General features: G+C 69.2%; 48 protein-coding genes and 2 tRNA genes (2 of these 50 cut by a window edge). 23 read left to right on the forward strand and 27 right to left on the reverse strand.

Annotation, left to right across the window (positions count from 1 at the left end):
- Both HEB94_RS27240 and HEB94_RS27245 read left to right on the forward strand, forming a co-directional pair.
- On the forward strand, nt 1–512 hold the 3' portion of the coding sequence (locus HEB94_RS27240) for an ABC transporter ATP-binding protein (RefSeq protein ID WP_192752534.1). Its footprint begins 436 nt before the window's first position; only the last 512 of its 948 coding nucleotides appear in the window; its start codon lies off the left edge, out of view; its stop codon occupies nt 510–512.
- Complete coding sequence (locus tag HEB94_RS27245) at nt 509–1309, forward strand: hypothetical protein (protein ID WP_192752535.1); 801 nt, start codon at nt 509–511, stop codon at nt 1307–1309. Before HEB94_RS27240 ends, HEB94_RS27245 begins: the two co-directional genes overlap by 4 nt.
- A 35-nt stretch (nt 1310–1344) precedes the next feature.
- Here HEB94_RS27245 and HEB94_RS27250 read toward each other — a convergent pair whose 3' ends face one another.
- The 7 genes from HEB94_RS27250 to HEB94_RS27280 all read right to left on the reverse strand — a co-directional run bounded on the left by HEB94_RS27250 (nt 1345) and on the right by HEB94_RS27280 (nt 10750).
- Entirely contained in the window at nt 1345–2004 is a 660-nt protein-coding gene (locus tag HEB94_RS27250) for a response regulator (protein WP_192752536.1), read from the reverse strand.
- Between the two features lie 151 nt (nt 2005–2155).
- Nucleotides 2156–3988 (reverse strand): sensor histidine kinase, encoded by a 1833-nt coding sequence (locus tag HEB94_RS27255; protein WP_192752537.1) that lies wholly within the window; start codon nt 3986–3988, stop codon nt 2156–2158.
- 25 nt (nt 3989–4013) lie between these two features.
- Nucleotides 4014–5078, reverse strand: coding sequence for an ABC transporter ATP-binding protein (locus HEB94_RS27260; protein WP_192752538.1), 1065 nt, complete (start codon nt 5076–5078; stop codon nt 4014–4016).
- On the reverse strand, nt 5075–6226 hold the full coding sequence (locus HEB94_RS27265) for an ABC transporter ATP-binding protein (protein WP_192752539.1): 1152 nt from the start codon (nt 6224–6226) through the stop codon (nt 5075–5077). The genes HEB94_RS27260 and HEB94_RS27265 overlap by 4 nt, the downstream gene beginning before the upstream one ends.
- Nucleotides 6226–7254 (reverse strand): ABC transporter permease, encoded by a 1029-nt coding sequence (locus HEB94_RS27270; protein ID WP_192752540.1) that lies wholly within the window; start codon nt 7252–7254, stop codon nt 6226–6228. Before HEB94_RS27270 ends, HEB94_RS27265 begins: the two co-directional genes overlap by 1 nt.
- A gap of 40 nt (nt 7255–7294) precedes the next feature.
- Nucleotides 7295–8803 (reverse strand): ABC transporter permease subunit, encoded by a 1509-nt coding sequence (locus HEB94_RS27275; protein ID WP_192752541.1) that lies wholly within the window; start codon nt 8801–8803, stop codon nt 7295–7297.
- Between the two features lie 195 nt (nt 8804–8998).
- Nucleotides 8999–10750: an ABC transporter substrate-binding protein gene (locus HEB94_RS27280; RefSeq protein ID WP_192752542.1), complete on the reverse strand. Its 1752-nt coding sequence runs from the start codon at nt 10748–10750 to the stop codon at nt 8999–9001.
- Nucleotides 10751–10988: 238 nt separating this feature from the next.
- On the opposite strand from HEB94_RS27280, the gene dnaG reads away from it, so the two are divergent.
- The 4 genes from dnaG to HEB94_RS27300 all read left to right on the forward strand — a co-directional run bounded on the left by dnaG (nt 10989) and on the right by HEB94_RS27300 (nt 16490).
- Nucleotides 10989–12923, forward strand: coding sequence for a DNA primase (dnaG, locus tag HEB94_RS27285; protein WP_192752543.1), 1935 nt, complete (start codon nt 10989–10991; stop codon nt 12921–12923).
- Nucleotides 12924–12992: 69 nt separating this feature from the next.
- Complete coding sequence (gene xylB, locus HEB94_RS27290; protein WP_192752544.1) at nt 12993–14378, forward strand: xylulokinase; 1386 nt, start codon at nt 12993–12995, stop codon at nt 14376–14378.
- A gap of 208 nt (nt 14379–14586) precedes the next feature.
- On the forward strand, nt 14587–15036 hold the full coding sequence (locus tag HEB94_RS27295; RefSeq protein ID WP_192752545.1) for a hypothetical protein: 450 nt from the start codon (nt 14587–14589) through the stop codon (nt 15034–15036).
- Nucleotides 15037–15290: 254 nt separating this feature from the next.
- A complete protein-coding gene (locus tag HEB94_RS27300; RefSeq protein WP_192752546.1) occupies nt 15291–16490 on the forward strand; it encodes an ATP-binding cassette domain-containing protein in 1200 nt (399 codons plus the stop codon).
- A gap of 20 nt (nt 16491–16510) precedes the next feature.
- Here the strand turns inward: HEB94_RS27300 and HEB94_RS27305 are convergent, their stop codons facing one another.
- From HEB94_RS27305 to HEB94_RS27315, 3 genes are read right to left on the reverse strand one after another with little or no spacing between them, the layout of a single operon-like run.
- The gene (locus HEB94_RS27305; RefSeq protein ID WP_192752547.1) at nt 16511–17071 is read right to left on the reverse strand and encodes a hydrogenase maturation protease; all 561 of its coding nucleotides are present in this window, start codon (nt 17069–17071) and stop codon (nt 16511–16513) included.
- Nucleotides 17068–18468 carry a hypothetical protein gene (locus HEB94_RS27310; protein WP_192752548.1) on the reverse strand — a complete coding sequence of 467 codons (1401 nt, stop codon included), beginning with the start codon at nt 18466–18468 and terminating at the stop codon, nt 17068–17070. The genes HEB94_RS27305 and HEB94_RS27310 overlap by 4 nt, the downstream gene beginning before the upstream one ends.
- A complete protein-coding gene (locus tag HEB94_RS27315; RefSeq protein ID WP_192752549.1) occupies nt 18465–19097 on the reverse strand; it encodes a DUF6084 family protein in 633 nt (210 codons plus the stop codon). Before HEB94_RS27315 ends, HEB94_RS27310 begins: the two co-directional genes overlap by 4 nt.
- A gap of 383 nt (nt 19098–19480) precedes the next feature.
- Here HEB94_RS27315 and HEB94_RS27320 point away from each other — a divergent pair, with 383 nt between their 5' ends.
- The 11 genes from HEB94_RS27320 to HEB94_RS27370 all read left to right on the forward strand — a co-directional run bounded on the left by HEB94_RS27320 (nt 19481) and on the right by HEB94_RS27370 (nt 31409).
- Nucleotides 19481–20809, forward strand: coding sequence for an ROK family protein (locus HEB94_RS27320; RefSeq protein ID WP_192752550.1), 1329 nt, complete (start codon nt 19481–19483; stop codon nt 20807–20809).
- On the forward strand, nt 20806–21975 hold the full coding sequence (gene xylA, locus HEB94_RS27325) for a xylose isomerase (RefSeq protein WP_192752551.1): 1170 nt from the start codon (nt 20806–20808) through the stop codon (nt 21973–21975). Before HEB94_RS27320 ends, xylA begins: the two co-directional genes overlap by 4 nt.
- A 40-nt stretch (nt 21976–22015) precedes the next feature.
- The gene (locus HEB94_RS27330; RefSeq protein WP_192752552.1) at nt 22016–23203 is read left to right on the forward strand and encodes a Gfo/Idh/MocA family protein; all 1188 of its coding nucleotides are present in this window, start codon (nt 22016–22018) and stop codon (nt 23201–23203) included.
- A 12-nt stretch (nt 23204–23215) separates the two neighbouring features.
- The gene (locus HEB94_RS27335) at nt 23216–24229 is read left to right on the forward strand and encodes a sugar phosphate isomerase/epimerase family protein (RefSeq protein WP_192752553.1); all 1014 of its coding nucleotides are present in this window, start codon (nt 23216–23218) and stop codon (nt 24227–24229) included.
- Nucleotides 24230–24544: 315 nt separating this feature from the next.
- Nucleotides 24545–26176 carry a D-glucuronyl C5-epimerase family protein gene (locus HEB94_RS27340; protein ID WP_192752554.1) on the forward strand — a complete coding sequence of 544 codons (1632 nt, stop codon included), beginning with the start codon at nt 24545–24547 and terminating at the stop codon, nt 26174–26176.
- Between the two features lie 184 nt (nt 26177–26360).
- Nucleotides 26361–27491 carry an RNA polymerase sigma factor gene (locus tag HEB94_RS27345; protein WP_337918023.1) on the forward strand — a complete coding sequence of 377 codons (1131 nt, stop codon included), beginning with the start codon at nt 26361–26363 and terminating at the stop codon, nt 27489–27491.
- Between the two features lie 78 nt (nt 27492–27569).
- The gene (locus HEB94_RS27350; protein WP_192752555.1) at nt 27570–28109 is read left to right on the forward strand and encodes a hypothetical protein; all 540 of its coding nucleotides are present in this window, start codon (nt 27570–27572) and stop codon (nt 28107–28109) included.
- Entirely contained in the window at nt 28106–29767 is a 1662-nt protein-coding gene (locus HEB94_RS27355; RefSeq protein ID WP_192752556.1) for a M1 family aminopeptidase, read from the forward strand. The genes HEB94_RS27350 and HEB94_RS27355 overlap by 4 nt, the downstream gene beginning before the upstream one ends.
- A gap of 169 nt (nt 29768–29936) precedes the next feature.
- Nucleotides 29937–30009 (forward strand) — tRNA-Asn (locus HEB94_RS27360).
- Between the two features lie 184 nt (nt 30010–30193).
- Complete coding sequence (locus tag HEB94_RS27365) at nt 30194–31159, forward strand: NYN domain-containing protein (RefSeq protein WP_192752557.1); 966 nt, start codon at nt 30194–30196, stop codon at nt 31157–31159.
- 176 nt (nt 31160–31335) lie between these two features.
- Nucleotides 31336–31409 (forward strand) — tRNA-Ile (locus HEB94_RS27370).
- Between the two features lie 689 nt (nt 31410–32098).
- Here the strand turns inward: HEB94_RS27370 and HEB94_RS27375 are convergent.
- A complete protein-coding gene (locus HEB94_RS27375; protein WP_192752558.1) occupies nt 32099–32398 on the reverse strand; it encodes a hypothetical protein in 300 nt (99 codons plus the stop codon).
- Nucleotides 32399–32732: 334 nt separating this feature from the next.
- On the opposite strand from HEB94_RS27375, the gene HEB94_RS27380 reads away from it, so the two are divergent.
- From HEB94_RS27380 to HEB94_RS27390, 3 genes are read left to right on the forward strand one after another with little or no spacing between them, the layout of a single operon-like run.
- A complete protein-coding gene (locus tag HEB94_RS27380) occupies nt 32733–32948 on the forward strand; it encodes a hypothetical protein (protein WP_202896573.1) in 216 nt (71 codons plus the stop codon).
- Nucleotides 32949–32950: 2 nt separating this feature from the next.
- The gene (locus HEB94_RS27385) at nt 32951–33487 is read left to right on the forward strand and encodes a DUF6879 family protein (RefSeq protein WP_192752559.1); all 537 of its coding nucleotides are present in this window, start codon (nt 32951–32953) and stop codon (nt 33485–33487) included.
- The gene (locus HEB94_RS27390; protein WP_192752560.1) at nt 33484–34344 is read left to right on the forward strand and encodes a helix-turn-helix domain-containing protein; all 861 of its coding nucleotides are present in this window, start codon (nt 33484–33486) and stop codon (nt 34342–34344) included. Before HEB94_RS27385 ends, HEB94_RS27390 begins: the two co-directional genes overlap by 4 nt.
- Before the next feature lie 158 nt (nt 34345–34502).
- Here the strand turns inward: HEB94_RS27390 and HEB94_RS27395 are convergent, their stop codons facing one another.
- The 4 genes from HEB94_RS27395 to HEB94_RS27410 all read right to left on the reverse strand — a co-directional run bounded on the left by HEB94_RS27395 (nt 34503) and on the right by HEB94_RS27410 (nt 40343).
- Nucleotides 34503–37931: a P-loop domain-containing protein gene (locus tag HEB94_RS27395; protein ID WP_192752561.1), complete on the reverse strand. Its 3429-nt coding sequence runs from the start codon at nt 37929–37931 to the stop codon at nt 34503–34505.
- Between the two features lie 9 nt (nt 37932–37940).
- On the reverse strand, nt 37941–38231 hold the full coding sequence (locus tag HEB94_RS27400) for a trypco2 family protein (RefSeq protein ID WP_238361635.1): 291 nt from the start codon (nt 38229–38231) through the stop codon (nt 37941–37943).
- A gap of 897 nt (nt 38232–39128) precedes the next feature.
- A complete protein-coding gene (locus HEB94_RS27405) occupies nt 39129–39440 on the reverse strand; it encodes a hypothetical protein (protein WP_192752563.1) in 312 nt (103 codons plus the stop codon).
- A 138-nt stretch (nt 39441–39578) separates the two neighbouring features.
- Complete coding sequence (locus HEB94_RS27410) at nt 39579–40343, reverse strand: Stf0 family sulfotransferase (RefSeq protein ID WP_192752564.1); 765 nt, start codon at nt 40341–40343, stop codon at nt 39579–39581.
- A gap of 317 nt (nt 40344–40660) precedes the next feature.
- Here HEB94_RS27410 and HEB94_RS27415 point away from each other — a divergent pair, with 317 nt between their 5' ends.
- A complete protein-coding gene (locus tag HEB94_RS27415; protein WP_192752565.1) occupies nt 40661–41071 on the forward strand; it encodes a DUF6578 domain-containing protein in 411 nt (136 codons plus the stop codon).
- A 392-nt stretch (nt 41072–41463) separates the two neighbouring features.
- On the forward strand, nt 41464–42204 hold the full coding sequence (locus HEB94_RS27420) for a hypothetical protein (RefSeq protein WP_192752566.1): 741 nt from the start codon (nt 41464–41466) through the stop codon (nt 42202–42204).
- 846 nt (nt 42205–43050) lie between these two features.
- Here the strand turns inward: HEB94_RS27420 and HEB94_RS27425 are convergent.
- From HEB94_RS27425 to HEB94_RS27470, 10 genes are all read right to left on the reverse strand, one after another.
- The gene (locus tag HEB94_RS27425) at nt 43051–43866 is read right to left on the reverse strand and encodes an enoyl-CoA hydratase/isomerase family protein (protein ID WP_192752567.1); all 816 of its coding nucleotides are present in this window, start codon (nt 43864–43866) and stop codon (nt 43051–43053) included.
- The gene (locus HEB94_RS27430) at nt 43863–45038 is read right to left on the reverse strand and encodes a CoA transferase (protein WP_192752568.1); all 1176 of its coding nucleotides are present in this window, start codon (nt 45036–45038) and stop codon (nt 43863–43865) included. The genes HEB94_RS27425 and HEB94_RS27430 overlap by 4 nt, the downstream gene beginning before the upstream one ends.
- A gap of 17 nt (nt 45039–45055) precedes the next feature.
- Nucleotides 45056–46393, reverse strand: a complete 1338-nt coding sequence (locus tag HEB94_RS27435) for an MFS transporter (RefSeq protein ID WP_202896575.1) — start codon at nt 46391–46393, stop codon at nt 45056–45058.
- Between the two features lie 60 nt (nt 46394–46453).
- On the reverse strand, nt 46454–48046 hold the full coding sequence (locus HEB94_RS27440; RefSeq protein WP_192752569.1) for a class I adenylate-forming enzyme family protein: 1593 nt from the start codon (nt 48044–48046) through the stop codon (nt 46454–46456).
- Nucleotides 48043–49233, reverse strand: a complete 1191-nt coding sequence (locus HEB94_RS27445; protein WP_192752570.1) for an ABC transporter substrate-binding protein — start codon at nt 49231–49233, stop codon at nt 48043–48045. The genes HEB94_RS27440 and HEB94_RS27445 overlap by 4 nt, the downstream gene beginning before the upstream one ends.
- Before the next feature lie 52 nt (nt 49234–49285).
- Nucleotides 49286–50311: a LacI family DNA-binding transcriptional regulator gene (locus HEB94_RS27450; protein WP_192752571.1), complete on the reverse strand. Its 1026-nt coding sequence runs from the start codon at nt 50309–50311 to the stop codon at nt 49286–49288.
- Nucleotides 50308–50769, reverse strand: coding sequence for a MaoC family dehydratase (locus HEB94_RS27455; protein ID WP_337918024.1), 462 nt, complete (start codon nt 50767–50769; stop codon nt 50308–50310). The genes HEB94_RS27450 and HEB94_RS27455 overlap by 4 nt, the downstream gene beginning before the upstream one ends.
- 579 nt (nt 50770–51348) lie before the next feature.
- A complete protein-coding gene (locus HEB94_RS27460; protein ID WP_273376528.1) occupies nt 51349–52482 on the reverse strand; it encodes an acetyl-CoA C-acyltransferase in 1134 nt (377 codons plus the stop codon).
- A gap of 207 nt (nt 52483–52689) precedes the next feature.
- On the reverse strand, nt 52690–53466 hold the full coding sequence (locus tag HEB94_RS27465) for a phosphotransferase (protein WP_192752573.1): 777 nt from the start codon (nt 53464–53466) through the stop codon (nt 52690–52692).
- A 258-nt stretch (nt 53467–53724) separates the two neighbouring features.
- The gene (locus HEB94_RS27470) at nt 53725–53898 is read right to left on the reverse strand and encodes a GNAT family N-acetyltransferase (protein WP_192752574.1); all 174 of its coding nucleotides are present in this window, start codon (nt 53896–53898) and stop codon (nt 53725–53727) included.
- 204 nt (nt 53899–54102) lie between these two features.
- On the opposite strand from HEB94_RS27470, the gene HEB94_RS27475 reads away from it, so the two are divergent.
- A complete protein-coding gene (locus tag HEB94_RS27475) occupies nt 54103–54309 on the forward strand; it encodes a hypothetical protein (RefSeq protein ID WP_192752575.1) in 207 nt (68 codons plus the stop codon).
- 103 nt (nt 54310–54412) lie between these two features.
- Here the strand turns inward: HEB94_RS27475 and pruA are convergent, their stop codons facing one another.
- Together pruA and HEB94_RS27485 are read right to left on the reverse strand one after the other, a co-directional pair.
- Nucleotides 54413–56038, reverse strand: coding sequence for an L-glutamate gamma-semialdehyde dehydrogenase (gene pruA, locus HEB94_RS27480; protein ID WP_192752576.1), 1626 nt, complete (start codon nt 56036–56038; stop codon nt 54413–54415).
- 214 nt (nt 56039–56252) lie between these two features.
- Nucleotides 56253–57671, reverse strand: the 3' portion of a protein-coding gene (locus HEB94_RS27485) for an amidohydrolase family protein (RefSeq protein ID WP_192752577.1). The gene runs 1146 nt beyond the window's last position; 1419 of the gene's 2565 nt are visible here — the last part of the coding sequence; its start codon lies beyond the right edge, outside the window; it ends in the stop codon at nt 56253–56255.

The raw sequence follows: 57671 nt of genomic DNA on the forward strand, positions 1-57671 counted from the left end.
CCGGCATCGTGATGTTCGACGAGCCGGTCAACGGACTCGACCCCGACGGGATCCGCTGGGTCCGGGAGTTGATGCGCACGCTCGCCGGGGAAGGGCGCACGGTCTTCGTCTCCAGCCACCTGATGAGTGAGATGGAGGACACCGCCGACCATCTCGTCGTCATCGGCCGGGGCAAACTCGTCGTGGACGCGCCGATCGAGGAGGTGATCGGCGCGAGCGCCCACACCAGGGTTCGGGTGCGCACGCCGCAGGCCGCACGACTCGCCGAACTGCTCGCCGCGAAGGCCACCGTGCATCGTGAGTCCGACACCGCCCTCCTGGTGGCCGGGCTCGACGCCGACGCGGTCGGCGACATCGCCCATGCCGCCGGCATCGGCTTGCACGAGCTCACACTCAAGGAAGCCTCGCTGGAGCAGGCATACCTCGAACTCAGTCAAGAGCACCTTGACTATGACGGAACACAACGGCGGCCGCACCCCGGACTCGCCGCGACCAAGGAGGCACGACCATGACGGCGATGACCGACCTGATCAACGTCAAGGAGTCCTTGACGCCACGCGAACGGGTCGGCGCGGTTCGCCTGCTGCTGCGTTCCGTGCGGACCGAGTGGACGAAACTGCGAACCGTGCGTACGACACACGGCGCTCTGCTACTGACGGTCGTCTGCACCGCCGGCGTCGCGGCCCTGCTCGGTTGGGGAGTCTCGACCAGCAGCGTGGACCAACCGGACGCGAGGGCCGTCGACCTCGCCACCGTGGGGCTGGGCTTCGGCCAGTTCGGTGTTCTCGCCCTGGCCGCGCTGACGGTCACCTCGGAGTTCGGCAGCGATGCGATCAGGACCACGTTGGCTGCCACGCCGGCCCGCTGGGCGGTCGTCTGCGCGAAGGCGATCGTCGTCGCGGGTTATGCCTTCGTCGGCGCCTTCGTGGCGTTCGTGGTCGCGATGTACTCGGCCGCGGCGGTCCTCGGCAGGAGTCCGAGCGATGTCCTCGAGGCCGGCGCCCTCGCGGCCGGTGTCACGGCGGTGATGGCAGCGCTCGTGCTCGGGATCGGCACGTTGCTGCGCGGCACCGCGGTGACCGTGCTCGTCGCGGTCGCACTCGTGCTGGCGCCGACGATCGTGGCCGCCTCGGTGACGAACGAGGTCATCGTGAACGTCCTCGGTTACCTTCCCGCCGGTCTTGGCGAGGTCGTCACCGGCGGCCAGCGAGACGGCCTGCGCCGGTGGATGGCGGCCGCGCTGCTCGGAGCCTGGGTGGTGGTGGTTCTGGGTGCGGGGACGCGGGTCCTGTCCCGCCGCGACACCTGAGGCCGCGTCGCGTCCGAGCGGCGGCACCTGGCGGTTCAGGACCGGTCGACCAACCCCGCTTCGTAGGCGAGGATCGCGGCCTGGACGCGGTTCTTCGCGTCCAGGCGCGCGAGGATCGCACTCACGTGGCTCTTCACGGTCCCCTCGACCAGATGCAGGCTCCGGGCGATCTCGGCGTTCGACATGCCCTGCCCCAGCAGCGCGAGCACCTCGCGTTCGCGGTCGCTGAGCTGGGCGAGTTGGGCGCGTGCCTGTTCACCGCGGGAGAACGGCGTACCCGAGAGCTGCTTGATGACCTGGCGGGCGACGGTGGGGGAGAGGTACGCCGCCCCGTCCGCCACCGCCCGCACCGCGCTCACCAGCTCACGCGGGTCGCCCGCCTTGAGCAGGAAGCCGTTCGCGCCGGCGGCGAGCGCGCGGGCGACGTAGGCGTCCTCCCCGAACGTCGTCAGCATCACCACCCCGGTCTCGGGCGCGACCTTCCTGATCTCGGCGGCGGCGGCCAGGCCGTCGAGCTTCGGCATCCGGACGTCGAGCAGCGCGACGTCCGGGCGGTGCCGGCGGACGAGTTCGACCGCCTCGTGCCCGTCTCCCGCCTCGGCGACGACCTCGATGTCGGGGTCGCTGGCAAGGATCGCGGCGATCCCCGCCCTGATCATGGTCTCGTCGTCGGCGAACACCAGACGGATCGTCATCGTTCCTCGCTTCGGTCGCTGTGGTCCCGCTGCCGTCTCCACCGCATGCTGCCTCGTCGCGCGTAGAACACCACTACGCACTCCTCCTCCGCCTCGCCACCGCGGCGCGGACGCACCGCTCGCTTCACCGGCTCGATGGGGGAGACGCACCCTAGCGCCGGGCCGCGAACCTGACCACGTCGCGGCTGGCGAGCCGGCCGTCCGCGTAGCAGATGCGGTAGGCCTCCCTGCCGTCGTAGTTGATGAGTCCCGGCAGGCGGCGCAGGTAGAACAGGCAGGTCGATCCGGCCGGCGGTGGGGGCGTGCGCGCTATTCGGCCGAGACTGCGGTTGGTGCCGGCCGGCAGCCGGGCGCGGACGGCTGCCTCCGACTCACCGACCCGCAACGACGCGAACTGCTGGGCCGTCATCATCGCCTGGGTGAAGCCGAAGTAGGTCAGGTATCCGGCAGCCAGAAGCGCCAGCGCCACCAGGGGCACCACGAGTCTGATCCAGAACCGCCGTCGCAGCCGCGCCACCGCGGAGGTGTAGCCGTCGAGGCGGGAGAGTTCGTCGGCCGGTGGGACGAACGGGGAAAGTCCGCCGAGCCCATCCTGTCGATGGCGGAGAACGCCGGCACTTCGCTCCCGTGCACCTTCGACACGGCCGGCCGCGTCGAACTCTTCGCCCTCGAGGTCCTGCTCGGTCCGCACGACGTCGCCGCGCCGGGGGAGTTGGGCGGTGATCCGGAAGCCACCCCGGTGCGGTCCCGCGCTGAGCCGGCCGCCCGCGACCCGCACACGTTCGGCCAGCCCGACGAGGCCGCGCCCGCCTGAGGCGCCGGGCCCGGGAGAGCCGGGAGAGCCGGCTGAGCCGGGCGAGGAGCCGGCGGGCGCGTCGTTGGTGATCGTGACCGTCACCAGGTCGTCGCCGTAACGCAGTCGCACCCGCACCGGCGCGCCGGGCGCGTGCTTGGTCGCGTTCGTCAGGCCCTCCTGAACGACGCGGTAGGCGGCCTGGCTGGTGAGCACGTCCGGGCCGGCCTCCTCGACGACGGCCCTACCGTCCGCGCGGTCCCCGGCCGGGCCACTTCCGTCGCCGACGTCGGCACGACCTTCTTCGCGCTCGAGCCGGACGTCCACCCCGGAACTCACCGCCCGGTCGACCAGGGCGGCGATGCTCTCGGCGGCGGGTCGGGTGGGAGCGGGCTCGTCGGCGTCGCGGAGAACCCCCACGATCTGACGAAGATGCGTCACCGCGTCGCCCGTCGTCGTCCGCAGCAGCCGGGCGGTTTCGCGCTGCCGGTCGGAGAGGGCACGGTCGAGTTCCAGCGCGCCGGCCTGCAGGGCGATCAGACTGAGCTCGTGGCCGAGGGAGTCGTGCATGTCCTGGGCGATGCGGGCGCGTTCGCGCATCCGGGCCTGGTCGACGAGCAGGGCGCGTTCGCGTTCCAGGCGCTCCGCGCGCTCCCACCCCGCGGCGACCAGCGTGACGCGCTGGCGACGGTAGCGGCCGAACATCGCCGCCGCCGTGTGCACGAACGTCACGACCGCGACGATGAGGACGAGGTCGTACTCCGGTCCGAGGAAGCGGTCGACGGTGTACCACGAGATCGTCGTCGGAATCACGCCCGCGGCCACCACGGCGGCGACCGTGACGCTCGCGCGCCGGACCCGGTAGCCGACGCCGTACGTCGTGACGACGGCCAGCGCGTACCCAGCCGCCCAGGTGCCGGCGGCCGCCGCGAGCAACATCGCCACGACGGGGTACGTCCGGCGCAACGGGACGGCGACGGCGACGGCGAGCAGCCCGAGCACCAGCGTCCACGTCAGCGGGAACGCCGAACCCTGGGGCGTGCCCTGCCGGGTGAGCGCCTCGACCACGGTGGCCGCGCCCAGGAGCACGCCGACACCGACGTCCTGGGCCAGTCGCCGCCGGTCCGGACGGCGCCACCATGTCGGCGCGGACCAGCGGCCTGGTCGGCCGTCCGTGCTGGTGGTGCTCATCGCACGACCCTACGACGGACGCGGGTCAGACCACCTTCTGGTCGACGTCGGCGAAGTGGCAGGCGACCGGATGCCCGTGGCCGCGGTCGACCAGCAGGGGCTCCTCGGCCGCGCAGATCTCCCGTGCCTTCCAGCACCGGGTGCGGAACCGGCAACCGCTGGGCGGATCGACCGGGCTGGGTACGTCGCCGGTGAGGATGATCCGGCGGCGTTCACGCTCGCGCCGCGGGTTGGCCATCGGCGCCGCCGACAACAGCGCCTGGGTGTAGGGGTGGGCGGGACGCCGGTAGACGTCGTCCCTGGTCCCCGTCTCGACCACCTTGCCGAGGTACATCACCGCCACCCGGTCGGAGATGTGGCGGATCACCGACAGGTCGTGGGCGATGAAGATGTACGCCACCCCCAACGTCTCCTGGAGCTCCTCCAGCAGGTTGACGACACCTGCCTGGACGGAGACGTCGAGCGCCGAGACGGGTTCGTCCAGGACCAGCAGTTTCGGCTCGAGCGCCAGGGCCCGGGCGATGCCGATGCGCTGTCGCTGACCTCCGGAGAACTCGTGCGGGTACCTGTTGCCGTGTTCGGGGTTGAGCCCGACCACCCGGAGCAGTTCGGCGACGCGTTCCCGTCCGCCCTGTCGCCAGCGCCGGTGCACCTTCAACGGCTCGGCGATGATGTCGTTGACCGGGAGCTTGGGGTTCAGCGACGCGTAGGGGTCCTGGAACACGATCTGAAGGTCGCGTCGGACCGCCTGCAGGGCCCGCCGCGACAGGGCGGTGAGCTCCCGGCCCTGGAAACGGACGGACCCGGACGTGGGTGGCTGGAGTTGGAGGATGGCCCGACCGGTGGTCGACTTCCCGCAGCCGGACTCCCCGACCACGCCGAGTGTCTCGCCGGCGTCGACGTGGAGGGAGACCTCGCTCACCGCCTGCACCTCGCCGACGACCCGGCGTAACAGGCCGACGCTGCGGATGGGGAAGGTCTTCACCAGGTCGGTGACCTCGAGCAGGTGCTCGTCCCGGCCGCCGGAGGTCCGCGCCGACGTCCGTGCGGAGGTCTGCGCGGCGGTCGTCCCGCTGACGACGGCGCTCATCGGCTCCTCCCCTCACTCTCGATCCGGAAGAACGTCGTGGGGTCCGACTCGGCCGCGAGCCTGGGCCAGTGGTGGCAGGCCGCGACGTGGGACGCGGCGTCGGTCTGCGTCAACTCGGGTTCGGTGCTCCGACAGCGGTCGTCGGCGAGCGGACACCGGGGCGAGAACGGACACCCGGGCGGGAGGTCGATGAGGGACGGCGGCGATCCGGTGATCGGGCGCAGTCGCTCGCCGCTGGCACTTTCCAGCGCGGGTATCGAGCCGAGAAGTCCTGCGGTGTAGGGCATCCGTGGCTGGTAGAAGATGGCATCGGTGTCGCCGATCTCCACCGGGCGGCCGGCGTACATCACCAGCACGCGGTGGGCGATCCCGGCGATGACGCCGAGGTCGTGGGTGATCAGGACGATCGCGGCGCCCACGGCGTCCTTGACCTCGAGCAGCTTCTCCAGGATCTGGGCCTGCACGGTGACGTCGAGGGCGGTGGTCGGCTCGTCGGCGATGATGACGTCGGGCCGGTTGATCACCGCCATCGCGATCATCACCCGTTGCCGCATGCCGCCGGAGAACTCGTGCGGGTAGCTCCGCAGCCGCGCCCTGGCCTGCGGGATTCCCACCAGGTCGAGCATCTCCTGGGCCTGTACGAGAGCGCCCCGGCGACTCACGAGCTGGTGCGACAGCACCGCCTCGGCCAACTGGTCGCCGACGGTGTGGACGGGGTTCAGGGCGGTCATCGGGTCCTGGAAGACCATGCCGATGCGGAGTCCGCGCAGCCCGCGCTGGCGGCGCGCTGACATGGCGAGGATGTCGTCGCCGCGGTAGAGGATCCGTCCGCTGATGCGGGCCGAGCGGGGGAGCAGGCCCATCACCGCCATCGAGGAGACGGACTTCCCCGACCCGGACTCGCCGACGATGCCGAGGACCTCCCGCTCGTGGATGGCGTACGACACGCCACGTACGGCACGGACCAGGCCGTCGTCGGTGGGGAAGGAGACGGTGAGGTCCTCCACGCGCAGAACCTCCTCCGCCCCTCCGGTCCGAGCGTTCGGCCCCTCTCGCGGCGCGTCCTGGGCCTGGTCGGGACGGGCGGAGCCGAAGTCGAGGACCTCGCGGCGCGAGTCCGGCTGTGAGGACTGTCCAGGAAGCGTCATCAGTTGCGCACCCTCGCCTGTCGTGGGTCGAACGCGTCACGCAGCCCGTCGCCGATGAAGTTGACGGCGAGGGCGATCGCGATGATGAACAGCCCGGGCCACCAGAAGAGCCAGGGCCTGGTGATCATGGCGGAGCGGTACTGCGTGATGAGCAGCCCCAGTGAGGTGTCAGGTGCCTGGACACCGAAGCCGAGGAACGACAACGCGGTCTCCAGCAGGACCGCGCTCGCGATCGTCAACGTCGCGCTCACCACGATGACACCGACGGCGTTCGGCATGATGTGCCGGAAGATCGTCCGCATCGACGACGTGCCGACGGCGCGGGCCGCCTCGACGAACTCCTTCTCCCGCAGGGAGAGGAACTCGCCGCGCACCAGCCGGGCGAGTTGTGTCCACACCACCAGTCCCAGCACGATGCCGAGCATCACGATGCCGCTGCCGAGGGTCATCCGGGCGACCACGGCGCAGATGACGATCGTCGGGATCGTGATCATCACGTCGGTGAAGCGCATCAGCACGGCCTCGATCCGGCCCCGGAAGTAACCCGCCACCGAACCGACCACCGTGCCGACGAAGGTCGCGACGACACCGACGATGAACGCCACCATGATGGACTGCTGCGCGCCCCGCATGGTCAGGGCGAAGTAGTCCTTGCCGATGTTGTCCTGGCCGAAGGGGTGGGCGCCCCACCGTAGGCCGTCGCCGCCGAGGAACGACGGAACGAGGCTGAGCGTCGGCCGGCCGGCGTCGACGACGGCCCCGGTCGCCTCGTAGCTCTTGCCCCACCAGCCGGGCACCGGCCCGAAACCGATCGAGCTGAACGCCAGGACGAGGACACCGCCGAGCAGGATCATCCCGGCCAGCGCGGCACGGTGCCGGAAGAACCGGCGCCAGATCATCTGCCCCTGTGTCCGGGCGACGACCGTCATGCCCTGGGAACCGCTCGGCCCGCCCGAACCTGGGCCACCGGGCTCGGCGGGTAGGGATCGGTCCGGTAGATCCGGTAGATCCGGCACTGCGGTCGTCATCGAGCCTCCTCCACTCTCACGTCGGGGCACACGAGGGCCGTCATGACAGGCGGATCCGCGGATCCAGGTAGGCGTAGGCGATGTCCGCGATCATGTTGAAGACGACGATGGCGGTGCCGGAGACCAGGAAGAACGCCATCACCGGGTTGGGGTCGACGTCCATGACACCGTTGCGGAACAACACACCCATGCCCTGCCAGCCGAAGACGTTCTCGGTGATGATGGCGCCGCCGACCACGCCGGCGAAGTCGAAGGCCATCAGCGTGGTGATCGGGATCAGCGCGTTGCGGAACGCGTGTCGGGTCACCACGCTGCGCTCGGTCAGGCCCTTGGACCGTGCCGTCCGAACGTAGTCCTGGTTCATGACCTCGAGCATGCTCGCGCGGGTGTAGCGCGTGTAGGTCGCGAAGGAGATGAGCAGCAGCGCCATGCTCGGCAGGGCAATGTGGCTCACCGCGTCCCAGGTGAGTTCCCAGAAGTCGCCGGTGAAGTTGGGGGTGCGGGCGCCGATCGTGGAGATCGGGCGGCCCAGGACGCGTTGGCTGTAGCCCTCGAACGCCTGGAAGAAGCGGTCGAGGAAGATCAGGCCGCCGGTGAACAGGCCGGTCAACACCGCGGCCGTGATTGCCTGACGGCGCAGCATTCCGCCGAACGCCATACCGAGCCCGATGCCCACCGCCACGGTGGCGAGAGCGAGTGCGCCGAACAGCGCCCAACTGGGATCGTCGAGAGCGGAGCCGAGCGCGAGCGAGGTCAGCGAACCCAACACAGCCGCGGCCACCGCCGCGTACAACGGGTCCCTGGTACGCAGGCCGGAGACGAGCGTGGTGATACCGACCGCACCGGCCAGTGACACGACCAGGATGACCCCGAAGCCGAGGCCGGGGTCGGCGAACCATCTGGTCGCGGACAGGTAGGTGAGGATCGCGGCGACGGACGCGGCGGCGACCGCGAACGCCATCGCCCGGCGCTTCAGATCACCGCCCAGGATGGCGCTCCACGCCAGTCCGGCGACGGCCGTGACGCAGACGACGACGAGCACCGGGATGCGCGGGTCACGCAGCCAGTTGTTGAACTCGATCGCGGCGAACTGCTTGAGCATGACCGCGACCCAGAAGGACGGCAGTGAGAAGAACAGGAACGATCCCAGTGTCACGGCGTAGTCGAAGCCGGTGTACTGCCGCAGCGCCGAGACGATGCCGACGATGATGCCCACGATCATCGCCAGAACGGTCGCGGCGATCACGAGTTGCAGGGTGGCGCTGACCGCCTGGCCGAGAAGCGTCGCCACGTCCTGTCCGGTCCGGGTGGCGCCGAGGTCGCCGCGCGCCAGCGAGGACAACCAGTGGAGGTACCGCAGTGGGACCGGCAGGTCGAGACGCATCAGCGCGGTGCGTTCGGCGATCTTCTGCGCCCGTTGCGGTGTCTGGTCCTGTCGCAGGTCTTCCAGGGGATCGCCGGACAGGGCGGTCAGGGTGTAGACGATGAACGTCGCTGCGAGGAGGACGCAGAAGGAGACGAGCAGCCTCCGTGCGATGAATACGGCCACGCTGAACCCCTCGTTCGATGAGTTCGCGGGACTGGGGCGGGCGTTGTGGTGGCCCGGGCCAGCCGTTCCGGCGTAGGCCGGGCGGGACCGATGGGTCCCGCCCGGCTGGTGCTGTCGGTGCGTCGGAGCCTTCGAAGCTGGAGCGTGTCCGAGGTCTGTGTCCGCTGAGGTCCTGCTCGGCTCAGCGGGCAGGATCTAGGCCGCCGACCACTGGTCCATGTTCCAGGTGATGGATGCCTGCGAGGGGTTCGGCTGGACGTTCTTCAACGTGTCGGTGTAGGCCGACAGGCCCGGCTGGGAGTAGAGCGGGATGGTCGCCAGGTCGTCCCAGAGGATCTTCTCGATCTGGGCGATCAGCTGCGTCTTCTCGTCCGGGTCGGTCGAGCGGTTGAGGTCGGCGATGAGGGTGTCGACCTGCTTGTTGGAGTAGCAGCCGTTGTTGTTGCCCTTGCCCGACGGTGTGCAGGCGGTCGGCGTACGGAACGTCGAGGCCCAGCCACTGACCAGCGACGAACCCGACCAGCCGAACAGCGCGACGTCGAACCGGCCGTTGGCGAGACCGCCGTCTGCCTCGAAGAAGTTGGCGGCGCCCTGGTCGACGATCTTGAAGCCGGCCTTGCCACAGGAGTCGGCGATCAGCTCGACGACCTGGCTACGGCGCGGGTTGGGCGTGTTGTAGCCGATCCGGACCGTGAGCCCGGTGTGGCCGGTCGCGGCGAGCTGGGCCTTGGCGGCAGGCACGTCGGCCTTGGCGTACTTCTCCGCACCGCTGCCCGCGACGACGTCGGCGTAGATCGGGTCGAACGGAGCCACATTGCGGACGTCCATCGGCTTGGCGTCCGGCTTCTGCGGCTTGATCAGGTTGTCGACGATCAGGTCGCGGGGCACGCACTTGGCGAACGCCTCACGGACCGCCTTGTCCTGGAACGGGCCCGACCGGAAGTTGAAGTCGAGGTGGTCGTAGAGGTACTGGTCGCCGGTGACGACCTTCACGCCCTGCGCGGACTCGAGCTGGTTGAGCAGGTCCGGGTTGGACTGCGGCTCGATGATGTTGACCTCGCCGTTCTGCAGCGCCTGAACCTGTTCGTCCTGGGCGATGAAACGGATGACGACGGTCTGCGCCGCGGGCGGCTTTCCCCAGTACTTGTCGTTGGCGACCAGCGTGATCGACTGGCCGGCGTCCCACTTGCTCAGCTTGTAGGGGCCCGAGGACGGAATGACGGAGGCGTCGGGAAGCCTGCCCGGCTCCATCACCCAACCCTTGCTGTAGAAGGCGGCGGCCTTGGCGAGCGCCTTCGCGTCCTTCGCCTTGACGGCGGTGATGAACTGCTCCTCGCTCAGGCCACCCTGCTTCTCCACGACCTGCGCGGGAAGCAGGCCGGTCGCGCCCGGCGCCACCGACTCCCAGTCGGCGAACGGCTCGGAGAACTTGAAGCTGAAGGTCTTGTCGCCCGCCGCGCAGTCGGGAACCTCGACGAGTTCCTTGCCGGTGGTGCCGGCCGTGGAGAACAGATCCTTGCCGACCTTGCCGGAGTTGGCGGCCCAGAAGAGCAGGATGTCGTCGCAGTCGATCGGCGTACCGTCGGACCACACGGCCTTGTCGTTGATGGTGTAGTCGACGGTGAGCGGGTCGTCGGAGGTCTTCTTGTAGGTGCCGAAGTCGGGGTTGGGGGTCACCGATCCGTCGGCGCCGAAATACCAGAATCCCGTCAACACCCGCTGTAACACGATGTTGTTTTTGCTGGCATTGTTTTCGGCTGTGTTGCCGTTGTAAGCGTCGATTTCTTGTTCGAAGGTGTGCGTGATGGTGACCGGCGCGGAGGTCTCGGGGCCTTTGGTGGTTGGCTCCTCCGAGGCGCCGCCGCCCTCTCCGGCACACGCGCTGAGCACGAGGGCCGCGCTCGTCGCAAGTCCGAGTAACGTGGTCAACCGCTGCTTAGTTCTCACGACGTGGCTCCTCCGGTTTTCGGCCTCGGCCACAATGGGATGCCAAAGAAGATCATCAGCCCGCGTCGCGTGGCAAGTGGGTGCGTGCTGGTGTTATCGACCTGAGACCGGTGCCCTGGCACCGCTCGTCCGAGGTCTCCGGCGGCGGTGGGTCCGGCGAGGGCCCGGCTCGGCTCCGACGGCGCCGCCCCACCCCGCTGCCGTCGGTGCGGTCGGCGCTCGCCGTAGACTCCGGGGCATGGCAGGACGGATCCGCGACGACGACATCGCGCTGGTCCGTGAGCGCACCCGGATCGACGAGGTCGTCTCCCAGTACGTCACGCTCCGGCCCGCCGGTGCCGGTTCGCTGAAGGGCCTGTGCCCCTTCCACGACGAGAAGTCCCCGTCGTTCAACGTGCGCCCCCAGGTCGGCGCGTTCCACTGCTTCGGCTGCGCCGAGGGCGGCGACGCGATCGCGTTCCTGCAGAAGATCGAGGGCATCGGATTCGTCGACGCCGTCGAGCGCCTCGCCGTGTCCGCCGGTGTCCAGCTCCGCTACGTCGATGGCGGGCAGCCCGAACGCAAGCAGTCGGGCAGCCGGGCTCGGCTGGTCGAGGCGCACAAGGCGGCCGCCACGTTCTACGCCGAGCAGCTGCACACCGCGGGTGACGCCGCGGCGGGCCGCACGTTCCTGGCCGAGCGCGGCTTCGACCGTGCCGCCGCGGAGACGTTCGGTGTCGGCTTCGCCCCGCGCGGTGGCAGCGCTCTGCTCTCTCACCTGCGCGGACGCGGATTCTCCGACGACGAGCTCGTCACCGCGGGCCTCGCCGCCAGCAGTGCGCGCGGGCGCTACGACCGCTTCCGCGGCCGGCTGGTCTGGCCGATCCGGGAGCTGTCCGGCGACGTCGTCGGCTTCGGTGCCCGCCGTCTCTTCGACGACGACCGGATCGACGCGAAGTACCTCAACACCCCCGAGTCGCCCATTTACCACAAGAGCCAGGTGCTGTACGGCGTCGACCTCGCGCGCCGCGAGATCGCGCGACGTTCCCAGGCGGTCGTGGTCGAGGGCTACACCGACGTGATGGCGGCCCACCTGTCCGGCGTGCCCACCGCGGTCGCCACCTGCGGTACGGCGTTCGGCGAGGACCACGCCCGGGTGCTGCGCCGGCTGCTGCTCGACCAGGACGAGTTCCGCGGCGAGGTGATCTTCACCTTCGACGGCGACGAGGCCGGCCAACGAGCGGCGCTGCGGGCGTTCGAGGGCGACCAGCAGTTCGTCTCGCAGACCTACGTCGCGGTCGAGCCAACCGGCCTCGACCCCTGTGACCTGCGACTTCAACACGGCGAGGGCGCGGTCCGCGACCTGATCGCCCGCCGTATCCCGCTCTACCGCTTCGTCCTGGAGAACAAGTTGAAGCGGTTCGACCTCGACCGGGCCGACGGCCGGGTCGACGCGCTCCGCTCCACCGCTCCACTGGTGGGGTCGGTCCGCGACCGGGCCAAGGTCAGCGCCTACGTCCGGGAGCTCGCCGGCATGCTCGGCATGGAGGTCGAGGAGGTCCGGGCCGAGGTCTACCGGGTCATCGGCGCGCCCGCGAAGGGCGGACCGGCCACCCGCAACGACCGCGGGTCGCTCCGGGGCCGCCCCGTGCCCGCCGGCCGGACCGCGCCGGCGTCCGGCGCCGCACCGACGTCCGGCACGCCGCTGCCCGACCCCGCCGACCAGGCCCTGATGACCGAGCGGGAGCTGCTCAAGCTCGTCGTCCAGTCGCCGACGCTGGCCGGACCGGCGTTCGACGCGTTGGAGGACGACGACTTCACCCATCCGGCCTACGTCGCGCTGCGCCAGGCGATGGAGGCGGCCGGTGGTGCCGGAACGTCCTCGGGTGGTGACGGATGGGTGTCGGCCCTCGGCGACAAGGCCGTCGACGAGACCGTGCGTGGTCTCGTGACGGCGCTCGCGGTCGAGCCGCTGCGCGCGGCCGGGCAGCCCGACGAGAGGTACGCCGGATCCCTGCTCGCCCGGGTCCAGGAGCTGGCCGTCGCCCGCCGGATCACCGACGTCAAGTCCCGCCTGCAGCGGATGAACCCGGTCGAGCAGACCGACACCTACAACAAGCTCTTCGGCGAGCTCGTCGGTCTCGAGCAGCACCGCCGGGCGCTGCGTGAGCGCGCCGTCGGCGGCCTGGCCTGACCCCTGCTCCGGTGACCGCCCAAGACCTCCCGGGCCGGCGTGTCCCCAGGAGCGGCTAGGTTTCTCAGCATGCCGAAGGTCGCCGGAGTCGACTCCTCCACCCAGTCCTGCAAGATCGTCGTCACCGACGCTGACTCAGGAGAGGTGCTCGCGGAGCGCACCGCGGCCCATCCGGACGGCACCGAGTGTCCGCCGCAGGCCTGGTGGTCGGCCCTCCAGGAAGCCGGTGAGGGGCTGCTCGACGATGTTGCGGCCATCGGCGTGGCAGGCCAGCAGCACGGCATGGTGACGCTGGACGACAACGGTGAGGTGGTTCGGCCGGCGCTGTTGTGGAACGACACGCGTTCGGCGGACGCGGCCAGTCGGCTGGTCGAGCGGCTGGGTGCGGCCGCGTGGGCCGAGGCCGTCGGATCGGTGCCCCTCGCGAGCATGACCGTCACCAAGGTCGCCTGGCTGGCCGAGCACGAGCCGGCCAACGCCGAGCGGGTCGCGCAGATCATGCTGCCGCACGACTACCTCACCTGGCAGCTCACCGGCCTCCCGGCCGAGCCGGTGACCGACCGGGGCGACGCGTCGGGCACGGCGTACTGGTCGCCGGTGACGGGTGACTACCGCACCGACCTGCTCGAACTCGCGTTCGGTCGGACGCCTGGTCTGCCGCGCGTGCTCGGACCCGCGGAGGCCGCGGGGGAGACCGCGACGGGTGCGCTCGTCTCGGCGGGGACCGGCGACAACATGGGCGCCGCCCTCGGGCTCGGCATCGAATCCGGCGACGTCGTCGTGTCGCTCGGCACCAGCGGCACGGTCTTCGCCGTCCACGACAAGCCGACGACCGATCCGACCGGCATCGTGGCCGGCTTCGCCGACGCCACCGGCCGGTTCCTTCCGCTCGTCTGCACGCTCAACGCCGCCCGGGTGCTCAGCGCCACGGCGACCATGCTCGGTGTCGACCTCGCCGGTCTCGACCGGCTCGCGCTGTCCGCCACGGCGGGTGCCGGCGGCCTGGTCCTGCTCCCGTACCTCGACGGCGAACGCACACCCAACCTCCCCGACGCGGCCGGGTCCCTGCACAACCTGCGTCGCGACGCCATGACGCCCGCCAACCTCGCCCGCGCCGCGGTGGAGGGCATGCTCTGCGGCCTCGCGGACGGCCTCGACGCGTTGCGCGAGCAGGGTGTCGTCGTACGCCGGGTCCTGCTGATCGGAGGCGCCGCCCGCTCCGAAGCCGTCCGTGCGGTGGCACCGACCGTCTTCGGGGCGCCGGTGACCGTCCCACCCTCCGCCGAGTACGTCGCCCTCGGGGCGGCTCGCCAGGCGGCGTGGGCGCTGGCCGGTGGATCCACCCCGCCGACGTGGAGCCTCGGCGAGGCGGTCCTTCGCGACGACGTGGACGTCGAGGCGGGCGAGCACGTGCGCGCCGCCTACGCGCGGGCCCGGATCGCCCTGCACGGCTGACCCGATCGGCTGACCGGATCGCGGAGCCTGATTGCCTGGCCCGATTGCCTGGCCCGGGCGGCCGACACGCCGTCGACCGCGGTGCCGGCGGAGCTTCGACGGGCACCAAGGTGAGATGTTTCCTCAGCACGGTCCAACAACGTGGAGCAACTCGGCGATTGGCGGAGCGTCCCCCGGGGAACGTGCACTTCGGGGAGGCACAATGGTGATGAATTCCGCCGATGTAGGCGCACGTCGACGCCTGATCGTCATGCAACGGCTCCGCGAGCGGCGTCGACGACTCGGGCTGACCCAGAAGCAGGTCGTCAGCCGACTGGGTCGTCTCGGCGTCCTGACCACGAACAAAGCACTGAGCAGCCTGGAACACGGTGCCGGACTGGACGTGGCGAAGCTCCCTGAGCTCGCCCACGCCCTGGAGTGCACCGTGACGTATCTCCTGGGCATGACCTCAGACCCACGCAGCTGGGCTCCCGACAGTCCGGCCAGCGCACAGCAGCAGGCGGCGCGGGACCCGGCCGCCGCGACCAGACCGCGCGTGGCGGTCGGCTCTCGGGAAGGCTGGGCGCGACGCCCGGACCTGGCCCACCGGCCGGCGAACACTCCGGCCGGCCTGGTCAACTCGCTGCCGCCCACAAGAAACCAACCGCCACACGCCTGAGTGAGGTCGGTACGGCGACCGCTGTCGTCGTACCGACCCCACCCACCCGACCGTCCTGGCCACCGCGGCCGGGACGGTTACGCGGATGCCCCGGTGTCCGCGCTCCTCGCGTGCCGGCAGGGCGGCCGAGGGTGCCGTCAGTGCCGTCGACGGGAGCAGTGCCGTGCGTGGCTTCTCGCTCGAGTGGTCGTCACGCCAGTGATCCATGCGCGGGTTGGCGGTCGCCAGCCCGTCGCCAGGAACGGAGATGGCCGGTGTTCCCAGATCGCACCGGAGCCCGCCGGCTCCCGCCCGCGCTGGTCTGTCGCGGTGTCGGTGTCCTCCATCGGGGCACCGCTGTCGTGCGTGACCTCGACCTCACGGTCGAGGCTGGAGAGATCGTCGCCCTGCTGGGTCCTTCGCGTGCGGGCAAGTCCACTCTGCTGCACGCCGTCGCCGGTCTGGTCGGTCTCTCGACGGGAGAGATCTGGCTGGCGGGACGTCCGGTCGCCAATCCGCAGGTCGGCCTGGCACCGGAGCGACGTCCGGTCGGGATGATGTTCCAGGACGACGCCCTGTGGCCGCATCTCGAGGTCATTGACACCGTGGCCCATCCCATCCGGCGTGAGGGCGTGCGCCCCGAGTCGGCCCGGGCCGAGGCGCTGCAGCTGCTGGAGTGGTTCGGCGTCGGTCACCTCGCCGGCCGCCGGCCGACGGATCTGTCGGTCGTCGAGCGGCGGTGGGTCGGACTCGCCCGGCTGCTGGCCCGGTCCGCGGAGATCCACCTCTACGACGAACCGTCCGCGCAGCTGGACACCCATCTACGGGTGCGCTTCCAGGCTCAGCTCGCCGCGCGGCAACGTGCCACGGGTACGGCCGCGCTCTATGCCACCCACGACTACGCGGAGGCGTTCACGGTCGCCGACCGGGTCGCGGTCCTCAGCGGAGGCCGGATCAGTCAGGTCGGCACACCGGCCGCGGTGTACGCCGAACCCGCCACGCTGGCCGTGGCCCGGCTCACCGGTCCCGCTTCGGTCGTCCGCGCCCGGGTCAGCGCGGGTTCGGGTGACGGACTCGACATCGAGGTCGGTGGTGTCCTGGCCTGCGTTCCCGGCGGTGCGGCCGGTCCGCTTCCGCGCGACGAGCCCGCCCGGCTGCTGGTCCGGCCGGACTGGGCCCACCTGGGCGGCCCGTTCCAGGGACGGCTGCGCTCGGCCTGCTACCTCGGCCCACACACCGACTATCTGCTCGAGGTCCCAGGCGGTGAGGTACTCGTCCGTGAGCCGGGCCCGCCCCTGCATCCCTCCGGCGCCACGCTGTCCTGGGGGCTGCGACGCACCTGGGCGCTGCCGGCCGAGGCAGGTGCCACGCCCGAACCAGGATCGGCGAAGCCGGTCGTCACCGGCCTCCTGGGCGGGGACGGTCGCCCGGCGCCGGCCACGCGGGTTCCGCCCACCGACCTGACGCCCGCCTGAGCGTCGCCGGCCGTTGCGGGTCAGCGCGTGGTCCAGGTACGCCGCCCCTTCTCCACGATCTCGAGAACGAGTTTCGCCGCGGGGCCGACGGCGTTCTCCACGGCCGGCGACAGGCCGATGCCCGCGCCGATGTCGGCCGGCTCGCAGCCGACGACCACGACCCGGTCCACCTGGCCGCCGAGCGCGGGAACGAGCGCGAGTACGCCGTCCACGCTCCAGTCGTGTCCCTCGCCCGTCGCTTCCCGCGCGGCCGGGGCGGCGCCGGTCGGCCCGTTCGCGCTGCTGCCCGCCGCGGTCTCGGCTCCGGTGTGCAGCGCCCACGCCGACTCCTCGTGGCCGGCGGCCTCCACGACGTACAGCGTTCCCGGCGGTCCGTCGCGGTGGAGGGCGTCGACGAGCACGAGCGTCTCGTAGCCCGTCAGGATCTGGTAGGCGAGGTGACCACCGCGGATGCCGTAGTCACGCAGGTCCACCTCGGCCGGCAGCTTCTCTCTCGCGAGCCGGTGCGCCACCGCCACGCCGAAGCCGTCGTCGCCGCAGAAGACGTTGCCGACACCGGCGATCAGGGTCCGACCGGTCATGGCGTCGCCTCGAACGGTTCGATCTCCTCGGGGCTGAGGTAGAGGTAGGCGCCACGCGAGCGGGCCCGGCCCACCCCGTCCCGCTCCGGTACGACCGCGAGCCGGTGTGATCCGTCGACGTCGAGGAACACCGCCACCACCGTCGCCGTCCGCCCGGCCTCGGCCACGTCCGCGAGGCCGCCGGGTCTGGCCCGGGACGGGCGGAGGCGGACCCGGCTGCCCTTGCGGACGACGGTCCCCGCGATGACCACCTCGTCCAACTCGGCGGCGGGAGAGCCCGCGTGCGGGCGCGCGCCCCACGCCGGAGCCTGGGGGACCTCGCTCAGGAAGTGCACCGCTCCGTGCAGGCGTTCGAGCACGTCCGGCGGCATCGCGCTGACGTGGCTGAACGGCGCCGCGGCGTGCCGCTCGGCCCGACCTTCGGTGGTGTTCGGCGCGTCCACGTCGAGTGCCGCGGTGAGCGGGGTCTCCGTGAGCGACATGGTTGGTACGCCGAGCAGCCGCTCGATGCCCGTCGGGTCGGGCCGGCTGCCCGCGTCCTCCGGCGCCAGCCGGGCGTGGTCGTGCAGGATGATCGGCGAGGAGAGCATCATGTCCGCCCGGTCCGGCTCCCCGACCAACACCGGGAAGATGCCGATGTTGTCGCACCGGTCGACGTAGCCCTCGGCCCAGTCCGGCGGCGCGAGCATCGACACGAAGGTCCCGTCTGTCGCCGACAGCAGGACGTGGGTCGCGGCGAGGGAGTGGGCCAACGCCTCCGGGCGCTCCATACTCGTCCGCGCCCCGACCTGTGTGCGGTTCTCGACCCGCACCCGGATCCGGGTGACGCCGTACGGCCCGTGCAGGGGTTCGGCCGCGAGTTGGACGACACCTTCCACGGCCTGGCGCTCCCGCACCAGCCGGCCCACCGGGTCCGGTCCGGGTGCTCCGGGCGAGCCCGCGATCAGCACGTACTCCTGGCTGGCCGGCCGCCGGAACCGCACCTCCGCGGGAGCCCGCAGGAGATCGGTCACCGCGGCCTGCACGCTCACCTCGGCCTCGACCGCCTCGTCCCGGGGAAGGTAGGTGGTCGCGCCCACGGCCAGCGCCTCGGCGGCCACGAAGCCGGCGCCGAACGCCGACTCGACGTCGCACCGCTGCAGGTGCAGGAACCGCACCCGGACCGACAGGTTCGGGTGCTCGCCCTCGAGCAGGCACTCGGTCTGGTTGAAGGTCCGCTCGGACGCGTCGGCGGGGGAGTAGCCGAGTGGTACGAGGACGCCGAAGCGCGATCGTTCCGCGTTCGGTCGCCGGCTCGGCCGCTCGGGCTGGAGTACGTACCCGTCGTAGAGCACGGCCTCGGCGACGGCGCGGGCGGCCTCGAAGCGGGCCTCGGGTGTGCCGGCGGCGCTGGTCACGGTGCCGCCTCCTTGAGCAGTCGCTCGACCGCGTCGTCCCAGGTGAGCAAGCCGCGCCGGGCGCGGTAGCGGTGGAGCGCGTCGAAGGTCTCCCGGCGCAGGCGCAACCACGCCTTGCCCGGAAAGTGCAGGTCCATGGCGGCCCGCCAGACCGAGACCGGCATGGAGAACCTCGCCGAGCTGTCCCGGGCGACGGGATGGACGGACAGGCCGGTGGCCGACGTGGTGAACACCGTGCCGCTGAACAGCAGCAACAGCGGTGCGACACCGCCGTCGAGGGCGTACATGTACTGGTTCGCGGCGACCTCGAGGTCGTAGCTGCACGGAACGGGCAGGTCGACCTCGGTACTGCCGGTGAAGCTCGAGACGGTCTGGGTGGCGAAGCCGAACCGCAGCGGCTCGCTCTCCGCGTCCCGGCCCGTCCGGTCACCGAGCATGCACCCGACCGCCTCCACCTCGTGGTCGGCGTACTCGCGTCGGTGCGGCTCGAGCTGGATCTGGCAGCGCAGGACGACGGCGTGGACGTCGGCGCCGGTGGTCTCGGTGAGACCCAGCCGCACGACCAGGGTGGGTGAGGCGGCGTTCGGGTCGGGTGTCACCCGGAGGCAGCGAAAGGTCAGCTCGGCCACGGGAGGCTCCGCGTCGCACACCTGGCGGGCGTCGTCCACATCGTGACAGCCGCCCTCCGAGATACAGCCGTGCCTTCGACGGGCGCCGTCCGTGTCTACACCGTCAAGGACGGCCTGACAGTTGTCAGGCCCAGCTTGCGGCCTGGACAACCCCCTTGCTCGAGAGCCTACGTCCGGGCTGAGATCGTCGGTCGCGAAACGTGCGGGGACACTTCCCGGGAAGTCCGGCATTCGCCGATCGCTGGAATCCGTGTCCTCACTCGGCCGCTCACTGGCAGTGGCCAACGGGTGTCGGTCTTGACCGCGGGTGCGACCCGGCCTAGTTTGTTCGGGATCTGAACGAATTTCGAACCCTGAGCCAACACAGCCGGTCTGGAGGTCCCGTGGGCGGTGCGACGACGCACCTGGCGGGTCGGGCGGACCACGCTGCTGTCCGCCGGGCCAACCTGGCGGTCGTCGTCCGGGCGTTGCGGGCCGGCGCGCGAACCCGGGCTCGCCTCGCGACCGACACCCAGCTCACCAAGGCCACCGTGTCGAGTCTCGTCGCCGAGTTGGCGGGTCGCGGACTGGTTCGATCCGGCGCGCCGACCCGGGCCGGCGGGGTCGGACGTCCGGGCCAGGAGGTCGAGCTGGCCGCCGAGCGGGTCCTGTCCATCGGCGTGGAGCTCAACGTCGACTACCTGTGCGGCGTCGTCCTGGACCTCGCCGGCGAGCAGCGCGCGGTGGTCCGGACGGCGTTCGACGTCCCCGGCCGGATCGAGGCGACCGCGGAGGAGATGGCCGACCTGATCGTCGATCTCGCCGGAACGGCGCTCGGCGCCGACTCCGCCGTACTGGCCGGGGTGGGCGTGGCAGCGCCGGGGCTGGTCGACGGCGCGGCCGGGATCGTCCGGGTGGCGCCCAACCTGCGCTGGCACGACGTTCCCGTGCTCGACCTTCTCGCCAAGCGCCTCGCCCGGGTCCCGCTGCCCTGGCTGCCCGCCCCGGGCGGCGCCGAGCCGAGCCGCGAACCCGTCGACGTCCTCATCGACAACGAGGCCACGCTGGCGACCCTCGCGGAGTACGCCGGCGGCGTCGATCCGGCCGAGCGGGACCTGATCCTCGTGACCGGCGGCGTCGGGGTCGGCGGCGGCCTGGTGGTCGACGGCCGGCTGGTCCGGGGGAGCGCCGGGTTCGCCGGTGAGGTGGGTCACATCGCCGTCGTGCCGGACGGCGTCCTGTGCGGGTGCGGCCGCCGCGGCTGCTGGGAGACGGTCTGCGGTCTCGGTGCGCTGCTCGACCTCGCCGCCGCGCCGGACGACACCGTCCGCGACCATCGCCGCGACCTCGACGAGCGCCTCGACCTGCTACTGGACCGCGCCCGGCACGGCGACGCCCGCACCCTGCAGGCCTTCGACAAGGTGGGCCGAGCTCTCGGTCTCGGTGCCGCGATGCTGGTCAACCTGACCAATCCCAGGGTGCTCGTCCTGGGTGGATACTTCGCCCGGCTCGGGGAGTTCCTACGTCCCCTGGTCGAGGCCGAACTCGCCGACCGGGTGGTCGCCCCGGACGCCGGTGGCGTCCGGGTCGCGCTGTCCCGGCTCGGTCTGGCGGCGGCCGCGACCGGCGCCGCCCACGCGGCACTCGCCGCCGTCCTCGACGACCCGACGTTGGTGCCGTCAACCGGCGCGCCACCGTCCGCACGTGAAGCCCTACGGAAGGACACTGCATGAACGACTACACCCCCACCCGCGAGGACAAGTTCTCCTTCGGTCTGTGGACCGTCGGCTGGGAGGGAGTCGACGTGTTCGGCTCGGCGGTGCGCGAACCACTCGCGCCGGCCGACGCGGTGCACAAGCTCTCCGAGCTCGGCGCCTACGGCGTGACGTTCCACGACAACGACGTGTTCCCCTTCGAGGCGACCGCCGCCGAGCGGGCCGAGCACATCGCGGCGTTCCGCAAGGCGCTCGACGCGACCGGGATGATCGTCCCGATGGCGACCACCAACCTGTTCGGGCACCCGATCTTCAAGGACGGCGCGTTCACCGCCAACGACCGGGCCGTACGCCGGTTCGCGATCCGCAAGGTGCTCGACAACATCGACCTCGCTGCGGAACTCGGCGCGAAGATCTACGTCTGCTGGGGCGGTCGCGAGGGAGCGGAGTCGGGCGCCGCGAAGGACATCCGGGCCGCGCTGGACCGGATGAAGGAGGCCTACGACATCCTCGGGCAGTACGTCCTCGACCAGGGCTACGACATCCGCTTCGCCGTCGAGCCGAAGCCGAACGAGCCGCGGGGCGACATCCTGCTGCCGACCATCGGGCACGCCCTGGCGTTCATCAACGAGCTCGAGCACCCCGAGATGGTCGGCCTCAACCCCGAGGTCGGTCACGAGGAGATGGCCGGCGTCAACTTCGCGCACGGCATCGCCCAGGCCCTCTGGCACGGCAAGCTGTTCCACGTCGACCTCAACGGCCAGCACGGCCCCCGTTTCGACCAGGACCTGCGCTTCGGCGCCGGAAACCTGCGGGGAGCGTTCTGGACCGTCGACACACTGGAGAACGCCGGTTACGACGGACCGCGACACTTCGACTTCAAGCCGCCACGGACCGAGGACATGGCAGGTGTGTGGGAGTCGGCGCGCGGCTGCATGCGCAACTATCTGATCCTGCGCGAGAAGTCGAAGGCATTCCGGGCCGACCCGCGGGTACGTGAGGCGCTCGCGGCGTCCAAGCTCAACGAGCTGACACGGCCGACTCTGGCCGCGGGAGAGACCTACACGACTCTTCGCGAAGAGGATTGGGGCGACGCCGACATCGAGGCGCTCGCCAACCGGGGGATGGGGTTCGAGCGGCTCGACCAGTTGGCGATGGACCACCTCCTCGGGGTGGCCAAGTGAGCGACGCCTGAGGTGCTCGGTAGAGGAGACGAGGAGCAGGATGACAAGTAAGCCAACGCTCGGCGTGGGCATGGTGGGCTACGCCTTCATGGGCCAGGCCCACTCGCAGGCCTGGCGCACCGTGAACGCCGCGTTCGACCTGCCGTACGCCATCGACATGGCGGCGATCGCGGGTCGCAGCGAGGACAAGGTGCGGGCCGCCGCCGACAAGTTCGGCTGGCGCTCGTACGAGACGGACTGGCGGGCGCTGGTCGAGCGCGACGACATCGGTCTCGTCGACGTGTGCAGCCCCGGCGGCAACCACGCCGAGGTGGCGATCGCGGCGCTCCAGGCCGGCAAGCACGTGCTGTGCGAGAAGCCGCTCGCCAACACCGTCGAGGAGGCCCGCGAGATGGTGAAGGCGGCCGAGGCCGCCGCCGCCAACGGCGTCCGTTCGATGGTCGGCTTCAACTACCGCCGGGTGCCGGCCGCGGCGTTCGCCCGGCAACTGGTCCTTGACGGGAAGCTCGGCGCGATCCGGCACGTGCGCGCCGTCTACCTGCAGGACTGGATCACCGACCCGGACTTCCCGCTGGTGTGGCGGCTGAAGAAGGAGGAGGCTGGCTCCGGCGCGCTCGGAGACATCGCCTCCCACATCGTCGACCTCACGCAGTTCATCACCGGCCAGTTGGTCACCGGGGTGAGCGGGTTGACGGAGACCTTCATCAAGGAGCGCCCGCTGGTGGCCTCCACCGAGGGCCTGCGGGGCACCGGCTCGACCGAGCGCGGTGAGGTCACCGTCGACGACGCGGCGCTGTTCGTCGCCCGGTTGTCCGGCGGGGCGGTCGCGACGTACGAGGCGACGAGGTTCGCGACCGGCCGCAAGAACGGCCTGCGGATCGAGCTGAACGGCGAGAAGGGCTCGCTGGTCTTCGACCTCGAGCGCCTGAACGAGCTCGAGGTCTACCTCGCCGACGACGACGTCACCGTCCAGGGGTTCCGCCGGGTCCTCGTCACCGAGCCCGAGCACCCCTACATGTCGGCGTGGTGGCCGGCGGGTCACATCATCGGTTGGGAGCACAGCTTCACCCACGAGGCCTTCGACCTCGTGACGGCGATCGCCGCGAACACCAACCCCGCACCGACGTTCGCCGACGGGCTGCAGGTGCAACTGGTGCTCGACGCAGTAGAACGCAGTGCCGAGTCGGGATCCGGTTGGGTCTCGACAGAGAACACCGAGAACAGCTGAGGAGAAGAGCAGATGCCGCGTCCCGTCACACTGTTCACCGGCCAATGGGCCGACCTGCCCTTCGAGGAGATGTGCCGGCTGGCCTCCGAGTGGGGCTACGACGGTCTCGAGATCGCCTGCTGGGGTGACCACCTGGACGTCTGGAAGGCCGCCGAGGACGACAAGTACGTCAAGGCGAAGCTGGACACGCTGGAGAAGCACAACCTCAAGCTGTGGGCGATCTCCAACCACCTCAAGGGCCAGGCCGTCTGCGACGACCCGATCGACGCACGGCACAAGGACATCCTTCCAGCCCGCATCTGGGGCGACGGTGACCCCGAAGGCGTGCGCCAGCGGGCCGCCGAGGAGATGAAGATGACCGCGCGCGCCGCCGCCCGGCTGGGCGTCGACACGGTGGTGGGCTTCACCGGCTCCTCGATCTGGAAGTACGTCGCGATGTTCCCGCCGGCGTCGGAGGCGATGGTCGACGCGGGGTACCAGGACTTCGCGGACCGGTGGAACCCCATCCTCGACGTCTTCGACGAGGTGGGCGTGCGGTTTGCCCACGAGGTCCACCCGAGCGAGATCGCCTACGACTACTGGACGACGGTCCGGACCCTCGAGGCGATCGGACACCGCCCGGCGTTCGGGCTGAACTGGGACCCGAGCCACTTCGTCTGGCAGGACCTCGACCCGGTCGGGTTCATCCTGGACTTCAAGGACCGGATCTACCACGTCGACTGCAAGGACGCGAAGCGCCGGGTCGGCAACGGCCGCAACGGTCGGCTGTCCTCGCACCTGCCCTGGGGCGACCTGCGCCGTGGCTGGGACTTCGTCTCGACCGGTCGCGGTGACGTCCCGTGGGAGGACTGCTTTCGCGCCCTCAACGCCATCGGGTACGACGGACCCATCTCGATCGAGTGGGAAGACGCCGGCATGGACCGGCTGATGGGTGCCCCCGAGTCGCTCGCGACCGTCCGGGCCCTGTGCGAGATCGAGCCGTCCGCGGCGTCGTTCGACGCGGCGTTCAGCAGCTCCGACAGCTGAGAACCGCTTGGCAGGACCGAGCAGCACCGTCGAAGGCCGGAACCGCGCACGTGGCGGTTCCGGCCTTCGCCGTAAGGGCTGCCGGCCAGACCAGCGCCGGTTCCGCCGTCCGTCCCTCCCACCACGTCAGGAACGCTCACCAGTCGTGTCCGAACTGTCACGTGCGACCCGACCCGCAACCCTTGTCCGACCTGGGACGTTCTTGGTATTTGAAACAGTGCGCCAGGCAGCGTGGCGCACCGCATCAGCTCCGTCGTCGGTCGGCGTCCTTCGGGACGTCCGGCACCGACGGAGCTGTCAGGTCAGTGGGGGTTCATGAAACACCGCAGGCACGTCATGGTGGGGGTGCTGGCGACCGTGTGTGCGCTGGTCATGTCCGCGTGCAACACGCCGCTCGGGATCGTCGGTGACGACGGGGCGCCCGTCCCGTCACGCACGGCGCCGACGGCATCCGCGGCGAACCGCACAGCCCCGGAGGCCGCACAGACGCCGCAGGGGCGTGACCTGGCGCTCCCGCCCTCGCGAGACCCGAGCCCGGTGCTCCAACAGCAGGACGACGGCTCGGCTCCGCTAGGGCAGAAGGTGACCGTCCCGTCGCTGCCGTTCTCCTTCAGTCGGGACGGCTACACCTTCCGTGACCTTCACGGAGCGCAGGTCCCGCTGGTCACCGGCAGGGTCACCCCGAAGGTCGACACCGGACCGCACGACGGGCACGGCGTCCGGATGTTCATCGTCGACGGGAAGATGTACGACCATCCCAACTTCCAGGCCAACTACGGGATCGAGAACCTCGAGTCCTACGACCGCACCCACGACGAGTTCTACCTGAACCGCGCGAAGCTGCAGGCGCAGCGCCTGATCGACCGCCGCGTCGAGTCCCGCGGTGCGTGGTTCTACCCCTACCCGTTCGACTTCCGCCTGCACGGGAACATCGCGGAGACGGTGCGCGCCCCGTGGTACAGCGGCCTGTCCCAGGGCAAGGTCCTCTCGCTGATGTCCCGGCTCGCCGCGACGACGCACGAGGCCAAGTGGGCGGAGGCCGCCGACCGTACGTTCAACAGCTTCCTCCTCCCACCCGACGAGCAGGCGCCGTGGGTGGTCAGCGTCGGCTCCGACCACCTGCTGTGGTTCGTCGAGTACCCCTTCGGCAGCCCCGACACGGCGGACCTCGTCTTCAACGGCCACATGTCCGCGGTGTTCGGGCTCTGGGACTACTACCGGGTGACCAGGCGTCCGCAGGCGCTCGCGCTCTACGACGGCGGCATCACCACGATCAACCGCTACCGCTCGACCCTGCGCGTCCCACAGGCACAGTCCATCTACTGCGTCACTCACCACTCCACGGCGACCAACGGCTACCACAAGATCCACATCGCCCAGCTCATCCAGCTGTGGCTGATGACCGGGCGCAACGAGTTCGTCCAACTCGCCGACGCGATGGCCGCCGACAACCCCTACCCGGTACTCGACACCCCCCGCACGGTCGACCTGCCCGCCGGCAGGCACATCGGCTACAACTTCGACATCGCCACCGGTGCGGTTCTCGGATCGAAGACGGTGACGCTGACCGAGGCGACCACGGCGACGACCATCCGGCGTATGCGGGTCAAGGGTCGCGGCGTCTACTACCGCATGACCAAGGGCAGCGTGATGGAAGGTTTGTGGGTCCCCGAGAAGGCGGGTCTGAGCCTGATGCGCGGGCCGATCCAGATCCTCGAGTACCACGCCAACCGCGAGGGCGTCCTGCCCGCCAAGCGCGTCTACGTCGGCACGAGGTACGACGCCGAGGGCGAAGTGAGCGGCCGGACGAAGCTGACTCCCAGGGCGGCCACCCAGGTGAGCTACGACGCGAAGGCATGGATCGGCGGCGTACCCAGCGTCCACGTCACCAGCGGGAGACTCACCGGTTACTGGATCGCGGCGGCGAGTCTCCAGCCCGCCTCCTGACCAGCGCGAGGCGTTCCGCATTTCGGATCGTCGCGTACCAGATGCTGGTGCGATCCGGGTGGTACCGGCCGGAAACGTGCCGACGTCGGTCATTGCTCCATGAGTATTCGCAAACGCCCAACGTAACTGTCGGAGGGCGGGCAGACTGGATCACGCCGATCTTCCCCGTGGGAGGAGTTGTGCCGTGCCGGTCTTCGCGCTTTTGTCAGCGGCTCAAGGAGCCGACGCATCGCCGCTCGGACGCTCGGGTCCGGACGGGCAGGTCGAGGTTCGTTCCCCGGGCGAGACCGACGTCGACGCCGACGTCGAGGTAGTGGCCGAAGCCGCGGATGGTGCGGCCGAAACTGTCGAGGGTGCGGCCGACGCCAAGGCGGAGGAGGACCTTCCCGCGCTCGACGAACTCAGCGACCGGGCTCCTGACCTGGTTCGGCAGTACCTCCGCGAGATCGGCCGGGTCCCGTTGCTCACCGCGCAACAGGAGGTCGAGTTGGCCCGGTCGATCGAGGCCGGCCTGTTCGCCGAACGCCGCCGCATCGAAGGTTGCGGCGTCGTCGCCACCGATGCCGAACTGGAGGCGCTGGTCCGGCTCGGTCGGGTCGCCAAACGGCACCTCATCGAGGCCAACCTCCGGCTCGTGGTCTCTGTCGCCAAACGCTGCACCGGTCGTGGTCTGCCGCTGCTCGACCTGATCCAGGAGGGCAACCTCGGCCTGATCCGGGCGGTGGAGAAGTTCGACTACACCCGCGGCTACAAGTTCTCGACGTACGCCACCTGGTGGATCCGGCAGGCGATCTCCCGCGCGATCGCGGACCAGTCGCGGGCGATTCGCGTACCCGTGCACGTGGTCGACGCGATCAACCGGGTCCTGCGCGCGCAGCGGCAGCTCTTCCAGCAGCTTGGTCGCGATCCCGCGATCGAGGAGGTGGCCGAGGTCGTCGGGCTCGCCCCCGAGAGGGCCAGTGAGCTGTTGCGACTCGCCCGCGAGCCGGTCTCGCTGCACACACCGATCGGTGAGATGGAGGCGTCCGAACTCGGTGACCTGATCGAGGACCTCGACGCCATCGCGCCACTGGAGGCGGCGGCGTCCTCACTGATGCGCGAACACATCGACTCCGCGCTCGCCCAACTCGGTGAGCGGGAGCGGTACGTCGTCCAGATGCGCTACGGCCTCACCGACGGACAGATCCACACCCTGGAGGAGGTCGGCCGTAGGTTCGGCGTGACGCGCGAACGGGTGCGACAGATCGAGGCGAAGACGCTCGCGAAGCTTCGTGGTGGGAGCTGGGCGCCGGGTCTGCGGGAGTACCTCGCCTGAGGTACGTGGTCGGACCGGATGGCCCGAGTATCCCGCGTCCCCTGCCAGGGCCGCCGTCTCGGCCAGTACCGTGACCACGTGCGCCGTCGGCAGAGCCCTCCCCGCGAAGTGACGAACGCCCTTGCCCTCCGCCCCCGTGAGCGGATCCTCGCGTCCGCCGCGGACGCGTCCGGAGCCTGGATAATCGCGACCGAACGCGCGCTTTATCTTCCGGAGCGTGACGACGGGGTGAAGGGTCCCCATCACGGCATTCCCTGGGAAGAGGTCGAACATGCCGAATGGGATCGCGAGTCCGAACGGCTCCGGGTCACCCAGGCGGCGCCGCTCGGTGAGCGGATGCGTTCCTGGGCGCTCCGCTTCGATCCGCCGGACCAGCGCCTGCTCGCCCTGATCCGGGAGCGGATCACCGCCAGTGTCGTGGTCGAACAGCACGTACCCCTGCGTGGAGACGTGGGTGTCCGGGTGATCGCACGTCGGCCGCCCGCCGCCGCCCCGGGCGCCGACACCGACCTGGTGTGGGCGGTCGCCTTCGACGAGGGCATCGACCCGGGCGATCCGGAGCTTCTCGCCGCCGCGCAGCGCGCGCTCGACTCGGTGCGCGCGGAGATCGAGCCGTGAGGCGGCTGCGAGTCGCGGCGCTCGTACTGGGTGCCGCCGCGGCAGGTCTTGCCGGGTGCACGCCGAGCGCCGGTGGGCTCGCGGGCGGCGCTCCGGACAGCACCGTCTCCACTCCGCCGTCGACTCCCGAGAGCACGGCCACTCCGCCAGGCCGATCGTCGGCCCCCGAGGCCGAAGGGCCGTCAGCCTGTCCGACCGGTGGGGAGGGTGCCGGCGGGAGTTCGAAGGTGTCGTACGCCGACCCGACCGGCGGGTCCGGCGGGTCCGGTGGGTCAGACGCGCGTGCGGTCGCCGTGGCCGGCGGAGCCCGCGTCGAGAGCGCCGCGGAGGCCGCGAGTGCCGCCCGCGCCGCTCCGTGGAAGGACCGGCCGGCGGTGACGCTGTGCTTCGACATTCCTGCGGACCGCCGGGTGGTGCGGGGCACGGAGAGCGTGACCTTCACCCCGGACCGGCGTACCTGCGAGGTGGTCTTCCGGGCCTGGCCGAACAAGCCCGAGACGGCACGTGCCGGCAACCGTCTCGACGTCACCGCCGTCGCGGTGGACGGCCAGATGACCACGCCGAAGGTCGAGGCGGCGGGAGCGCCTCCCGGCTCGCCGGGCACGCTGATCCGGATACCGCTGCAGAGCTGTCTCAGTGCCGGCAAGAAGGCGCAGGTCGAGCTCGCGTTCACGTTGACGGTGGGCGCCGACACGCCGGAGCGGGTGGGGTTCTCCTCCGGGGACCGCACAATCTGGCTGGCCACCGCGTACCCCTTGCTCGCCTGGCAGCGTGGCAAGGGCTGGGTGACCGACCCGGCGGTCGACCTGTTCGGCGAGACGACCACGAGCGAGGAGTTCCGGCTGGACCAGCTGGACGTGGTGGTGCCGAAGGGTGATGAGGTCCTCGGTACGGGCCAGGAGCTCGGTGTCGTCCCGTCGTCCCGCGCAGGGAGTGTCGTCCACCAGTTCCGCGCCAACGCCGTACGCGACGTCGCGATCACCGCGGGCCGGCTCGACGTCGTCGAACGGGTCGCCGACGGTGTACGCGTCCATGTCGGTGCGGCGCCCGGCTCTGTCGCGCCCGCGGGGGAGTGGGCCGACGCCACGGTCAGCGCGGTCAAGGAGCTGTCCGCCTACCTCGGACCCTTCCCGTACGACGACCTGTGGGTGACCATCGCCCCGGACGTCCCGTCCGGTATCGAGCTGCCCGGAGCGATCCAGTTCGGCAACGTCCGACCGAGTGGATATCCCGAGCTTGTGCCCCATGAGGTGGCACACATGTGGTTCTACGGATTGGTCGGTAATGACCAGGCTCGCGACCCGTGGATGGACGAGTCGTTCGCGGAGTACGCCGAGGTCCTGGTCGACGGTACGGCCGAGAGATCGCTTCGCGCGCAGATCCCGACCCGGGTCCGCGACCGGGTCGGCGAGTCGATGCAGTGGTACGCCTCGTTGCGCAACCCCGACCTGTACGCCGTCGGCGTCTACCGGCAGGGCGGAGCGATGCTCCACCGGGCGCGGCAGGCGGTCGGGCCGGCGACCTTCGACCGGCTGCTCCGGGGCTACATCGACAGCAACGCGCACCGGATCGCGACGCCGAACGACGTGGCCCGGGCCTTCGCCAGCCAGCCGCGGGTGATCGAGATCCTCCGCCAGTACGGCGCGCTGCCCCGGTGAGCCACGCGGGAAGCGGGGTGGGACCCGGCCGCGGGCTGAGTGCCGGGGGCCGGGTGCCGAGGGCCTGCGCGACCGTCGATTCGGGACCCGCGTTGAAGCCAACCCGGCTGATACGGGGCCCCCCAGGGGGCTGCTAATGTATGCCAGCCGGCAGTCGCCGGCGCCGCGATCCCGCGTAGCTCAATTGGCAGAGCGTCCGGCTGTTAACCGGCAGGTTGCTGGTTCGAGTCCAGCCGCGGGAGCGTGATCATCGGATCCCCCGCCCGGGTAACTCCACCGGGCGGGGGATCGTTGTCTGTCCACCGTGTTCGTTCTCAACATCCGCCGGTCGCCGGGATGGGCTGACGTGTACGCTCGCTGGGACAGCGCCCGGCCAGGACGTCCGCCGATGCGCGGCCTGGTGCAGTGCGGTCGAGGGAGGTCGCCATGGGGATCCCTGACCTCAGCGCGTCGGTGTTCGCGATGAAGTACGCGATCCTGGTCGACGTCGGCTACCTCTACGCCGCGGCCGGCGAGGTCCTCTTCGGCGCCCGCGAGCGCCGCGAATACCGGGTCGCCGCCGACGAGCTCATCCAGGCCCTGCAAAAGCAGGCGGCCGAGCGGTTGCCGGGTGAGCTGCTCCGGGTCTACTGGTACGACGCCGCCCACGACCGCGTCCCCACCGTCGACCAGCGCGTGATCGCCGCCCTGCCGATGGTCAAGGTCAGGTTGGGCAACCTCAACAAGCAGGGCCAGCAGAAGGGTGTCGACGCCCAGATCCGCAGCGACCTCGATGCGCTCGCCCGGCACAGCGCAGTGACCGACGCGGTGTTGATCGCCGGTGACGAGGACCTCGTCTCCGCCGTGGAGGCCGCGCAGGCCTACGGCGTACGGATCCATCTGTGGGGAGTCGAGCCGTCGTACGGCAGCAACCAGGCCGAGCGCCTCGTCTGGGAGGCCGACTTCGTCGAGGTCCTGTCGGCGGATCTGCTCCGGCCGTTCGTCCGCCAGGCGAACCCGCTGCCCACCTCGCCGAGCCAACCGAGCACCCCGACGCCGGCGCAGGTGTTCGCCGGCCGGCCAGCCGCGGCGACGACCACCCGGGCCGCACGTACGCCGAGTCCCGCTGGCAGCGCCCTCTCCAAGCTCGGCCCCAACCGTGACGCGGTCGAGGAGGTCGGTGAACACGTCGCCCAGAAGTGGATCCTGACCCGCGGCCGCGACAACGTACGCGACCTGCTGCCCGGCCCGATCCTGCCGACCGTCATCGACACCGAACTGTTGATCGAGGCGGAGAAGGAACTCGGTCACTCACTCCGGCCCTACCCCGAGGCACGCGTCTGGCTGCGCGACGGCTTCTGGAACCGCGTCTACCGCGAGTTCGACCTCGCCGAACGCAAGTCGGCCAAGTAGCTGGTGGCCGGATCCGGACTGGATCCTGTGGCGGATCCGTGCCGGAACCGCCGGCTCCGAACCAAACGCACTGCTGGCACGCCAGACACGCGACCATGGGGAGTGGGACCTGTCGAGACTCCCACGTCACCAGGCGGCTAGGCTCAGCAAGCGGTCGCGGAACGTGGCCGGCTCGGGGGGCGGTAGCTCAGCCGGTTAGAGCAGGGGACTCATAATCCCTGGGTCGCGGGTTCGAGTCCCGCCCGCCCTACCCCTACTGACCTGCATAAATGTGGATCTTCGGCAGGTCGTCGGCTCGTTTTGCGTGGTTCGGGTGCGAGTCTGGTTGCGAGTGAGTCCGTTGGTCGGAGATGACTCTGCCCACTCCTCTTAACTGTGGACTCACGGGGACTGACCGGTGGTGTCCGGCTGCTGTACCTGGGTGGGCCAGTGTCGCCTTGAACGTCGTGGACTTCCACGTCGACAGGTCGGGTGATGTGATGTGGTGTTCGCCTGCGGCGGCAGGGCACGGCATCACATATGCGAGCACTCGGCGCCGTGTCGGCAGCATGAGGTTGCCTGGGGTGGGGGAGCGAGCGCAGAAGTTGCTGACCTGCACGGTGAAGCCGGCTTCGTCCAGCGCGACGGCGCGGTCTGTGACGAGCCAGAGTTCCAGTGGGCGCCGGAACACGGAGCGGACGAGTTCGAGATGTTGTACTTCGGCACGGCGGCGTTCGCCTTCGGTGCGCCAGTGCGTCCAATCGATCCCGGCCGGCAGACTCCCATCTTCGGGGGTGTTGGCGCTCGTCTGCTGCAACATCACGGCGATGCCACCTACGGCATCGGGCCAAGATCACCAGCGAGCTGTCGGGTGGGATCGTTGCCTCCAGGCGCTGCGTTGGTTTCGGCCTGGTTGGGTTCGCGCTCTTGGGTCCGGCGACTGGGTAACCGCGGTAGGGCTCAGGGATGGCCGAGCGGGGGCACGAGCGAAGTCTCCAACTCGCGCCGGCGTTGCATCGACTGGGCCACATCCAGCGCGACTGAGGGCAGCGACACCACGACCCGCAGATCGTCGTCGGACACCTCACACGCCGCTGCGGCCGCCCACCATCCCGCGAGCAGGTCCGTCGCCTGGAGGCGGACAACATCGGATACAGGACCGCGTGGCGAACAGTGCAGCGTCGCCTCGATCCGGCGGCGAGCGCTGTCCCGTAGGGACGGGTCGATGGTGGGGCCGGGACTGGTTTCGGGACCGATCATGCAGCAGCTCCTGTGAAGACCGGGACAGTGTGGGGCCGGGTTGTTCTCCGCGACTGGGAGGAGCCGACCGGCGTCTCGGGAAGGGCGTTGGGGACGGTTCTGAGTGGAGGCTCGGGGTCAACGTGCGGGGCAGGCGCAGCGGTCTGGATGGGCGGATTGGTACATGCAGCAGCTTCGTCCGTTACGGGCACAGTAAGTCGGAGCGGGACTACGGATCGCGTCAGTTGCTCGAAATTTCTCGCGCGCTGTCTAGCTGATCGAGCAATAAGGCCCTAGCGTCAGGGGCAGTCGACGCGCCCACCAGGTTGACGCGTTATCCCGAGAGGAACGGGACATGGCATCTGGGGACATGAACCTCATCTTCATCGGCACTACCAGCCAGAACGGTGGCTGCCCCACGATGTACGAAGTCGAGGGCACCGGCGAGTTCGTCGTGCAGGGCGTCAGGTTGTCGGAGCAGGCCCGCGCGCAGCTGCGTGACCTCGCCTGTGACGAGGACGCGGTGGTCGTGCCGCGTGAGCTGTTGACTCGCTTCACTCCGAAGGGGTGACCGTGGCCGAGATTGTCAGTGGAGATGCCTTCAGTGATCTGTTCCGCAACTTCGAGCACACGGCGTGGCGGCTGGAAGTGCGCACCGCCTATGGGGTCGCGAACGAGGATGACCCGTACCGGCAGTTCCTGGCGGGCGAGGAACCCGACACCGAATGGTTCGGGCCGTGGCTGCGCCTGATGGAGGAACAGACTGGCCTGGGCAAGCGAGTGGAGCGGGTGCGCCTGATTGATGATCCGCCCTCGGACTATCTGCGGTTTGAGCTGTGGGGTACCCCGTTCAACCAGTCGGCTGGGGAGGACATCCGCTACCTCGACCGGCGCAAGGCCCAGGCTCTGAGCCTGCCTGGGTATGACTTCTGGTTGTTCGACTCCACCCTGCTCGCCCGACTGCAGTTCGGTGAGAACGACCGGTTCCTCGGCGTGACCCTCGACCGTGACCCGGCCGAAGTCGTACGCCACTGCTACTGGCGCGACGCCGCATGGCACCATGCCGAGTCCTTCGCCGACTATATGGAACGGACCACCGCGGCAGCTTGAGCAACTACCAGACAGCCCGGACCGCTCTCGGCGCCCGTCTCAAGGAGATGCGCGCCGAGGCCGGGCTGTCCGGGAAGCAAGTCGCCGCGGCGCTGGGCTGGCTGCCCTCGAAGGTCTCCAAGCTCGAGCACGGCAAGCAGACCCCCACCGAGGAGGATGTACGGGCATGGGCGGCCACCGTCGGTCAGCCTGCCGCCGCGAACGAGTTGACCAACCGACTACGGGCGTTGGAGACGCACTATGCGTCGTGGAAGCGGCAGATGTCGGCCGGGATCCGGGCGCGGCAGGAGGCCTGGCGCTTCGATGAGGCGAGCTCCACCCGCCTGTTGTGTTTTGAGTCGGCGTGCGTGCCGGGCCTGCTGCAGACACCGGAGTACGCGCGGCACATGTTCCTACGCCTGAACGAGGTGTTCCACAATCCGGGCACCATCGACGACGGTGTGCGCGCCCGGATGCATCGTCAGCAGATCCTGTACGACCCCGGGCGCACGTTCCATTTCCTGATCTGGGAAGCGGCGCTACATGTGCCGCTGTGCCCGCCGGAGGTGATGGCCGGCCAGCTCGACAGGCTCGTGGGCGCGGTCGGTTTGAACGCAATCCGTGTCGGCATCGTGCCGCTCGGGGGGCCGATCAGCATCGCACCATCGCACGGGTTCTGGGTTTACGACGAGCGGCTGGTGAAGGTGGAGACCATCGCCGCCGAGCTGCGCATCACCGAGCAGTCCGAGATCGGGATCTACCTCGACGTGTGGCGCCGCCTGGAACAGGCCGCCGTGCACGGTCCCGCTGCGCATCGCCTGCTGGCCCGCGTCCGGGCCTGCCTCGACCAAGGCAACGACGAGCAGGCGAACGCTTGAACCATCCGGCCAGGTACGCGACTACCTTCCTGCTTCAGCTCTTCGACGCACACTATGCCGCTATCTGCCCAGGTCGGGTGGCAACTCCTCAGGCCTGCGCCGATCCAGGCCAGTCGAGAGGATTCTTTTCGGCTGTGTTCGGCCACGGAGCAGCCTTCCTAAGTGCATGAACTGGGCAAGGTGCCCGTCAATCGTGGAGGTTGCGGAAGCGTCCACAGCTCTACCCCGTAATAGGCGACGGCGAGGATCGGAGCGCCTGTGGGGCTAGTGCCCACAGCTAGCCCGGCCGCCGCTGTATCGATCATCGCGGTGGGTTGGCCCGGGTTGTCGGGGTGCCAGACCAACACCCGTGAGCTATAGCCACCGGTGACGACACGGCCGTCGGGAAGCACCGCCACCGCCCACACGGTTCCGTCGAAGGTGCCCAATTCGAGGGGTTGGCCGGGGCGGTCGAGATTCCAGACCAGCACCCGTGAGTCGTAGCCGACGGTGACGACACGGCCGTCCGGGAGCACCGCTACCGCCGTTGCCGGGCTGTCGAGGGTGCCCAGCTCGGCTGGCTGGCCGGGGCGGTCGAGACTCCAGACCAGCACCCGCTTGTCCAACCCTCCGGTGACGACACGGCCGTCGGGGAGCACCGCCACTGCCAGCACTGCTTTGTGGTGGGTGCCCAATTCGGTGGGTTGGCCGGGGCGGTCGAGATGCCAGACCCGCACCCGTGAGTCGTAGCCGACGGTGACGACACGGCCCTCGGAGAGCACCGCCACCGCCAGCACTGCACCGTCGTGGGTGCCCAATTCGGTGGGTTGGCCGGGGCGGTCGAGTTGCCAGACCCGCACCCGCTCGTCCAACCCCCCGGTGACGACACGGCCGTCTGGGAGCACCGCCACCGCCTCCACCCCTCCGTCGTGGGTGCCCAGCTCGGCCGCCGGTTGGCCGGGGCGGTGGACATTCCAGACCAGTACCCGCTTGTCCTTGCCGACGGTGGCGACGCGGCCGTCGGGGAGAACGGCCACAGCCCGCACCGAATGGGTTCCAATCTGGGTGGGCTGTCCGGGCCGGTCCGGGTGCCAGACCAGCACCCGTGAGTCGCTCCCTCCAGTGACGACACGGCCGTCAGGAAGCACCGCCACCGCCCACACGGTTCCGTCGAAGGTGCCCAATTCGGTGGGATGGCCGGGACAGTCGGGGTGCCAGACCTGCACCCCCTCGACCAGCCCTCCGGTGAGGATGCGGCCGTCTGGGAGCACCGCCACCGCCAGCACCGCACCGTCGTGGGTGCTCAGCTCGGTGGGTTGGCCGGGCCGGTCGAGATTCCAGGCCAGCACCCGTGAGTCGTAGCCGACGGTGACGACACGGCAGTCCGGTAGCACCGCCACCGCCAGCACCGGGCCGCCATGGGTGCCCACCTCCAGTGCGGGGGGTATGGATCGCACTGTTGTCCATAGCGGCATGGCCCCAGGGTCAGGCCGGGACTGCGAAGAAGATCGAATGCTGGCGGCGAGCTCTCTCGCATCGAAGTGAAGGGCCTGGAGGCAAAGCTGCCGCAGGACGTAGCCGGGATCGTTGCTGGGCGTATCGGACTGCAGGTTGACCTGTTGCGCCGATACGACCGCGAGAAGGTCGTGCAGTCGGGGGTCCTCAACCATCGTGGCGGCTGCACGCAGGACCGCGAGGGTGGCGGCCACGCTGCCGAGTTTGATAGCCGCGTTGACCCAGGCGACGTCGCCTGCCAGGGCGGCGAGGCGGTGCGGGTCGTCGGTCAGTGTGGCGGGGTAGGTGTCGAGGAGGTAGCGGGGGGTGCCCGTTCCGTCCTGGTTGGGGTCAGGCCAGCCCGCTTGCTGCCAGGTGTCGGCCCAGGCGTGGACGCGTTCTCGGTAGGCGGGCTTGGCCAGTAACTTGTGGGAGCGTGCCTGTTCGAGCAGTGTGCCGTGGGCGAACTGGTACCTGGACCGGTCGGCGGTTCCAACTGGTTCGATGCTGCGGCCGGCGCGGTCGACGAGGAGCTGGTCGACATCCCACGCATCGGTACCGTCTCGGAGCGTCGGCGCGAGCAGGTCGGCCAGGTCCGCGGGGGACAAGGGCCCGGCGGCTGCGGCGAGCAGGCCGAGCGTCTCGCGGACCAGGCCACCTTCGGTGGCCAGCCGATCGACTTCGGCGGCGCCGAGGTCGCGCCGCTCCTCCCACCCGGGGGACCCGCTCAAGATGACAGGGGCGGTGTGGTGGAGGGGGTGGCCAGCGTTGTCCGCCAGGTCGGCGGGGAGTTCTGGGTGGGGGCGGCTGGTTACGTGCACGTGTGCATGGCCTGCGGACGGGTCGCTGCCGGCGACAAGATCGGGCAGCAGACTGGCGACGCTTGGCATGTCCCGAGGGCGGAGGTCCTCGTCCAGCCCGTCGACGACCAGCAGCAGGTGACGGCCGGTGTCATGGGCCCGTTGGACCGCCCGTTCCCACAGCAACCGGTAGGTGTGCTCGTCGTATCCAGCCAGCTCGACTGCCGGACACAGCGCGGCAAGCTGGGGAATGACCGCAGCGAGGAAGTTGCTGCTCTGCCCATCAGAGGCAACTCGGCGCAGGAAATAGGACACCACGTCCACCTCAGAAGGCAGGGTGGCGGTGACCGCGTGGTACATCAGGGCGGTCTTTCCGGCGAACGCGCCGCCTACGAGCCACCGGTATCCCTCGGTGCTCGTGGCGAAGGTGTTGATGGCGGCGAGCTCGTCGTCGCGGCCCTCCAGACGCAGCATTCGGCTGCGCAACGCCCGTCCCATCGACCGCAGCGTCGCCGAGTAGGGAGGGATCGGCCGGACGGGGCGGGGTGGCAGCACAGCCAGCGCGTCCGGGCCGGTCACGCCCAGCTTGGTCCACCACGCCGCAGGATCCGGTACTCCGGGGCGTGCGTTCGGGTTCGCCGGGTCGGGACTCAAGGCGGTGAGTGGCGTGGCGGAAAGCGACCCGGCCCCAGCTCGGGGCGCGTGTTCGGAGACCACACCGAGAAGTAACCCGGCAGAGGTCACTGGTCCGCCAGAGATACCCGACCAGGCGCACTCGTTCAGGGCCTGGTCCCGCGCAGGTAGGTCGCGGGGTGCGACCGAGACCTGCAGGTCGAGGAGCCCCCGGACGAGGCCGGATCCGACCGGGATCACGCCAGCCGCGTCGCACGTCTCTCGTATCGGTGCACTGATCGGCCCGCCCCTCGACCTCGGCTCGCCTGGGAACACCTCAGCGAACTGTGGGTATCCCCATGCGTGGCAGCGATCCACCACCTCGCCGCTGGCGCTGTCGCGGTCCACCCGCGCCAGACCGATCGGCGGCAGGTCCAGGTCCTGGTCATCGATCTCGACCAACGCCAGGTCCGGGCCAGCGACGGAGGTGGGGTCGCCCACGAATGCCTCATCCAACGGTAGGCAGAGCAGTGTCCTCTTGTCCGGGCCACGCACCCACACGCGATGCGCGCCAGCAACGACATGCGCCGCGGTCACCACCGTGCGGTGAGCGACAATGCAGCCCGACCCGTACCGGGTTTCCCCGGTGGGCAGCTCGGCGTTGACCTCGACCAGCCGGGCCCGGAGCGGCACCGCGTCCATCGTGGTGCGCTATCCCTTCGACACCGTGGTCGTGCTGGTGACCTTGACCGGCATACCGTTGCGGTCCACCGGCGGGTCGAGCACCACGGTGATAGTGCTGGTGTTCTGCCACTGCCGCGACCCGTCACCGCCCAACTCCAGACTTACGACGGGCACCTTGAACCCTGCCTTGGCGCCGACGCCCTTGGTGGCCACCACCTGCAGCTGCACCGTCACCGACGCGACCGGAAACCTGACGTCGCAGTCTTCGCCCGATTGCCTGGCTGCCAGTAGGTCGGCTCGGATCGACTCGATCGCCAATACCCTCTACCGGATCCGTCTCCTTCACAACCAGCCTTCCCATCAGCGATCTCGAGCCGAGGCCCGACACCCGGTCTCGGCACTGGACACCTGAGCGATGTGGCAACCTCACCGACGCCCAGCAGTGATCCCTTCTCCCGCGACGGTCGCATTAGGGATAACCAGGGCGGCCTCACGGCCCCAACCGGCCACCGCCGCGTGGCAAGTCACCGTTCGGCATCTGTGTTACCGCAACTCTGCCACCAATCGATCACGGCACCGGCCTGACCGTCCACAGCACATCAGGTTGTTGTCCGACATCCTTCCAGGCGCTCCCAGCGCGGCCGTCACAAGCAGCGAATCCAGCCCACGATCCAGGTCGACGCATTATCCGGAAGTCGAAGCCGGGCGTAGCCCGCTTCTACGGATGCCTGTACCAGGGTTGCATCATCTCGCCCCCGCAGGCAGCTCGGCACTGAGCCCGCCTCGCTCTGCCCACTGCTATCGACCCAGACAACCTCTCCCGGGATCCAGGCCGGCGGTCCCCCTCCGTCGGGCTGGAAGGTGCCTTGATGACGCGCTCCACTGAAGATAGCCGTCCCATGGGTGACGGTCGCCGGCTTGGCTCCGAACGGCAGCCTCAGCCCAACCAAGGCACCAACAACGAGCGCGCACACGACGACTGCAGCAGCCACTGCAATGGCGACGGGAAGACGGACGGCGACGGTGCGATTCATCCAGGTACGAGACGGCATGAGCCGATCATGGCAGCGGCGCGCGATCGCTGCTGGGAGTTCGCTAACCCGACGCAACGCGCCACAAGGGTGCACTCAGACACGGCCTGAAACGGTCGTGGGCGGTCTAGGAGTAGCCGCCACGCGGATGTTCCATGCGCAGTGGCAGGTGGCGGCCCGGCTCCTAGTCGATCAATGGTGCGTTATCGCGACGCGGGATGAGAATCCACACGACCGTGACGACCTGAAGCACAGCCGACGCCACGAGCAGCGGCCAGAGTCCGTTCCCTAGGACGAGTAGCACGACCGCGAGGACAAAGGCGAGCCCAGAGGCGACGGCGCCGACCCTGCGGGCGAAATCACTGATCGGCGAGGAGGGATCCATCCTGAACGGCAGGACGATGTTCCAAACTGCCGTCACCAGGCTCCCGACGAGAAGGAGGACAGTCGCCCAGAAAACTGCGGTGTCGGTGTCGATAGACACGGTGACAGTCACGTTGAGCCTCCACCTTGCACGCGGTGCCCGATCGGGACGACGGCTGACATGCGATTGCCCACGCCAAGGTACGCGTTCCGGCCGACCAGCGTGACCCCAGCAAGTCGTCGACGCAGATTCGAAGGAGCAAAAAGCAAATCAACCGTGGCGAAAGCGCTGGTACCACGCTTCGGAGGCCTCGTCGGCCAGGCGGTCGAAGGCCGGGCACGGGATGGCGATGTCGACGCGGTCGGGAATCTCGAGAAAATCGAGCAGGTGGCGCACGGTCGCCTGGTAGTCGGCGACCAGATCTTCGTAGACCACGGTGTACGGGACCACACCCCAGCGGTCGAACTGATCCTGCATGTCGGCCTCGCGCTGGTTGGCCCCGATGAGCAGGAATTCGAGCGCGTCGTGGTCGTAGCCGTCGATCACGTCGGCGGCGCTGGTGCGCGGCGGCGCCTCGCCCACCACGGTGTCGACGCGGTTGGGCCGGTGCCACTCCTGTGATCGGATCGCGCGCAACCACGAGACCGCAAGGCGCAGCTTGTTCCGCCGGGTCATGAACACGTGTTTGCAGGCGGGAAAAACCGCCGCCCAGGCCTTGCGTCCATCGGGATCGACCACGCCCGGGATTACACCGGCGAACAGAGCCGTCAGTTCCCGGTGCAGGTCGGCGCTCATGCCGTACTTGGCGCTCACCACGCCGTTGGGCGTGGCAGCCTCGCGCCAGAGGAAGTCGCGTAGCTGCACGGCATCGGGGACGCCATATTTGGCCGGCAGTCCGTGGCCTGCCGGGTCCTCGAGCCACTCGCGCGGACGCCCGGCGATGCCGGTGTCCTCCAGCGCTTGGGTCAACATGGTGCTGCCGACGCGCTGGCTGAACCAAATGAGATACGACTGTCGGGGCGCCGCGACCGCCATGCGCGGAGCTTAACGCGCCCCACGCATGGCACCCAGCTCAGCTTCGATGTTCAACAGGCGATTGTATTAGCCTAGCGCCGTCGACGAGGCCCCGGCGGTGGTCGGGGCGGGCCGAGGGCTTTGCGACCTCGCTTGGTCCGGTCCCGGAGACCGGGCCCAGGTGGACGATTGGCGGTAGGCGGCAAGCTGCCCGAGCCGGCCAAGGTTGTGGGACCGCGGCCTCCCGGACCAGGCCAGGGCAAAGCCCGCCCGCCCGGTCGGCTGACCTGCCGCGGCGGGCCGGCCACAGCCTCGATTCCGCGCGCGACAATCGCCAGGTGGGCGCGCTCGTGTGGATATGGAACTGGCAGATCCAGTGCTGCGGAACACCGTTCACGGTCGGGTCCGAGGTGACCTGGACGGTGACCGAACCGGACGCCGAGTCCCTGTCGCCGATCCTCGGCGAGACCAGGGCTGCGGGTGTCACCTACGAGGAGGAACACCATGGTTCGGAGGCGGCGGTGATCGGGTCCGTGCACGGCACGGTGCGCTCGATACAGGCAGTTCATTGTCAGCTCGCCTCAGTGCCTAACACCGATCCCCAGATCCTCGCCGCTGTGCCTGGATCCGCGGTCAGCGTCCATGTGACCCACGCCGATGGCTGGGACACTGGGGGCACCATAGAGGACTTCTGCGGTTACGTCGTCGACCTCGAGCAGCTGGACTTCCGGCCGGTCGAGTCGGGGTAGAGGCAGTCGCGCCGGACGGTCGGTCTATGGGTACAGGGCGGAGCGGGCTGCTTGCCAAGCCGAGCTGGCACAACGCCCGCTTTACCCCTACTGTGCGCGGAGGCTCCGGCATAATTCGACACCTGTGGCTGACCTTCGAACGATGCGGCTGTGCTGGTGACGACTGGCGTGGCGCCGGCATGCCTCGTTGCTGCGCTCACAGGGGACCGGCAGGCACGTACCTGGTCGCCTACGCCGTCCAGCTAGTACGCCTAGTTTGCGTCGACGTCGGCGGTTTCGATCTCGACACAGGCTGGTCGGGCCGGGGTAACGTCGAGTCTGTGGGCGTGGTTGATCTGGATGGGTTTCGGTCGCTTGCGCGTTCGTCTCCGTGGCGGTGGCGGACGTTGCGCATGGTCGTCACCTATACCGATCTTCCCGTCCAGTGGTCGCGTCCGGTCCGGGCATGGGTACGCCGTCCCAACGGCCTGCGGGTCGAGGAACTCAACGGATCACCGATCCTCATTGACTGGCTCGAGCACCCATGGGGAACCGGCGCGCGCGTCGACCGGCTGGGACGGTCGACCCCAGATCCTGAGCCGTTCGGTCCCCTCGACGACCGCGCGCCTCGCCCGCTGCTCCGCGACGATGGCCTGGTCGCCGAACGCCCACCCGAATTCGACCGGCTGCGCTACGACGACCCGATGTTCCACACCTACCGGTGGGTGGCGATGCTGGACCCCGTCGAACTCGCCGACGGAAGCCAACCGCCGACACACGTAGGGACCGGCTACCTACGGACCCCGGAACTGTCGCCACTGCGGTTGGAGACCGACGTGAAAGAGGTCCGCCACGAAGGGCGAGCGGCGTGGGAAACGGTGGTGGCCACCACCGACTTCTACGAGCCGCGATGCAGCTGTTGCGCCGCTCTCGAAGGTGCCCACAGTCAGCACCGGTGGATGTGGGAGACCGGTCGGTTCGACACCCCGACCGAAGAGTGGGCTGAATGGTACCGGGTTCGTCTTGACGCAGCTACCGGAGTGCTGGTCCTGACCGAGGAGATCGGTGGCCACACGGAAGGCCGGGGCTGGAGTGTAAGCATCGAAGCCGTGGACGCGGACATGCCCCGTCACATGCTCACTGCGGACGCCTAGACATACTCGCCGCTCGAGGGTGCGGCGTGTACGCGGCGAAGTCTTCGCCGCGGTGACGAACCCGCAGGTCAGAGGGTGGTTGGCGTCCTTCTGTAAAACCGTCGACCCGAGGGCAGTCGACACCTCGCCCGACGACTCCGACGATAGGAGGCGTCTGGCAGGTTGTACGCGGGGGTGTGACCGCCCGGCCGGCCGGGGTGCGGGATGTGTAGCTCATGCGCACGGTCGTGGGTGCGGGTTTGGGTGCGAAATGCTGTCGGCGGGGGTGGTTGTGGGGGCTGTGGGGGAGTGGGCTGGTGGCAAAGTCGCTGGTAGATGGCGTGGTCGCTGTTGGGGAGAGTTCTCATAATCCCTGGGTCGCGGGTTCGAGTCCCGCCCGCCCTACCCCTACTGACCTGCGAAGATGCGGATCTTCGGCAGGTCGTCGGCCTGGTTTGCGCGGTTCGGGTGCGAGTGTGGGTGCGAAATTGTCCCTTGGTCGGTTCTGACTGTGGTCACTCCCGTTGACGGTGGACTCACAGGACTGACAGGGGGCGGCCGGTTGCCGCACCCGGGTGGAACTGCGCCGTCCTGGACGTCGTGGACTTTTGTCTGGCGTCCCCTACACGACGATCACCAGGGTCCACGCCCCTTGCGCTGCGGCATAGGCACTGGCACATTGCCGCTCACCTCGTGGGTCTTTACTCGAAGTGCCCCGAGTCTCATCTCCGCAAGTTCCCGCTAGCGCTGGTGGGGTGTGTCATCCCGAGGTCCCCGCAGCCGGTCTGCTACGTCGGCCCGTGCCGCCTTGGGGCCGATGCTCTCGATGACGCATGCTCGTGGAGTGCCGGCGGACTTGGATTAGGGTCAGCTACCGGTGAAGCGTGGGTCGCGCTTATCCATGAATGCGGCGATGCCCTCCCTGCCATCAGTGCTACCGAACAGCCGGGACAGCGCGGCCTGCTCGGCCGTAAGCGCCGCGTCGAGTGCCTGTTGGACTCCTTCGTCGATCAGCCGCTTGGCCTCGCGTACGGCGAGAGGGGCGTTTGCGGCGAGCTCGGCGGCGAGCTCGCCGGCACATGACTGCAGGTCGCCCGGCTCCACGACCTGGACGAGCAGCCCTCGACGTTCAGCCTCCTCCGGGCGCATGCTGCGGCCCCTGAAGATCAGATCCTTCGTCGCCCTGGTTCCGATCGCCCGGGCCAGGCGCTGCGTCCCGCCACCGCCTGGGACGAGACCGAGCTTGACCTCCGGCAGCCCAAACCGCGCTTTCGTGGACGCCACGATGAGGTCGCAGCACAGGGCGAGTTCGAACCCACCGCCGAATGCGTAGCCGTTGACCGCTGCGACCGTCGGTTGCGGCAGGTGCTCGAGCTCGGTGAAGACCGACCGGGAGAGGCGTTGGTAGGCGTCGAAGTCCGCCTTGCTGGCGTCGCGGTACTCCGCCACGTCGGCACCGGCGATGAATCCGCGTCCGGTTCCCGTGATGACGAGAGCGCGTACGTCGGAGCCGCGGATGGAGCGGAAGTAGTCGCCTAGCGCTGTCACCATGCCGGTGGAGAGTGCGCCCAGGGCGGCTTCGCGGTCGACGCGAAGCGTGGCAACCGCGCCTTGACGGGTTTCGACCAGGTGGTCGTGGACCCGCCTGTGCGGGAGTGCTGCGGGATCGGTGGCGTCGGTCATCCGATGGCTCCTTCGGCGCGCAGACCGGCGATCTCCTCGGCTGAGAGCACTTCGGCGAAAATCTCGTCGGTGTGCTGGCCCGCTGTCGGCGGCGCGTAGCGCAACTGCCAAGGCGTTTCCGAGAGGCGGATCGGGCAGCCGATGAGCTCGAGTCGTCCGGCGACTGGATGATCGACCTCGACGATGAGATCGTGCCCTTGCTCGCGTAGCTCTTCTACCGCCTGTGCCGTGGTGCGTACGGGGGCACACCAGATGCCTGCCGGCATGAGCACACCGACCAGCTCCGCGACGGTGCGCTGGACGGTTGCCCCCTCGAGTCGCTGTTTGATGTCGTCGCGGTCGCGCCACGCGTCGAGCCCCTCCATGCCGTCGACGCCGAGAAGGTCGGCGACCTTCGGGAACGGAGCCATCGCGAGCGCGAGCCAGCCGTCCGCCGCCTGATAGATCCCGAACGGCGCGGACAGCCACGCCTGCCCGATGCCCGCCGCCGACCGCTCCCAGTCCTGTCCCTGGTTGACCAGTGCCGAGATCTCCTGGCACTGCAGCGCGATCGCGGTCGAGTACAGGTCGACCTCGACGCGCTGGCCGATCCCGTGCCGTTCCCGGGCGACCAACGCGGCCAGGATGCCGTTGGAGAGGGTGAGAGCGGTGGAAGCGTCCACGATCGACGTGCCTGCGGGGGTCGGTGGGTCACCAGCGCGGCCGCCGGCCGCGGCGAGGCCGGACATCGCCTGGATCAACAGGTCCTGGCCGGGCCGGTTTTCCTTGGCGAACACGGTGTCCTGACCCCAGCCGGAGCCCGAGCAGTAGATGATGTCGGGCCGGACCCGACGGAAGTCGTCGTACCCCAGACCCAGTCTGGATAGGACACCAGGTCGGAAGTTCTCGACCACGACGTCGCAGCTTCGTCCGAGCTCGAGGATCGCGTCGCGGGCGGCGGCCGACTTGAGGTCGGCGGTGACAGAACGCTTGTTGCGGTTCATGGCGAGGAACGCCGCCGAATCGCCCGCCACCAGGTCACCGAGCATCTCCAGGGTTCGTTCCCACTCGCCACCCAGCCGCTCGACCTTGATCACGTCCGCACCGAGGTCGGCGAGCAGTTGGGTGCCGTAGGGACCGAGCATCATCTGGGTGAAGTCGAGGATGCGGATGCCTTCCAGCGCTGCTGGCACGGCGTTCTCCTTTCGGTTCAGTGAGTGGAGGCCGGGACGGCGGCGGACGCGCGTCGTGCGCGTCCGAAGACAGCGAGCAGGATCGCGGGAACGGCTGCGACCGCCCCGGAGATAAGGAAGGACAGCTCCCACGAACCCGATGCATCGACGATGTAGCCGAGCACGATCGGCGCGAAGATGCCGGCCAGGTTGGCGATGAAGTGGACGAAGCCGGACGCTGCGCCGAAGCGGTGCGCCGGGATCGCGGGCTGGATCAGCGCGAAGAACTGCGCGCCCACCACGTAGAGGATGAACACGGTCACGGCCATCAACGCGACGGCCGCGGCGGTGGTGCGAACGACGCCAACCGGAGCGAACGCGAGTCCCACCAGCAGCAGCCCGACGACCGTCGTCCACTTGCGCGACGCGAACAGGCCGAATCTCCGGCCGAGCGCATCGGTGAAGATCCCGCCGAGGGCGAGGCCGACGAAGCCGCACAGCCAGGGGATCGCGCCGGTGAAGGCGATCTGGTTCAGGTCCAGGCCGTGTGCGTCGTGCAGGAACTCCGGGAACCAGGTGAGGAAGGTGTAGAGAACCCAGGAGTAACCGAAGTAGGTGAGGGCCGTGGTGACGACGATCGGCATCCGCAGGTAGCTCGCCAGGCTCCGGTCGTCCTGGTCGTCGGTGCCTGTGGACCGCGCGGCGACCTGGGCGTCCTCCTCCATCTCGGCTACCTCGCCCGCCCGCACCCACGGGTGGACGGCGGGGGTGTCCCGCACGAGGACCCACCAGCCGATCAGAAAGAAGATCCCCACCAGACCGAGGATGATGAACGGCGCCCGCCAGTTTCCGTGGAACGCGTTGATGATCGCGACAATGATGGGCGTGCCGACCGCCCCGCCGAGCGGCGTGGACGCCTGGGACAGCCCGAGAGCGGTGCCCATGCGACGGCGCGGGAACCAGTTGGACATCGTCTTGGCAGTCACCGACGCCTGTGGCCCCTCGCCGAAGCCGAACAACAGCCGGATGACCATGAAGGAGGCAAGGCCGAATCCCGCGGCGGTCAGGGCGGTGAACAACGACCACCATCCCACCGCCCAGGCCATCACCTTGCGCGGGCCGAACTTGTTGGAGGTGTAGCCGCCGACGAAGCAGAAAGGCGCGTACCCGACGAAGAAGATGGCGGAGATCCAGCCCCAGGTGGACTTCGAGAATCCGTACTCGGCGATGATCAATGGCGCGGCCAAACCGATGGCGGCGCGGTCGGCGTAGTTGAGTCCGAGCACGAGGAAGTTCGTGCTCAGGATGACCCACCGGTACCTGAAGCCCCTGTCGTTCCTGGTAGCGGTGCGAGTGGCGGGTGTAGTGGCAGCCACGGCTCGGCCTACCTCCTTCGTGTGGGAGCGTTTCTCAGCGAGTTCTCGTGCGCGGGTTGCTCATTCGCCGACGAGCCGCGCACGGTCGGCCCAGTACCTCTCGCGGATCTCCCGGCGCCGCAACTTCCCGTTGCCAGAGACGGGCAACTCGGTCGCGAACTCGACGTAGAGCGGTTTCTTGTAGCTGGCAAGGCGTTCTCGGCAGGCGGTCACGACGTCTTCGTCGGACAGCGTGAAACCGGGCCGGGTGACGACCACGGCCGCGACGGCCTCGCCCCAGCGTTCGTGGGGAACACCGACCACCACGACTTCCTGTACGGCGTCGAGTTCGGCGATGGCGCGCTCTACTTCGGACGGGTAGATGTTGAAGCCGCCGCTGACGATGACCTCGCGGCGCCGGTCGACCAGGTAGAGGTAGCCGTCGTCCTCCAGTCGGCCGAGATCACCGGTACGGAACCAGCCGTCGGCTGAGAGAACCTCGTGGGTCTCCTCTGGCCGGTCCCAGTACCCGGGCATCACGGCAGCTCCACGCACGCGTACTTCGCCGGGTGCTCCCACCGGTGCCGGGACGTCGTCGGCGTCGACAACCTGGAGTTCGATCTCGGCCACCGGCCGTCCTGCGGAGGACAGCCGCGCTGGCGCGGTGGCCGACGGTACGGGCCGATGCTCGGCAGCGCTCAGCACAGTGAGGGGCGCCAGGGCCTCCGAAAGGCCGTAGCACTGGTAGAGCACGTCACCGAACACCTCCCGTGCCCGTACCAACGCCTGGGCCGAGATCGCCGAACCGCCGTAAGGCACCGCGCGCAGATGTGCCGCCCGGAAGGGTGTCCCGGCCTCAGCCCGGCGTTCGGCAACAGCGGTCAATTCCTTCAGCATCGTCGGAACGAGGGGGAGGACCGACACCTGGTGCTCCACGACGAGGTCGAGGGACCGGGGAGGGTCGAACCGTCGTACGGGCACGACCGCGGCACCTCGGAACGTGTACGCCGAGCCGGCCGAACCACCGAAGTGACTCATCGGCGCCACGTGCAGCACGACGTCGCCGGGACCGGACGGCGGAAGTTCGGCCCAGAAGGCGCGCAGCATCGCGAGCCATCCGGCATGCGTGACGATCGCGCCCTTCGGCTGGCCAGTGGTCCCCGACGTGTACATCAGTGCCGCCACCTCGTCCTCGGTCGGAGCCGGCACGTCCGGGGCCGTCTCGGAGGCACCTGGCGCGACCAGGTAGGCCAGCGTGGAGTCACTCCCGGCCACAGCCCCGCCGTCGGCGGCGACGAGCGTCCGCAACAGGGGGAGAGTGGAACGACGGTCCGCGACGAGTTCGGCGTGGGTCTGTTCGCAGAGGACGGCAGCCGCTCCGCAGTCGGCCGCGATGGTGGCGATCTCCTGGCCGTGCAGGCGACTGCTCACCGCGACCCGGACGAGTCCGCTCAAAAAGAGGGCATGCTCGACAATCAGAACCTCTGGCCGGTTGTCGAGCGCCATCACCACGCGGTCGCCGGGGCGCAGGCCGGCTGTCAACAGCCGGTTGGCGGTACGCCGGGCCGCGGCGCCGAGGTCTGCGAAGGTGAGCCACCCGTCCCCGGAGAGGATCGCGGGCCGGTCGGCGAAGCGTTCGTGCGCGCGGCGGGCAAGAGTGGCAAGGGTCGTCATGCCTCGTCACCATTTTCGGTGACCGTTCGCTGCCACAGGTCGAGCAGTTCCTTGCCGATGGCCGCCGGCGGCTCCTGCCGGCGTACCCGCTCGTGCAGCAGTTCCCCAGCGCGCTGCTGGTAACGGGGATATCCAGCGTCGCGTGCGCGCAGGAACGACGCGTCCAGCGTGGCCAGGGTGTCGGCGAAGAAGCCGTGGGTCAGGTCGTTCGCGGACGGATCGGTCCAGGCCCGGCGATGCCCGGGCTGGCCGCCCGCGTGCAGGTACGTGCCCCGCTGGCAGGCCTCGGACACGATCCACGCCGCGACGTCGACCGCGGCACCGGGATCGGCGCACTGGGCCGACACAGCCAAGCCGACCCCGCCGGTCATGGTGCCGACGGGTGTCGGTCCCGGGTATGGCGCGTCGGCGAACCTGAGGAGATGGCGGCCGTGTCCGTCGCGCGCGTAGTTGGAGTAGCCGAAGACGAGTGGGACGTAGCCGATCGGTGCCCCGGCGGCCATCGCGTCGAGCGTCTGGATCGGGTCACGGGTCAGCGATACCGGGTCCACCCGGTGCAGCAACTGGTACACCCGCTCCAGCGCGGCGACCGCGATCGACGGATCGATTCCGGTTCGCGGCCACCACCGCGGCCGACCGCCGACGCCGTCCGCGGTGAGGTTGGCCTCGGTGGCAACGTGGTGGCACAGCGAGATGAACGTCGACCACAAGTGCGTAGGGTTGGCCGGTGACTCGGCGACGACCCCTGCGGGTAGGGAGGCGAGGAGCGCGTGGGCCTCGTCCCAGGTCCGCGGTAGCGGCGCCTGGAGCAGGTCCGGCCGGTACGCCGACACCTGCGCCGCCGCATCCATCGGGAGCGCCCACTGGTGTCCGGCCATGGCATAGCTGCGGTAGCTGGGCCCGACGGAGTTCCGTTCCTGCTCGGCAAGGGTCTCGGCCGGCAGAACCTCGTCCAGGGGGAGCAACGCGCCAGTCGCCGCTGCCTGTCCGACGAAGGGGTGATCGATGGCGATTAGGTCGAACCTCCGGGCCAACTCGACCACGGGGACGTCCTCGAACTCTTGCAGCGAACGCGCTGCCCACTCGACCGTCACCTCCGGATGGACGGCGGTGAACGCGGCGGTGGCCGCGTGTACCGAAGCAGAGCCCCGGGGGTGGCTCCAGGTCATGCCCCGAAGGTGCGGCATGTCGGTCCTTTCCTCAGGAGGTGGCGCGTCGGGAGGTGTGGTGTCGTGCCGTTCACCCCGGACTGGCGGTGGAGCGGCGTACGACGAGTTCGGGCGGAGGATCGCTGAGGAGGTGGCCGCCGGGTTCGGCCTTCGCGCCGGACAGCACCAGTTCCACAGCCCGCCGGCCCATCGCCTGCAACGGCAGCCGCACGGTCGTGAGGGGCGGGGAGCCGTGCGCGACGAACCACGCGTCGTGCAGGCCAATCACGGACAGGTCCTCCGGGACGCGGACGCCGGCCTCGCGTGCGGCCGCAAGCGCTCCGACACTGACGACGACATTGGCGACGAACACCGCGGTGGGTCGCTGCGTACCGCTTATCAGCTTGCTCATCGCGGCGTGGCCGGCCTCGGAGTTCCAGTCCTGTTCGACGATCCACTTCCGACGGACGGGTAGTCCGTGCCGCTGGAGCGCCGTTCGCCAGCCCGACTGCCGGCGGTCGGAGAGGTCGGAACCCGCTCGCCCACCGAGGTAACCGATGTCGCGATGCCCGAGAGCGACGAGATGGTCGACGGCCACCCCGGCGGCGTCCTCGTCGGCCAGCCGCACCGCCGGGAGCCCGGCTCGGGGACGGCTGTTGACCAACAGCGTCGGCAACCGCTCCGCCGCCCGTGTGGACAGCGCGTCGTCGAAGTCGAATCCGCTGCCCTGCCAGAGCAGACCGTCGATCCGGCCGTCTCCGAGTAGTTGGTCCAGTACGGCGTTGTTCGCCGCGAGTTCGGGTGCTTCCGCCAGCAGCAACACCTGGCCGGCCGCAGACGCCGCCTCCTGGGCGCCTCGGATGATCCCGGCGTGAATCGGGTTGCTCACGTCGTGGACGACGAGTCCGATCGCGCCCGCACGAGAAAGGCGCAGTGCTCGTGCCGCACCGTGGGGAACGTAGTGCAACTCGCGCGCGGCAGCGACCACCCGCTCCCTGGTTTCGTCACGTACCCGCAAAGTGCTGTCACCGTTGAGCACGCGAGAGGCGAGTGAGACCGACACGCCGGCGTGCTGTGCCACGGCGGACAGTCCACGCGGCCGATGACCGGTGGTCATGCCGGCGCCTCTGTCGGTCGGCGCTCGACGAGGTAGATATGGACCAACGCGAGGACGACCTCACCACGCTGGTTGGTGACGGTGACCTTCTCGTCGACGTAACCGGCGTCGGCGCGTGTCGGGTGCGGCCGAAGGCCGGCGATCTCGGCTTCCACCGAGATCGTGTCACCGATGAACACCGGCCGGACGAAGCGGATCCGGTCATAGCCGTAGCTGAACGCGACCGGATTGATGTCGCCGGCGGTCATCCCGACAGCGACCGACAGGATCAGGGTGCCGTGCGCGATGCGTTGACCAAAGGGTTGGGTGGCACACCATTCGGCGTCGACATGGTGGGGAAACCAGTCTCCCGTCTGACCCGCATGCAGAACGATGTCCGCCTCGGTGATGGTGCGTCCGGTGCTCTGCCGGCGTGTACCGACCTCGTAGTCCTCGACGTACCGCTTCACCGTCTGCACACGCTCCTCCAGTGGTATAACGTTTTACCAACGGCAGTACGGCATCTTTCTCCCTCGATCGGCGACTCGTCAAGTGCTTGCTGACGATCGCCGCGTCCGCTGGTATCGACTTCCGCGCTGGTCCGGGCCGGAGGATGTCAGTCGACGACACATCCGTCGCCGGGATTGAGGTGGCCTTGGCGCGACGCTGCCCCGGGCGCCGTGCCGGTTTGCTGGCGCCACCAGGTCTTGACCGCTCGATGCAGTTAACCCGCCCGCGGCCCGACTCATCATGGTGGCCGCTCCCGGCCAGCCTGGTTCGCCCTCGGCCCCCCGTGTCCCGCGCAAGCCCGCTTTGACAGCAATGAGGCGCGGCCGAGCCGTCTACGAAGCAGGTCGCCGCCGCGCTCGACATACCGCGAGCGCCGGGTCTTCAAAGCAGAGCCGGCGACGCGTGCATCAGGCGGCCGGGGAGGGGCGATGTCAACGATGGCTGGTGTGGTCGAGCATGTAGGTGGCGTCCTTGCTCATGTGCCTCGTCCTCGGTTCGAGTCGGGAGCGAGCCGCCTTCGTTGATAGTGATGTTGTAGGCGCATGCTTCTAAGCGGCCGTGAGTATGAGTGCGTCGCCTTGTCCGCCTCCGCCGCATAGTGTTGCGGCGGCGGTTCCGTGGCCGCTTCGGTGCAGTTCCATCGCCAGGTGCAGCACGAGTCGCGCGCCGCTCATGCCGGGCGGGTGGCCGAGTGCGATGGCGCCGCCGTGAATGTTGACTCGCTCCTCGATCTCTGTGTCGGTGAGGCCGAGGTCCCGGGCGCTGGCGAGGACCACGGCGGCGAAGGCTTCGTTGATCTCGATCAGATCGAGTTCGGCGCTGTTGAGGCGTTGGCGTCGGCAAGCTACGCGGATGGCGTGAGCTGGCTGCAGCTGTAGCGAGGTGTCCGGGCCGGCGACCGTGCCGTACGCGCCGATGCGGGCGAGGGGCCTGCAACCGTAGCGGGCCGCGGCGTCCTCGCTCATGATCACCATGGCGGCGGCCCCGTCGGACAGCTGGCTGGAGGAGCCGGCGGTGATGCTGCCGTCAGGGGTGAATGCCGGAGGCAGTTGCGCGAGCACCTCGGCTGTGCAGTCGGCCCGGATGCCTTCGTCGCGGCTGATCAGGTGGTCGTCGCCGTGTCGCTGTGGGACTCGGACTGGCACGATCTCCTCGGCAAGCGTGTCGCTCGACGATGTCGCGAGTCGATGCGAGCGGGCCGAGAGCGCGTCGGCGTCCCTGCGGGCGACTGCAGCATCGCCGGGGTTGCAGGACTCGGTCAGGGCACCCATCGACTGATCGGTGAAGGCGTCCCAGAGCGCGTCGTAGGCAACGTGGTCGAGCATGGTCGCGTCGCCGTATCTGATGCCGTGTCTGGAGTCGCGTAGGAGGTGCGGGGCCTGGGGCATCGACTCCATGCCGCCGGCGACGATGACGTCTGCAAGGCCCGAGCTGATCATCATGTCGGCCATCGCGACAGCGTTGAGTCCGGCCAGGCAGACCTTGTTGACTGACAGTGCCGGGACGGTCAAGGGGATCCGCGCCTTGGCCGCGGCCTGCCGGGCCGGGATCTGACCACAACCCGCTTGGAGAACGTGTCCGAGCACCACTTGGTCGATCTGGTCAGGCTCAACCGCGGCTCGTTTCATGGCCTCTTCGATGGCGATGGCACCGAGGTCGACGGTCGTGCAACCTGCGTGCAACTAGGAGCCGGACCGGCATGGATCAGGCTGGAGAGGGACCACCGCCGGGCCCTGCTCCACCGGTGGGGCGAGTCCTGGACTGATGTGGACAAGTGACGATGCGTTCCTAATCTGTGTCGCGCGGCCAGCAGCGCCTTGACGCATACCCCTGCGCGTAGGTCCCGCCTATCTATACGTGGTTGTACTTCGCAGCGTGGTCCGCGGGTGTCAGTGCTGGCCGATAGTGCGGGCCAGGAACTCGAGGAGTCTGGCTTCTTGGTTGATTGCGTACCTTGCGCGGGTCCATCGCTGGGCGGTGTTCGCGAATCGGAGGTAGCGCAGCGCGTGCATGAGGGCTGCGTCGAAGATCTGCTCGGGAGAGGGGATCGTTCCCGTACTGTTCTTGGCGTAGCCGGCGTAGAAGGCGGCGGCATGGTCGGGATGCCAGGTGAGATCTTCGTCGTGGAAGACGCAGATCAGCGGGTAGCCCAGATCGAGGGCGATCGGTCCGGTTCCGGCGGCGTCCCAGTCCAGCAGCACAAGGTCGCCGTCGGGTCGCTGTCGGACATTGCTCAGGTTGACCTCGCCGTGGATGGTGGCCCCTGGTTGATCGCTGATGCGGCGCACGCGGTGCGTCAGTGAGCGGAAGTCCTCGGCGAACGGGTAGTCACCCGCCTGCTGGTCGAGTTCGTTCGCGGCGGCCTGGACAGGTATCGCGAAGTCTTTCGAGACGGTAGGGAGTGCATGCATCTGAGCCAGAATGGCGCCTAGCCGATGCCAGGTCGGCGCGCTTGACGTCGGCTGACCACCACGGATGTCTTCGAAGACGGTGAGCCGGCGCCCGTCCTTGTCCACGACATACGGTGCCCCGGACAGATCGGGGACGATGGCCGGCACGTGATGTGCCAGCGCCCTGGCAACAGCTAACTGAACGTGTTGCGAGCCTTCAACTCCGGGACCGGGATCGGCGTCAACTTTGACCGCGAAGCAGCCCTGGTCACACACGATCCGTCCGACATATCGAGTCGGGTAGGTCTGTAGGCGCTGGAGTAGCGAGACGCCGGTGAGCCCCCAACCTTCCCTGAGCAGGTTGGACCTCGTCGCACCGTTGCCGAGATTCCCGTCCGACAGCTCGCCATGCACCAGCGTCTCCTCGGTCGGTTCATCGGACAACCACCAGAGACCCTAGCCGTCTCCCGGTCAAGTCCGCGACGTGGTTTGGCCGGCCCCACCGGATCGAGGCCGTGGCCATCCAATGGGTCATCAGCCCAGGGGCCCGGGCAGGTCGCTCCGGGAGGCGCGGGCGAGGGCGGAGCCGACTCCTTGACGTTGGTGATCGCCGGCAACCACCCAGTCGTCCAGCCGTCCGACACGCGGGTCGACGCGTTTCCAGCGTCCTACCAGCGACGTTTCGACGTTGATCCCCAAGATGTGCACTGCCGCATGGTAGGAGAGGGCGGATCGGCCGGGAGATCGCCGCCTGGCGCGTTCTGCGGGGTGGACACGTACGCGCGTGGAGGCCCCCCGTGTCAACCCCCGCGGCGACTACTCCGCCCATCGAGCGCCGCCGCACCGTCGACGTCGAAGGGCGCCGATGCGCGGCCGCGGCTCGGAACCGTCGCCGGCACATCGGGTCGACCCGTGCGAGGTAACCGGCAAGATGTTCTCCGCGCCGAGGAAGTCGGCCACGAATACGGTGCGCGGGCCGTCGTAGATCTCCTGCGGGCTGCCAAGTTGCTCGATCTCGTCCAGGAAGCCTTGACCGCCTACCTCCACGACCTCGACACCGACGAAGTCGACCTCCTGCTCAGCTTGGAGGAAATGCGCGGTGACGAGGAGGAACAGTAGACGCGTGCCCGCATCGACGAGGCGAGAGCGGTATGGCGGGCGTCGTAGTCGTCGACGCGGATGGATCTGCCTCCCCATGGACGCCGGGTCGCGCGGCGGGTCCCTATCCCATGTGGGGGTAGCGGTAGTCGGTCGGCGGGACGAACGTCTCCTTCAGCGTCCGTGGACTCACCCAGCGAATGAGGTTCCACAGCGACCCGGCCTTGTCGTTGGTGCCGCTGGCCCGCGAACCACCGAAAGGTTGTTGCCCCACGACGGCGCCGGTCGGCTTGTCGTTGACGTAGAAGTTCCCGGCGGCGTAGCGCAACTCGGCGGCCGCGGTCGCGATCGCTGCGCGGTCCTGGGCGATCACCGCCCCAGTCAGGCCGTACGGCGCGACCGATTCCAGCTGGCGGAGCACCTGGTCGTACGCCGCGTCGTCGTACACGTGAACACCGAGGATTGGCCCGAAGTACTCCGTCGTGAAGATCTCGTTGGTGGGGTCGTCGCTCTCTAGGATGGTGGGCCGGACGAAAAAGCCGGTGCTGTCGTCGTACCTGCCGCCGGCCAGGATGTGGACGGAGTCGGTCGACTTCGCGCGTTCGAGAGCTGCGGCGTGCTTAGCGAAGGCCCGGCCGTCGATGACGGCGCCTATGAAGTTGGACAGGTCGGCGACATCACCCATCGTCAGCGCCTCGGTGTCGGCGACGAGATCGTCGGCGATCCGGTCCCACATGCTGCGCGGGACGTACGCCCGTGACGCGGCGGAGCACTTCTGCCCCTGGTACTCGAACGCGCCGCGGATCAGGGCCGTCTTCAGCACCGCCGGGTCGGCGGAAGCATGCGCGACGATGAAGTCCTTGCCGCCGGTCTCTCCCACGATCCGCGGATAGTTGTGGTAGCTGTCCAGGCCATCGGCGACACCGCGCCACAGCCGCCGGAACGTACGCGTGGACCCGGTGAAGTGGATCCCGGCCAGCGCCGGGTGGCGCAGCGCGACGTTCGACACTGCGATACCGTCACCGGTCAGCAGGTTGATCACGCCGGGCGGCAGGCCGGCCGCCTCGAGCATTCGCATCGTGTGGAAGGCCGCGAGCGTCTGCGTGGGCGAGGGCTTCCACAGCACGACATTACCCATCAGCGCGGGCGCCGTCGGCAGGTTGGTCGCGATCGCCGTAAAGTTGAAAGGCGTGATCGCGTAGACGAACCCCTCCAGTGGACGGTACTCGACGCGGTTCCAGACGCCCAGCGAGGAGATCGGCTGCTCGGCGTAGATCCTTCGTGCATAGGCGGCATTGAAGCGCAGGAAGTCGATCAACTCGCAGGCGGAGTCGATCTCGGCCTGCTGGACCGTCTTGCTCTGGCCCAGCATGGTGGCGGCGTTGAGGGTGTCCCGCCAGGGACCCGACGCCAGGTCGGCGGCCCGGAGAAAGATCGCCGCCCGATCGTCGAAGCTCATCGCCTGCCAGTCGGCGGCCGCGTCCTGTGCGGCCTTGATCGCGTCCTCGCCATCCTGTTCGGTGGCGTTGTGCATCGTGCCGAGTAAGTGCCGGTGGTCGTGCGGCATGACCACGGGGATCGGGTCACCGCCGCCCGGCCTCCGGACCCCGCCGACCGTGATCGTGAGGTCGACCTGCTCGGCCGTCATGCTGGCCAGCCGGCGTTGGAGACTGGCGCGCTCCGGGCTTCGCGGCGTGTAGGTGTGGACGGGTTCGTTCCCTGGTGGGGGTACCTGCGTGACGGCATCCATGGTCTGACTCCCGCATTGGTCTCTCTGTCAGGATCGTGCGTGTTCCGAGCGCATTGTCGAGTTGTCGTCGTGAACAACGCACTGCAGCAGACGATGAGCGTTACCACCTCGTTCGCGTGAGTGCCACCGCGAGACGAGCGCTGTGCCTCCGCTCTCAACTCGTCCTCTCTGTGCGTTATTGGTCATCCGCATGGCGATGGGCGTCGCCGATTGGTCAGGGCAAGGGCTCGAGCTCGCTCTGGCCGAGCTTCTCTCGCTCGTGGCGCACCTCGTCGGCCACGCGCGCCAGCAGGGCCGGAGCGTCGTAGACAATGCCGTCCTTGACTGTGTAACGGACTCCGCCGACCCGCTCGAGCTCGCCATCGGGGCGAAGGCGGATCCGGCCTGACCCGTACAGCACCTTGAGGTTCAGCAGCGGGTTTTCGCCTACGACGACCAGATCGGCGATCTTGCCGGGCGTCACGCTCCCCACCACGTCGGCCACACCCAGCAGCTCGGCGGACTGCAAGGTGCCCGCGTTGACCACCTCCAGCGGATGCATCCCGGCCTCGCGGAAAAGCTCCAGCTCCTCGACGCTGCCGAAGCCCCAGAGTTTGAAGCAATTGCCGGGGTCAGTCCCGGTAACAACGCGGCCGCCGCGGTGGTAGTACTCGCTGACGAACGCCATCCACCGCTCGAAGTTGTGCCGCCACGCGACCTCCATCTCGGTCGTCCAGTCGTAGAACACCGAGCCGTGGCTGTGTCGGCTGGGCCGCCAATAACGCCATGACTGCGGCGCCGTGTACGTCCCGTGCCACGGGAGCGTCATCACCTTCTGTGCGTCTCGGTTGCTTGCGTAGACCTCGAAGGTGGGACACAGCGTCGCGTTTAGGCTGATCATCTCGTCGATTACGTCGTTCCAACGCGCCGAGCCCGGCTCGGCGGCCTGCAACCACACCTGTCCGGACTGATAGAAGCGCTCTTGCTCGTCCTCGTAGTTGTAGTCGAGCGGATAGCGCTGGACTCGCCGGTCGGTGAACATCGACTCGGGAATGCCGTACCAGTGCTCGACGCTCGACAGACCCCAGCGCGACGTTTGCAGCGCGTTGGCCTGACCCAACGTGGTCGGCGCATGATGGCATGCGGTGCCGAGGTCAAGCTTGTTGGCTTCGTCGATGGCGGCGCACATGATGTCCGCTTGGTAGCCCATGAACTTCAGGCCGGCCGCTCCGCGCTCAGCGACTGACTGCACCCAGGCTCGCGCCTCATCGGGGCGCCGGAACGGCTCGGTCCGACCCTCCCCGAAGCCCACGTATGGGAAGATCCGCGGCGCCGCGATCTCGTTCTGCGCGCTTCGGTCCGCCTCACGCCGCGTCCAGTCCAATCCGTTACGAAAGCATCCGGGGTCTCGCACGCTCGTCACGCCGTGCGCCAGCCAGAGGTCGTACACGTATTGGGCCGACGGGGCCTTGTTGGGCGAGCCGATGTGGCCGTGGCAGTCGAACAACCCTGGGAGCACGTAGTGGCCCGCCAAGTCGATCACACGTCCGCCCGGCCCTGGCTCTGGCCGGCTCGGGTGCTGCATGCGCGCCGTCGGACTGTCCACGAGGTAGATCGAGTCGATGACGCCGTTTGTGATCACGATGTCTACCGG

The organism is Actinopolymorpha pittospori, assembly GCF_014873875.1.
Lineage (GTDB): Bacteria > Actinomycetota > Actinomycetes > Propionibacteriales > Actinopolymorphaceae > Actinopolymorpha > Actinopolymorpha pittospori.

What these genes read in the sequence shown, in the direction of transcription:
- HEB94_RS27450 (WP_192752571.1), bottom strand. Translation starts at nt 50,311, where the DNA reads ATGACCACCGGTCATCGGCCGCGTGGACTGTCCGCCGTGGCACAGCAC.
- HEB94_RS27420 (WP_192752566.1), top strand. Translation starts at nt 41,464, where the DNA reads ATGGTCGTCACCTATACCGATCTTCCCGTCCAGTGGTCGCGTCCGGTC.
- HEB94_RS27250 (WP_192752536.1), bottom strand. Translation starts at nt 2,004, where the DNA reads ATGACGATCCGTCTGGTGTTCGCCGACGACGAGACCATGATCAGGGCG.
- HEB94_RS27260 (WP_192752538.1), bottom strand. Translation starts at nt 5,078, where the DNA reads ATGAGCGCCGTCGTCAGCGGGACGACCGCCGCGCAGACCTCCGCACGG.
- HEB94_RS27365 (WP_192752557.1), top strand. Translation starts at nt 30,194, where the DNA reads ATGGGGATCCCTGACCTCAGCGCGTCGGTGTTCGCGATGAAGTACGCG.
- HEB94_RS27440 (WP_192752569.1), bottom strand. Translation starts at nt 48,046, where the DNA reads ATGACGACCCTTGCCACTCTTGCCCGCCGCGCGCACGAACGCTTCGCC.
- HEB94_RS27410 (WP_192752564.1), bottom strand. Translation starts at nt 40,343, where the DNA reads ATGGCGGTCGCGGCGCCCCGACAGTCGTATCTCATTTGGTTCAGCCAG.
- HEB94_RS27245 (WP_192752535.1), top strand. Translation starts at nt 509, where the DNA reads ATGACGGCGATGACCGACCTGATCAACGTCAAGGAGTCCTTGACGCCA.
- HEB94_RS27425 (WP_192752567.1), bottom strand. Translation starts at nt 43,866, where the DNA reads ATGACCGACGCCACCGATCCCGCAGCACTCCCGCACAGGCGGGTCCAC.
- HEB94_RS27295 (WP_192752545.1), top strand. Translation starts at nt 14,587, where the DNA reads ATGAATTCCGCCGATGTAGGCGCACGTCGACGCCTGATCGTCATGCAA.
- HEB94_RS27330 (WP_192752552.1), top strand. Translation starts at nt 22,016, where the DNA reads ATGACAAGTAAGCCAACGCTCGGCGTGGGCATGGTGGGCTACGCCTTC.
- HEB94_RS27445 (WP_192752570.1), bottom strand. Translation starts at nt 49,233, where the DNA reads ATGCCGCACCTTCGGGGCATGACCTGGAGCCACCCCCGGGGCTCTGCT.
- xylB (WP_192752544.1), top strand. Translation starts at nt 12,993, where the DNA reads ATGCCGAAGGTCGCCGGAGTCGACTCCTCCACCCAGTCCTGCAAGATC.
- HEB94_RS27340 (WP_192752554.1), top strand. Translation starts at nt 24,545, where the DNA reads ATGAAACACCGCAGGCACGTCATGGTGGGGGTGCTGGCGACCGTGTGT.
- HEB94_RS27255 (WP_192752537.1), bottom strand. Translation starts at nt 3,988, where the DNA reads ATGAGCACCACCAGCACGGACGGCCGACCAGGCCGCTGGTCCGCGCCG.
- dnaG (WP_192752543.1), top strand. Translation starts at nt 10,989, where the DNA reads ATGGCAGGACGGATCCGCGACGACGACATCGCGCTGGTCCGTGAGCGC.
- HEB94_RS27375 (WP_192752558.1), bottom strand. Translation starts at nt 32,398, where the DNA reads ATGATCGGTCCCGAAACCAGTCCCGGCCCCACCATCGACCCGTCCCTA.
- HEB94_RS27265 (WP_192752539.1), bottom strand. Translation starts at nt 6,226, where the DNA reads ATGACGCTTCCTGGACAGTCCTCACAGCCGGACTCGCGCCGCGAGGTC.
- HEB94_RS27395 (WP_192752561.1), bottom strand. Translation starts at nt 37,931, where the DNA reads ATGGACGCGGTGCCGCTCCGGGCCCGGCTGGTCGAGGTCAACGCCGAG.
- HEB94_RS27335 (WP_192752553.1), top strand. Translation starts at nt 23,216, where the DNA reads ATGCCGCGTCCCGTCACACTGTTCACCGGCCAATGGGCCGACCTGCCC.
- pruA (WP_192752576.1), bottom strand. Translation starts at nt 56,038, where the DNA reads ATGGATGCCGTCACGCAGGTACCCCCACCAGGGAACGAACCCGTCCAC.
- HEB94_RS27305 (WP_192752547.1), bottom strand. Translation starts at nt 17,071, where the DNA reads ATGACCGGTCGGACCCTGATCGCCGGTGTCGGCAACGTCTTCTGCGGC.
- xylA (WP_192752551.1), top strand. Translation starts at nt 20,806, where the DNA reads ATGAACGACTACACCCCCACCCGCGAGGACAAGTTCTCCTTCGGTCTG.
- HEB94_RS27270 (WP_192752540.1), bottom strand. Translation starts at nt 7,254, where the DNA reads ATGACGACCGCAGTGCCGGATCTACCGGATCTACCGGACCGATCCCTA.
- HEB94_RS27380 (WP_202896573.1), top strand. Translation starts at nt 32,733, where the DNA reads ATGGCATCTGGGGACATGAACCTCATCTTCATCGGCACTACCAGCCAG.